Here is a 41,087-nt window from a genome sequence, read left to right on the forward strand (position 1 = left end):
AGCACCTCCTGCGCAAGGCCGCTCGACGCAACCCCGACGCTATCTGCGACGCCATCGCCTCCATCCTCGACACTGTCACCCCGCCACAGTGCCGCAACTTCTTCGCCCAGGCCGGTTATGACCTCAGATAAATTCATCCCGCTCTAGCGCAGGTCGGCGCCGACCGCCTCGGCGACCGAGCGGAAGCCGTCGGCACGCAGCCGGCCGGCCAGGTCGCGCTTGATCTCGCCGACCAGGCCGGGGCCGCGATAGGCCAGGGCGGTGTAGAGCTGCACCAGGCTGGCGCCGGCGCGGATCTTAGCATAGGCGTCGGCGCCGCTGGCCACGCCGCCGACCCCGACCAGCGGCAGCCGGCCGGCCACCAGCTTCGCCATCCGCCGCAGCACCGCGGTCGAAGGCTGCATCAGCGGCTTGCCGGACAGCCCCCCGGGCTCGCCGGCCAGGTCGGGCGGCAGGCCGGCCGGGCGGGCGATGGTGGTGTTCGACACGATCAGCCCGTCGATGCCGGCGGCCAGCGCCACCTCGGCCACGTCCTCCAGATCCTCCGGCGTCAGGTCCGGGGCGATCTTGACCAGGACCGGCGGCCGCGCCGTGCCGTCGTCCCGCGCCGCAGTGGCGGCGGCCAGAAGCCGTTGCAGCGGCTCGCGGCTCTGCATCGCCCGCAGCCCGGGCGTGTTGGGGGAGGAGATGTTGACGACCAGATAGTCGGCCAGCCGGGCGAAGGCGCGGATGCCGGCGGCATAGTCCGCCTCCGGGTCGCGGCTGTCCTTGTTGCGCCCGACATTGACGCCGAGAAGGCCGGGAACGGCGGCGCCGTTGACCCGCCGCGCCTCCAGCCGGGCCACGGCGGCGGCATGGCCGCGGTTGTTGAAGCCGTAGCGGTTGATCAGCGCCTGCTGGTCCGGCAGCCGGAAGGCGCGCGGCCGCGGATTGCCCGGCTGGGCCCGCGGCGTGATGCTGCCGACCTCGACGAAGCCGAAGCCCAGCCGCAGCATCGGGTCCACCACCTCGGCATCCTTGTCGAAGCCGGCGGCCAGGCCGATCGGGTTGGCGAAGCGCCGGCCCCACAGCGACACCGCCAGGATCGGGTCGTCCGGCCCGGCCGCAGCGGGGCCGAGGCCCAGCTTCAGCGCGGTGATGGTGGCCCGGTGCGCCGTCTCCGGCGGCAGCGCCTTCAGCACCGGCGCGGCCAGGGCGAAGAGCAGGCTCACGGCGCAGCGACGGTGGGGAACAGCCGCGGCGGGAAGGCGTGGCGGCCGTCGACCAGCGGCAGCGGCGCGACCCCCTGCACCGCGTGCAGCGGCAGCTCGGCGTAGAGATGCGGGAACAGCGCGCCGCCGCGCGACGGCTCCCAGCGCAGCGCGTCGCCCAGCCGGTCCGGGTCGATCGCCACCAGCACCAGCCCGTCCTGGCCGGCGAAGTGGCGGGACGCCGTCTCCTCCGCCTGCGCGGCGGTGGAGAAGTGGATGAAGCCGTCCTTGTGGTCGACGGCGGAGCCGCGATAGGTGCCGGCCGCCTCGGCCGCCGCCCATTCCGCCGCGCTGCAGATCTTGTAGATGGTCATGGCGGCCGAACCCTAGGGAAGCGGTCCTCTCGCGTCAATCGCGGGGCCGGATCAACGGATCATGATGGTTGCAGAATGCGAATCGTATGTGGCTGCGCGTTGCAAATTGCGAGAGCGGGTTCGCGATCAAAAGTCCGTCACAATTTAAATTACGTGAATTGCATAGTTTTTGGAATTATCAGTCGATCTTGACTGTGGGACCGGGATCTCATCCATCCCAGCCATGCCGGACAGCCCCATCCGGCCTTTGGCACGCCCCTTGCACCGAAGGACAGCATTAACCTTGGGAGGGGCCCAAAATGGGCGACATTGCGATGACGGATAATCTGGCGGTGGTCGAGCTGAAGACCCCCATGACTTATGCCCTGGACATGGTGACGGCGATGGGCGACCCCGGCATCACCACGGTCCCGACGAAGCCGACCGCCGGCATGCTGGCGGCGGGCGCGCGGGCCGGCGGTGTCACGGTCGAGGTGGCCTGGCGGGTGTTCCAGTCGATGGTCAACGCCGCCGACTGACCGGACGGCCGATGCTGAGCGGCAGGGGCTCGATCACGGCCCCGCCGCCGGCGTCCCCGGTCCCGGCCTCCGCGCCGGTCGGCAGCAGGATGGTGATGCGGGTGCCGACCCCGGGCTCGCTGTCGATCATCAGCATGCCGCCATGGCTTTCGACCAGCGCCTTGGCCAGCGGCAGGCCCAGCCCGGATCCCTCGCGCGGCCGCCGCGACAGCTTGCGCGCCTGGCGGAAGGGCTCCAGCGCCAGGGCGATCTCCTGCTCGTTCATGCCGATCCCGGTATCGGCCACGGTGATGCGCACCGACCGGGCCACCGCCGCCGCCTCGATCGTGACGCGGCCGCCATCGGGCGTGAACTTCACCGCGTTGGTCAGCAGGTTGATCAGGATCTGGCGCAGCCGCAGCGGGTCGGCCTGCAGCAGCGGCAGGTCGCGCGCCACGCGCTGCTCGATGGTGATGCCATGCGCCTCGGCGCGCTGGGCCACCAGGCTGACCGCCCCCTCGATGTCGCTGGCCAGGTCGACCGGCTCCGGCTGCAGCTCCAGCCGGCCGGATTCGACCCGTGACAGGTCCAGCACGTCGTTGACCAGGGCCAGCAGGTGCTGGCCGGAGCGGTGGATGTCCTCGGCATAGCCGCGATAGCGCTCGGGCAGCGGCCCGAGATGGGCGTCCCGGATCAGCTCGGAGAAGCCGAGGATCGCGTTCAGCGGCGTGCGCAGCTCATGGCTCATATGGGCCAGGAAGGTGGTCTTGGCGTTGTCCGCGGCCTCGACCGTGTGCATCGCGTCTCGCATGCGCTGCTCGGCCACCCGCTCGGCGGTGATGTCGAGATGCGCCACCACGGCGCCGGCGGCACGGCCCTCGGCGATCGGCGCGGCCAGCAGCCGGATGGTCCGGCCGCSGGCGCCGGCGCCGATCATGTACTCGACCGGCATCGCCGGCCGGATGCCCTGGACCACGCCGGCCAGATGCACCCGCACCTCAGCCCCCGCCGGGCCGGCGGCGGCGCAGAGGGCGAAGTAGTCCTCGCCCGGGCGGGCGCCGCCGCCGACGAAGCGGTCGCGCTCGCCCGGCCACTGCCAGGGCGGGTTGGCGGTCAGGATGGTGCCGTGCTCGTCGATCAGCGCCAGCGGCATCGGCAGCGCGTTCAGGGTGGCGGCGTGGCGCTCGTCCAGGACGGCGAGCTGGCGGTGCGCCTGCAGCTCCGAGATCCGGCGGTCCAGCCGGCTCGCGACCAGGGCGAGGGCGAAGACGATCAGGTCCGCCGCGGCGATCAGCCCGGCCAGGATCGCTGGCGGCACCGGCGTGCCGGCGGCGGCCTGGGCGGCGATGGCCGGATCGGGAATGAACCGCGCCGCCAGCATGCCGACGAAATGCATGCCGGAGATGGCGGCGCCCATGACCGCGGCGGCCAGGATCCGCCGGATGCGCCCGATCTCGGACAGGGCCAGGGACAGCGCCGCCGTCGCGGTGACCACGGCGATCAGCACCGACAGGGCCAGGATGGCCGGGTCGTAGGCGATGCGGCCAGGGGCCGTGATCGCGGCCATGCCGACATAATGCATGCCGGCGATGCCGAGGCCGAGGCACAGGCCGCCCGCCGCGAGCGGCAGCGGTGCCGGTCGGCCCGGGCCGAACCCGGCGGCCCCGCCCGGCGCCGCCCGGCCGAGCGTGGCCATGGTGAAGCCGGCGCCGGTCGCCGCGACGGCGATCAGCAGCGACAGCAGCGTCAATCGCAGGTCGTAGGCGAAGGTGGCCGTCGGATGCAGGGCCAGCATGGCGATGAAGTGCATCGACCAGATACCGCCGCCCATGGCCACGGCACCGCCGGCCAGCCACAGCAGGCGCGCCTCGCCGCGCGCGGCGCGGATGTGCCGGCCGAGGCTGAAGGCGACGTAGGAGGCCAGCACCGCGACGATCACGGCCAGGGCCGCCAGCCAGGGATCGTGCCCGAAGATCAGGGAATGGGGCGGATGATCGCTGGTCAAATCCATCGCCTTCCGATCGGGCGGGCCGCGACCGGAAAACGCCCGGCCTGCGGCGTGTCCGGAGCATATCTCCGGCGTGGCGGCGTGGCTATGGCCGAGGCTCTTTGGCAGATATATCCGTCGGATACTCAATCTCTGACCAATGGCTCTCTGCTTGATCAAATTCTGCCAACAAAGCTGCATTTCTCACGTTTGCGTAAAGCAGTTCATCGGCTGGACGATTAAGAAATCGTAACAAGACCCTTATTCTGAGCCATGTGAGATGGTAGCAACTTGAGATAAGCTTGGCTGCATGGGCAAGCTCGATGGCTTTTCGCCTTTGTACCGAGCGCATGTCCCTTTCAAGGGGCATCTCCGTACCGTCAAAGCTCATATGCTGAAGGTCACTGGCTACCGAATAGCCATGAAGAAGTGCGCGCGCGGTAAGGCCGAATACGCCATCAGGTTTGGATATGGCCTCGACGAGGGCAGAGAAGCCCCATCGAGTCTCCATCCGCCTTCTCACATCCCGAGGATATTTCGCTTCGATATCGGCGAGCTCGTCATCAGTTAGTAGCAGGTCGCGATAGGGCCGTGTTTGTAGATCACTGGCGCCCCGCAGGGCGTTCAATGCTTCCGCTGCTTTGGTATGCCTGCGTCTTCTCGCGATTAAGGGTAAAACATCGCGATACTCGATGCAGCGCTCTGTAAATGTTGCCTGATTTTCAAGGAGATAGGCAAATTTCGCTGTGCCTTCGCTAACCGATCGCAGTATGAGTTCAGCGTCCCACAAGCGCATACCTTCGACTAGGTGCAGCACGCTGCCCGTAGAACCAAGGCAAGCCGTGGAAAGGAGCATCAGGGCACGTTTGTAACGATGCTCGCCCGGGAGTTCGCTCATGGGAGCGTGGAGCGGCATTAACTCCGCTATGGCTTGGTCTCCGCGTTCCACCCACTCTTGGACCCGAGCTTCTAGCGGACCTTTCTGCGCAAGTATCCCTCGAACCATTTCCCTGCCCCCGCCCTTGGCTGCTCATAACTGGCCGGCGCTTGGATCGTGGCGGTGGTCCGACCACTCTCCCGCTCCTCTCAAGGCAGCTTCTTTTAAGCCTAATATGTGCGTGCCGCAGGCGAAGATAATCGAGAATGTTCCGCAGATCCGATTGTTTGTCGTGCGTTGCTGCCTCGGCCCGCCGTGATGATCGCCCTGGCCGGCTCGGCGAAGTCCAGCGTCACCGCCAGGCCGGGGCGGTTGTCCGCCAGCGCCACCCGGATCTCGTGCAGCTGCGCCACCGCTGCCACCAGGCTCAGGCCCAGGCCGCTGCCCGGGGTCATCCGGGCGGCATCGAGCCGGAAGAAGCGCTGGAACACCTTCTCGCGCGCCGCCTCCGGGATGCCGGGGCCGGTGTCGCGCACCTGGCCGACCGGCCCGTCCGGCCCCGGCGCCAGCGACACCTGGATCGCGGTCCCCGGCGGGGTGTGGCGGATGGTGTTCTCCACCAGATTGGCCAGCATCTGGGTCAGCAGCTGCCGGTCGCCGCGGATCCGCAGGCCCGGCGTCACCGTGCCGGCGAGCCGGTACCCGGCGTCGTCGGCCACCGGGCCGTAGGTGTCGATGATGGTGTCGAACACCCCCGACAGGTCGACCGGCGCGAAGCCCTCGCGCCGGGCGCCGGATTCGATCTGGGCGATGCGCAGCAGCGCCGCGAAGACGCCGAGGATGCCGTCGATATCGGCCACCGCCCGTTCCACCGCGGCGTCGTAGTCGTCGGCCGAGGCCGCCTTCAGCCGCGCCGCCTCCAGCCGCTGGCGCATGTGCGACAGCGGCGTCCGCAGGTCGTGCGCGATGTCGCTGGAGACCTGGTGCAGCCCCTGCATCAGCTGCTGGATGCGGTCCAGCATCGCGTTCAGGTTGTCGGCCAGGCGGTCGAACTCGTCGGCGCCCTTGCCGCGGCTCGGCACCCGCTCGTCCAGATGGCCGTCCATGATGTGGCGGGCGGCGGTGTTCACCGCCTCGACCCGGCGCAGGAAGCGCGCGCTCAGCACCAGGCCGCTGGCCAGCGCCAGCAGCACCGTCGCCGCGGCGCCGGCCAGGAAGAAGCGGGTGATGCCCTCCTGCAACTCGTCCAGGTCCTGCGTGTCGCGGCCGATGAACAGGTGCAGCTCCGGCGTCAGGTCGACGCCCAGGCCGCGGATGGTGTGGCGCTCGGCGGCGCCGCTGCCGTCGGTGGTGTCCAGCGGGATGTCGGCCCAGCCGGTGACGGCCGGCACCGGCCGCAGGTTGCCGGCCAGCACGCCGCCGTCGGAATCCTCCAGCGCGTAGTAGAAATAGTCCGGGTCTATGTCGGTGATGCGGTCGTTGATCGCCTTGACGATCTCCGGGGCCGAGTCCGCGGCGACGGAATCGCGCACGGCCTTCATCTCCGAGCTGATCGAGAGGTCGATCTGCTGGTCGGAATACTGCGTCATCGCCATGTAGGTGATGCTCGAGACCACGATGATCGAGACGCTGAACAGCGCGGCGAAGCCGGCGGCCAGCCGGAACGTCGCGGTGCGGACAAGCCTACCCAGGATCACGGAGGCAGTATCCAACGCCGCGGACGGTATCCAGGAGGGGCAGGTCGAAACCGCGGTCGATCTTGCCGCGCAGGCGGCTGATATGGGTTTCCACCACCGTCGTCTGCGGCTCGAAATGGAACTCCCACACATGCTCCAGCAGCATGGTGCGGGTGACGATCTGGCCGGAGTGCCGCATCAGGTACTCCAGCAGCTTGAACTCCCGCGGCTGCAGGTCGATCGACTGGCCGGCCCGGGTGGCGGTGCGCTTCAGCAGGTCGATCTCGAGATCGGCGACGCGGATCGCGGTCTCGACCGCGACGGCGCCGGCGCGGCGGGCCAGGGCGTCGACCCGGGCCAGCAGCTCCGCCAAAGCGAAGGGCTTGACCAGGTAGTCGTCGCCGCCGGCGTTCAGTCCCTCGACCCGGTCGCTGACGCCGCCCAGCGTGGTCAGGAACAGGATCGGCACCGTGTTGCCCTCGGCCCGCATCCGGCGCGCCAGGGTGATGCCGTCGATGTCCGGCAGCATGCGGTCGACGATCAGCAGCCGGGGGGCGCAGCCGGTGCGGGCGGCCGCGGCGCGGGCCAGGCCGTCGGTGCCGGTCAGGCTGTGCTCGACCGTGTGGCCGGCGTCGCGCAGCGACCCGATGATGTGCTGGGCCGTCTCGTTGTCGTCTTCGATCAGGAGGATCTGCATGGGCGTGTCGGGCTCTCGGGCAGCGGATCGCCGGCGTGACGGACCGGACCACGCCGAGAGAGCACCGCTCCCGCCGGACCGTCGCACGCCGAGACGGGGCCGCGGGCGTTCGACCCGGGGCGGGAGAGTAGGGGAAAGCCCGGGGGCCGCGTACTTACGTTTCGGTAATGCCGCGTCCATGTCGCCCTGCCGCGATCTCTTCCCATATTATCACGATATCCTTCCCGGACGGACTCACGGGGCGCGCATCGTGAACGACAAGGATCTCAAGGTGTTCGAGGCGGTGGCCCGGACCGGCGGCATCGGCCGGGCGGCGGCCGAGCTGAACACCGTCCAGTCCAACGTCACCGCCCGGATCCGGGCGCTGGAGGAGGAGCTGGGCACGCCGCTGTTCGAGCGGCACAGCCGCGGCGTGGTGCTGACCGCGGCCGGGCGGCGCCTGCGCCCCTTCGCGGTGCAGATTGCGGATCTGATCCGCCAGGCCAAGCGGGCGGCGCAGGATGACGGCACGCCGCGCGGGCCGCTGTCGATCGGCAGCATGGAGACCACGGCCGGGCTGCGGCTGCCGGACGTGCTGGCCGCCTTCACCCAGGCGCATCCGGATGTCGACCTGTCGCTGACCACCGGCACCACGCCGTGGCTGACCCGGGCGGTGATCGCGCGCGAGCTGGACGGCGCCTTCGTCGCCGGCCCGGTCGACCATCCGGAGCTGGAGGCCGAGACCATCTTCGCCGAGGAGATGGCGATCATCGCCGCGCCCTCGGTGGCGGATCTCGACGGCCTCGGCACGCTGCCCGGTCTGAAGATCGTCGCCTTCCGCTCCGACTGCGCCTACCGGCAGCGGCTGGAGAGCGTCCTGGCCGCCCAGGGCATCGTCAAGCTCAAGGTGATCGAGATCGGCACGCTGGACGGCATCATCGGCTGTGTCGCCGCCGGCATGGGGATCTCGCTGCTGCCGAAGGGCGTGGTCAGCCAGGCGCTGCGCGACCGGCGGATCAAGGCCTTCCGCCCGCCGGCCTGGACCGAGCGGGTGGACACCGTCTTCATCCGGCGGATCGACGCGCACCCGTCCAGCGCCCTGTCGGCCTTCCTCAGGATCGCGCGGCCATCGCCCGTGCCGCGGGCGGCGGAGCCGCTGGCGCTGGTGCGAAGCCATCGCTGATGATGATGGCTTCCATCTGAACTAATCGCTCCCGCCGGTGGAGTGACGCGCCTAACTCTTGGTCATGAGCGCGACACCCCACCGGCCCGGTTCCCACGGCCACCATCCCCCGCCGGAGGCCGGGTCGGCCTGGCGCTTCGCCGCCGCGGGGCTCTGCGCCTCGCTGGTCGGGCTGGGCCTGGCCCGCTTCGCCTACACCCCGCTGATCCCGGCGCTGATCGCGGCGCAGTGGTTCAGCCCGTCCGACGTGATCTATCTCGGCGCCGCCAACCTGGCCGGCTATCTCGCCGGCGCCCTGGCGGCGCGGCCGCTGGCCGCCCGCACCGGCCCGGTCCGGGCGCTGCGCGGCACCATGCTGCTGGCCACCCTGTCCTGCCTCGCCTGCGCCATGCCGGTCGCCTTCGCCTGGTTCTTCGCCTGGCGATTCCTGGCCGGGCTCAGCGGCGGCGTCATCATGGTGCTCGCCGCCTCGACCATCCTGCCGCACACGGCGCCGGGCAAGCGCGGCCTGGTCGGCGGCGTGATCTTCGCCGGCGTCGGCCTGGGCATCGCCGCCTCCGGCACGCTGGTGCCGCTACTGCTGCAGCAGGGCCTGCGCGAGAGCTGGCTCGGCCTCGCGGCGCTGTCCGGCGTGCTGACCCTGGTCGCCTGGCCGAACTGGCCGAAGGGCGACCCCGCCGCGGCCTCCCATACCGATGCCAAGGCCGTGCGGCCGCGCGTCTCCGCCGCCGTGCCGGTGCTGTCCCTGCAATACGGCCTCAACGCCGTCGCGCTGGTGCCGCACATGGTCTTCGTCGTCGATTTCGTGGCCCGCGGGCTGGGCCAGGGCATCGCCGCCGGGTCGCAATACTGGGTGCTGTACGGGCTGGGCGCGGTGGTCGGGCCGTTGCTGACCGGCCATCTGGCCGACCGGGCCGGCTTCGCCCCGGCGCTGCGGGCGGCCTTCCTGATCCAGGCGGTGGCGGCGGCCCTGCCGGCCGTCACCACGGACCCGGCCGCGCTGATCGTCTCCTGCATCGTCATCGGCGGCTTCACCCCCGGCATCGTGCCGCTGGTGCTGGGCCGCATCCACGAGCTGATCCCGCATGGGGCGGAGGCGCAGCGCGCCGCCTGGGGCCGGGCGACCACGATGTTCGCCCTGTTCCAGGCCGGCGCGGCCTATGGCCTGGCCGCCTTGTTCGACCGGACCGGCGGCGACTATCGCATCCTGTTCGCCGTCGGCGGCACCGCCGCGGCCCTGGCGCTCGCCATCGATCTCGTCCTGGCGCTGACGGTCAGGGCCAGATCCTTCGGAGCATCGTCATGACCGGGTCCTACACCATCATCGACCACAGCCACGACGTGGTGATCGTCGGGGCCGGCGGGGCCGGGCTGCGCGCGGCGCTCGGCATGGCCTCGTCCGGGCTGAGGACGGCCTGCGTCACCAAGGTGTTCCCGACCCGCAGCCACACCGTGGCGGCCCAGGGCGGCATGGCGGCGTCGCTCGGCAATATGGGCGACGGCGACAATTGGCGCTTCCACATGTACGACACCGTCAAGGGCTCCGACTGGCTCGGCGACCAGGACGCGATCGAGTACATGTGCCGCGAGGCCGGGCCGGCGGTGCTGGAGCTGGAACGGTTCGGCGTGCCGTTCTCGCGCACCGCCGACGGGCTGATCTACCAGCGCCCCTTCGGCGGCCAGACCCTGAACTACGGCAAGCAGATGGCGCGGCGGACCTGCGCCGCGGCCGACCGCACCGGCCATGCCATCCTGCACGCCCTCTACCAGCAGTGCCTGGAGCACCGCACCGAGTTCTTCGTCGAATATGTCGCGCTCGACCTGCTGATGGACGAGGACGGCCATTGCCTCGGCCTGCTGGCCTGGAATGTCGAGGACGGCACGCTGCACCGGTTCCGCGCCCACCGCACCGTGCTGGCGACCGGCGGCTATGGCCGCGTCTGGTTCTCCTGCACCGCCGCCCATGCCTGCACCGGCGACGGCAACGCCATGGTGCTGCGCGCCGGGCTGCCGCTGGCCGACATGGAGTTCACCCAGTTCCACCCGACCGGCATCTACGGCGCCGGCTGCCTGATCACCGAGGGCGCGCGGGGCGAGGGCGGCTTCCTGACCAATTCCGAGGGCGAGCGGTTCATGGAGCGCTACGCCCCGACGGCGCGGGACCTGGCCGGGCGCGACGTGGTCTGCCGGTCGATGACGATCGAGATCAATGAGGGGCGCGGCGTCGGCCCGCAGAAGGACCACATCCTGCTGCATCTCGAGCATCTCGGCGCCGACCTGCTGCATGAGCGGCTGCCCGGCATCAGCGAGACGGCGAAGATCTTCGCCGGCGTCGACGTCACGAAGGAGCCGATTCCGGTGCTGCCGACCGTGCACTACAACATGGGCGGCGTGCCGACCAACCTGCATGGCGAGGCGACGACGCTGCGCGGCGGCGACCCGGAGACGGTGGTGCCCGGGCTGATGGCGATCGGCGAGGCCGCCTGCGTCTCGGTGCACGGCGCCAATCGGCTGGGGTCGAACTCGCTGCTCGACATCATCGTGTTCGGCCGGGCAGCGGCGCAGCGGGCCGCGGCGACCGTGCGCCCGGGCGAGACGCATGCCCCGCTGCCGCCGGCCGCGACCGAGAGGGCGATCGAGCGGCTGGACCGGGTGCGCCACGCCCGGGGCGCGACCAGCGCCGGCGAGATCCGGCTGGCGATGCAGCGCGTCATGCAGCGGCATTGCGCCGTGTTCCGCGACGGGCCGCTGATGCAGGAGGGCCTCGGCAAGCTCGGCGAGACCGCGGGGCCGATGCGGGCCGATCTCGGCCTGGCCGACCGGTCGATGGTGTTCAACACCGACCTGGCCGAGGCGCTGGAGCTGGACAACATGCTGCAGCAGGCGGTGGTCAGCCTGCATTCGGCGATCGGCCGCACCGAAAGCCGCGGCGCCCATGCGCGCGAGGACTATCCGAAGCGGGACGACGCGGCCTGGCTGAAGCACAGCCTGGCCTGGCTGGACGAGTCGGGCGAGGTCCGGCTGGACCATCGCCCGGTCCACATGCAGCCGCTGTCCAACGAGGTCGCGCCCATCCCGCCGAAGGAGCGGGTGTATTGATCAACGGCACGGCCGGAACCGCCGAGGCTCCGGCCCGTTCCGCAGGTCTCAGCTGCTCTTGAGCGCAGCCTTCACCGCCTCCAGCCCCGGCTTGCCGTCGATGGTGGTGACGCCGTCGAGCCACTTGGTCAGCAGGTCGGGGTTCTCGCTCAGCCACTTCCGGGCAGCGGCGTTCTGCTCCAGGCCGCCGTCCAGGATCATCGACATCATCTGGTTCTCGGTGTTCAGGTCGAACACCAGCTGGGTGGCGAACTTCTTCAGGTTCGGGCAGCCGTCCAGCCATTTCTGGTTGGCCAGGGTGCGCACCGTGGCGCCGCCGTAATTCGGGCCGAAATAGGCGTCGCCGCCGCTGAGATAGTCGATCTTGTACTTGATGTTCATCGGGTGCGGCGCCCAGCCCAGGAACACCACCCATTCGCCGCGCCGCGTCGCCCGGTCGACCTGGGCCAGCATCGCCTGCTCGCTGGCCTCGACCAGCTTCCAGCCGCCGAGGCCGAACTCGTTCTTCTCGATGATGGTGGTCAGGTTCTTGTTGGCGGAGGAGCCGGGCTCGATCGAGTAGATCGACTTGCCGAACTTGTCAGCGAATTTCTGCAGGTCGGCGAAGTCCTTGACCCCGGCCTCGAAGGCCTCGCGGTTGACCGCCAGCGTCACCTTGGCGTCGGCCAGGTTGGTGCCGACCAGCTCGACCCCCTGCTTCAGATAGGGGTCGACCATCTCGGTCTGCGACGGCATCCAGTTGCCGAGGAACAGGTTCACCTGGTTGTTCTTGAGCGATTCGAAGGTGACCGCCACCGACAGCATGTCGATCTTCGGCTCATAGCCCAGCCCGGTCAGCACCGTGTTGGCCAGGGCGGTGGTCGAGGTGATGTCGGTCCAGCCCACATCCGACATCTTCACGGCCTTGCAGGCCGCATCGTCGGCAAGGGCGGCACCGGCCGGGGCCAGGGTGGCGATCGCCGCCGCGGTGAAAAGGAATCGTCTCGCGTTCATCACTGCCTCCTGTCTGTCCGTATGGGAACGGGGGGCGTTGTCAGCCCTTCTCGTCCTCCGCGGCGGCCTCGTGGGCGGCGCGGATCTCGCTCAAGCGGTCATGGATCTCGGCCTCGAACGGCGCGACCTTGGGGATCGTCGCGTCGATCGACAGGTTCAGCACCTCGCTCTCGGCCAGCACGGTGCCGGATGCGGCGTGGCGCATCACATGGCGCAGGGTGAAGCGCTTGGCGTCCATCGCGCCCAGCCGGGTCTCCACCGCCACCTCGTCGCCGGCATGGGCCTCGCGCCGGTAGCGGATCGTCATCTCGCCGGTGAAGACGGTACGCCTGCTGCGCGCCCGGTAGGCGGCGTCGATGCCGGCGAATTCCAGGAAGGCGTCGGTGGCGTGGCTGAAGATGACGGCGTAGTAGCCGTCGTTGAGATGGCCGTTGTAGTCGGTCCACTCCGCCCGCACCGCCTCGCGGTGCAGCCTGAGCGGCGCCGCAATCGTCCGGTCGGACGGGGGTGTCGGGTCGGCCGCGGTCGCTGGCATCCGCCGGTTGGTCCTCACCTGCGGCCCGTCTCTCGGCGGACGGGCTCGGATGCAGGGGATGCTACGCGGCGGCGGCGTGCCCCATTGACCGAAGGCGACGTCGACCTGATCGAAAGCGCCGCCCGTCGGGGCGGCGCGGATCGAAGCGGATCAAAGACCCAGCAGCAGGCCCAGCTTCATGCCGAGGGCGCGGAAGATCGAGGCTTCGGCCATGTCCTGGGCGGCGACCAGCGGCACCTTGCGCACCGGCCCCTCCGGCGGGGCGATGTCGAGCTCGCCCAGCACCTGGCCCTTGGCGATCGGCGCCTCGATCGGCTGCTGGAACCGGGCGGTCACCGTCATCTTGTCGAAATCGGCCGGCTGCATGGTCATGGCCAGGTCCTGCGCCACCGTGACCGGCACCTTCTCCTCGGCGCCCAGCCAGACCGTCGCCTCGTCGACCGTGGCGCCGGCCTTGTACAGCGGGTACAGGCGGAACTGGTTCCAGCCCCATTCCAGCAGGCGGGCGCCCTCATCGGCGCGGGACTGCATGCTGGGCAGCCCGTTGACCACCAGGATCAGCCGGCGGTTGTCGCGCACGCCCGAGGCGGTCAGGCCGTAGCCGCCGGAATCGGTGTGGCCGGTCTTGATGCCGTCCACGCCCATCTCCCGGTACAGCAGCGGGTTGCGGTTGCCCTGCTTGATCTTGTTCCAGGTGAACTCCCGCTCGCCGTCGTAGCGATAATATTGCGGGAAGTCCGAGATCATGCGCTCGGCCAGGATCGCCAAGTCGCGCGCGGTGGAATAATGCTCCGGGTCCGGCAGGCCGTTGGCGGTGACGAAATGGCTGGCATTCATGCCCAGCTTCTTCGCCATCGCGTTCATCTGGTCGGCGAAGGCGGTCTCCGACCCCGCCAGGCCCTCGGCCAGCACCACCGCGGCGTCGTTGCCGGACTGGATCAAGAGGCCGCGCAGCAGGTCCTCGACCCGGATGGTGTCGTTGATCTGGACGAACATCTTCGACCCGCCGGTCTGCCAGGCCTTCTTGCTGACCGGAAACTTGGTGTCGAGCGTGATCCGGCCGTCCCGGAGCGCGTCATAGACCAGATAGGCCGTCATCATCTTGCTCATCGACGATGTCGGCATGCGTTCGTCGGCCGCCTTCTCCATCAGCACCGTATCGGTGGTGGTGTCGATCAGGATCGCCTGCTTGGCGATGGTGTCGACCGTGGCGGCGCCGGCGGGCAGCGCGGCCAGGCTGGCGAGGAGGAGGGTGACGCGGAAGAGGGGGGCCGGCATCGCGATCTTGATCATGGGGCGGAGCATGGACCGCAGGGATAGCGTCAACTGAGGCCGCTGCCAACCCGGGCCTGTCATCACCGTGCCGCGACGAAGCGCGCATGACGCGTCGCCGGCCCGCCGGACTTTCTGGTCCCATCGGCGGAAGTGCGGTGCTCCGATCCCCCATCTGGGGGTGATAGGAGGGCGGTCACCTCATCTAAGATGAGAACAAATAACCTGTCGGCCTGTCCCTTTCGGGTCATAGCGCGAAGGTCGCGCGGCTTGTACAATGTGATCTGTGGTGGGGGCCACATCTGTCAAACAAGGCGAACGCGACATGGGGCGAGGCAACATTTTGGGAAGGCAATCATATTCATTTTTAGGTAAGTTTTATAAATGAAAATATTCCTGAAAACCCCGCGACGCCCCTGGGAGACATTGTTCCCATGCTGAAACACGCCGACATCTGGGCGGCGATCGACCGTCTTGCCCGGCTCAACGGTCTGTCCCCCTCCGGCCTTGCGCGTCGCGCAGGGCTCGACCCCACCACCTTCAACCCGAGCAAGCGGCAGTCGAGCGACGGCAAGCTGCGCTGGCCGTCCACCGAGAGCATCTCCAAGATCCTCGACGCGACCAGCAGCTCGATGGCCGCCTTCGTCCGGCTGATCGACGACGGGTCGGGGCTTCCGGCCCGGCGCATCCCCGTCATCGGCCTCGGCCAGGCCGGCGGCGACGGGCTGTTCGACGAAGCCGGGCACCCGACCGGCAAGGGCTGGGACGAGGTCGACTTCCCCAACCTGTCCGACCCGAGCGCCTACGCGCTGGAGATCTCGGGCGACGCCATGGCGCCGATCTACCGGGACGGCGACGTCGTCGTGGTCTCACCGGCGGCCGGGCTGCGGCGCGGCGACCGGGTGGTGGCGAAGACCGCCGGCGAGGGCCTGCTGATCGGCGAGCTGGTGCGGATCAGCGCCAACCGGATCGACCTGAAGCCGCTGGCCGGCGAGGAGGCGCCGCAGTCGCTGAAGCTGTCCGACGTGGTCTGGAAGGCCCGTATCGTCTGGTCCAGCCAGTAGCCCGCCCTTCCCCTGCGCCTGGCGCAGGCTGGGTCATCCGCCGGGCGGTGTTGGCGCCGCCCGGCCGCTCGCCTATGCTCCGCCGGCAAGACGACGTGGGATCGGACGGACGACATGGCAAGACAAGCGTGGACCTTCCTCGACGGCTCCTGGCAGGAGGGCAATCCGCCGATCATGGGGCCGCTCAGCCATGCCGCCTGGATGTCCTCGATCATCTTCGACGGCGCCCGCGGCTTCGAGGGCGTCGCGCCCGATCTCGACCGGCACTGCGTCCGCGCCGTCGCCTCGGCCAAGGCGATGGGGCTGGAGGCGACCCTGCCGGCCGAGGAGATCGAGGCGCTGGCCCGCGAAGGCCTGCGCCGCTTCCCGGCCGACGCCGCGGTCTATATCCGCCCGATGTTCTGGGCCGAGGAGGGCTGGATCGAGCCCGACCCGGCGGCGACGCGGTTCTGCCTCTCGATCTATGACTCGCCGCTGCCGCAGCCGGGGGAGGACACCGCCTGCTTCGCCCAGGGGCTGCGCCGGCCGTCGCCGGAGATGGCGCCGACCCGGGCCAAGGCCGCCTGCCTCTACCCGCAATCCGGCATGGCGATGCGCCAGGCCAAGAGCCGCGGCTTCACCAATGCGGTGATGCTGGACCCGATCGGCAACGTCGCCGAATTCGCCACCGCCAACATCTTCATGGCCAAGGACGGCGCCGTGCACACCCCGGCGGCGAACGGCACCTTCCTGGCCGGCATCACCCGCCGCCGGGTGATCGAGCTGCTGCGCCATGCCGGCGTCGAGGTGCTCGAGCGCGCGATCCGGCCGGATGAGCTGGCGGAGGCCGACGAGATCTTCCAGACCGGCAACTTCGCCAAGGTGCTGCCCTGCACCCGGCTGGAGGACCGCCACCTGCAGCCGGGGCCGTTCTACACCAAGGCCCGAAAGCTCTACTGGGACTGGGCGCATTCCTGAGGATCCGTCCGATAATGCGGCCGGCGCGGCCGTCTGACGGCGGTTTCTCCGCTTCCGGTGCTCACGCACCCAAATGTGCGCTGCGCTCCGGTTCTCGAAACCACCGCCAGCCGACTCGCGCCAACCGCATTCTCGAACGGACCCTAGAGCGTATTCGATGAGCGACACCGTTCCGCCCGAGCCGGTCTCCAAGGACACCCGCAACCTGATGCGGGTGCTCGAGCACCAGGGCATCACCCTGGTGCTCGACGTCGGCGCCAATATCGGCCAGTACGCGCAGCGGCTGCGGCGCGGCGGCTATGCCGGGCGGATCGTCTCGATCGAGCCGCTGTCGGCCGCCCATGCCGCCCTGACCGCCGCGGCCGCGGGCGATCCGGACTGGTCGGTCGAGTCGCGGATGGCGCTGGGCGACGGCGACACGCCGGTGACGCTGCAGGTCTCGGGCGAGAGCGACATGAGCTCGGTGCTCGATTTCACCGCGGAGATGGCGGACCTGCTCGACGGCTCGGCCTATGTCGGCACCGAGGTGGCGTCGCAGGCGCGGCTGGAGCGGATCTTCCCGCGCCATGCCCGGCCGGGCGACCGGGTGCTGCTGAAGATCGACACCCAGGGCACCGAGCGCCGGGTGCTGGACGGGGCGCGCGGCGTGCTGCCGCGCATCGCTGTGGTGCAGATGGAGTTGTCGATCGTGCCGGTCTATGACGGCGAGCTGTCCTACCGCGACATGATCCAGCACATGGCCGAGCTGGGCTTCGTGCCCGCGCTGTTCATCCCCGGCTACTTCAACCGTCGCACCGCCCGGCTGATCGGCATGGACGGCGTGTTCGTGCGGCGGGGCTGACCCGAACCGATGCCGGCCCCCCAGCGTCCCGGCCGCCTGCCGATCGTCGACCTGCTTCGCGGCCTGGCGCTGCTGGCGATGGCGCTCTACCACCTGTCCTGGGACCTGAAGTTCTTCCGCTTCGTCGACTGGGACCTGGCGGGCGGCACCGGTTGGATCGCGGCGCGCTATCTGATCGCCGGCAGCTTCCTGGCCCTGGTCGGCCTGGGGCTGGAGCTGTGGCACGTGCAGGGGCACGACCTGCGGCGCTGGGCGATCCGCCTCGGCAAGGTGATGGCCGGGGCGATCGTGGTGACCGTCGCGACCTGGTTCGTGATCCCGGACGAGTTCATCTTCTTCGGCATCCTGCACAGCATCGCTGCCGCGAGCATCCTGGGCCTCCTGGTCCTGCGGCTGCCGGCGGCCGCGAATGTCATTCTCGGCCTCGCCGTGATCGCGCTGCCGATTGTCTGGCGCTCGGGCCTGTTCGACCATGCCTGGCTGCTCTGGACCGGCCTCGGCACCGTGCCGCCGCGCAGCAACGACTACGAGCCGCTGTTCCCTTGGTTCGGGCCGGTGCTGCTGGGTCTTGCCATGGGCCGGTGGTGGCTGCGGGCCGGCGCCCCCGGCGGCAAGGCCGACGGTGGGCTCCCAGGCCGGCCGCTGCGCTGGATCGGGCGGCACAGCCTGGCCTTCTACCTGCTCCACCAGCCGGTGCTGATCGGCCTGCTGCTGCTGGTCGGCATGACCCTCGGCCGCGACCCGCAGGCGATGCTGTCTCCAGGGCCGGACCCGGCCGTGCAGCTGATCGAGTGCCAGGTGCAGTGCGAGCAGCGGGGCGGGGGCATGGAGCAGTGCCACGCCTATTGCGGCTGCATGGTCGACGGGGTCCAGGCCCAGAGCCTGTGGCCGGCGCTGCGGCCGGATGCGGCGCCCGAGCTCAAGGACCGCCTGCGCGAGTTGGCCGCCATCTGCAGCCGGTAGCATGGGCGGAACATGACGGAAAATTCGCTCGCCTGCCGGTGGCCTCGGCCCTAGTCTCGGCGCCGATGTCCGGATTGCCCCGCCGCCCGCTGTCATGAGCCCACCCGCCGAGGATCGTTCCGCCGGCGCGGGGCAGGATGTCGGCTGGTCGGCGCTGATGGTCGCGGCCCAGGCGGGCGACCGGGCCGCCTATCGCCGGCTGCTGACCGAGATCACCCCCTATCTGCGGGCGCTGGCCCGCCGGTCGCTGCGCCGCCCGGCCGATGCCGAGGACGCGGTGCAGGACGTGCTGCTGACCCTGCACAGCATCCGCCAGACCTATGATCCGGGCCGGCCGTTCCAGCCCTGGCTGGTGGCGATCGCCCGGCGGCGGATCGTCGACCGAGTGCGCATCCAGATCCGCACCACCGGCCGCGAGACCGCGATCGACCCGTTCCAGGAAACCTTTGCTTCACCTGAAACGAATGAGTTGGGGATGGAGGCAGATGCGATCGCGCTGCGGCGCGCGATCGCGGAACTGCCGCCCGGCCAGCGCCAGGCGGTGGAGCTGCTGAAGCTGAAGGACATGTCGCTGAAGGAGGCATCGGCCGCCAGCGGCGCGTCGGTGCCGGCGCTGAAGGTCGCGATGCACCGCGCGCTGAAGGCGCTGAAGGGGGCGTTGGGACCGAAATGACGGAGACGGGGCACACTCGCACCGAGGACCTGATCGCAAGGCTGGCGGCTGACGCGCAGCCGGTCCGTCCCCTGCGGCCGCCGATGCTGCGCGCCCTGTTCTGGCTGGCCATCGCCGTCCTGATGATCGCTGCCGTCGTCATGGCCATGGGGATCCGGCCCGACTTCATGGACGAGATGGGCGAGACCCACTACCAGCTGGAATGGGCGGGCGCGATGCTGACCGGCATCCTCGCCGCCATCGCCGCCTTCCATGTCAGCCTGCCGGACCGGGGCCGCGCCTGGGCGCTGCTGCCGCTGCCCGGCCTGGCGCTGTGGCTGTTCTCGATCGGCTATGGCTGCATGACCGACTGGGTGCGCCACGGGCCGGAGGGCTTCGCGTTCGGGGTCAGCTTCTTCTGCTTCCGCTCGATCCTGCTGATCAGCCTGCCGCTGTCCCTGGTGCTGCTGGCGATGCTGCGCCTGGCCGGCCCGGTGCGTCCGGTCGCGACGATCGCCAGCGGGATGCTGGCGGCATCGGCCCTGTCCGCCTGCGCCGTCGACATGTTCCATGGCGACGAGGCGACGCTGATGGTGCTGCTCTGGCACGGCGGCGCGGTGGCGCTGCTGGTCGGGCTGGGCACGCTGTTCAATCGCCGCCTGTTCGGCCTGTTCGGCCCCCGGACGGCCGGCTGAACGCCCCGGCCGGCCGAGACGGGCCCGGCTACAGCCGGGCCGCCCCCAGGATCCGGCCGTCCGCGGCCTGCAGCAGCACTGCCGCGCGGTCGCCCTCCGGCCGTGCCGCGGCGATCGTGCCCCCGGGCGTCCAGCCATCCAGCCGGGTCAGGCTGCGCACGACATTGCGGTCGACCAGGGTCCTGCCGGCATTCTCGCCGCGCCGCACCGGCGTGTCGTGCCGGTCGTCGAAGCCGACCAGCCACAGCACCGCATCCGCGGGCGCGGCGGCATCCACCGCCACCTGCAGCGCCGAGCCCGACGGAGAGGTCAGGGCCAGCGGGACCGACGGGTCGGATCGGGCCGCGGCGATCGCCGCCTCCATCGCCGCGCGGTCGGACCCGACGACGTCGCCGCGCCCGTCGATCACGGCCTGCGGCGTGTAGACCTGGTCCGAGCCGAGCTGCGCGGCGTAGGCCGTCTGCCGCGCCGTGGCCCAGGGGCCGGAGAACGGGTCGGTCCAGCCCAGCCGGTTCCAGTAGTCGACATGGAAGGCCAGGGCCAGCACCTCCGGCCGGTCGGCCAGGGTCGACAGCAGCGCATCCGCCGGCGGGCAGGAGGAGCAGCCCTGCGAGGTGAACAGCTCCACCACCACCGGCCGCTCGGCGGCCAGGGCGGGCGCGGCGGAAAGGGCAGTCGCGGCCAGCAGGCCGGTCAGAAGCGATCGGATCATGGCGTAACCCCGAAACGGCGTCCCGCCTCCGGTTCGGCCCGGTCCGGCGGAGGGTTACAGCCGCGACTCATCCGGGAAACACATCGCCTCTTGATTCGCGATTGATAATCGTTCTCAAATAGCTCGCCGTTCCAACGGGAGCCGAGAATGGACGAGGACCAGATCACCGAGCCGAGCGACCGCCGCGCCCTGCCCTTCGCCGAGCAGCTGGTGCTGTGGGCGCTGCGCCTCAGCGTCGTCGGGCTGAAGACCGGGGCGCCGACCGACCATCCGGTGCTGCTGGCCTTCCGCAAGGTCGGGGCCGAGCCGGCGGCGGAGCGGGTGGGCCTGCTGACCCGGATCATCGGCTTCGGGGCCGAGCGGCGGGTGCAGATCGGCGTGCCCTGCGCCTTCACCGTCACCGAGGATGAGCGCCGGATCCTGGACCTCGTGGCGATCGGCCAGGCGGGTGTGGCGGGCACGCTGATGCTGCGCGGCATGCTGTCGCCGGCCGCCTGCCGTGCCGCCGCCGGGCTGTGCACCGAGCTTGCCACCCTGCTGGCGGAAGCGGGGGTGTTCCTGCAGCGGCCGGCCGCGCCGCCGCGGCCGCTGCGGGTGCCGGCGAACACCCCGTCCTTCGGCCTGGTCCGGGCGGCGCTGTCATGAGCGACGAGGCGCATGACTGCGATGATGCCGGCGCCCCGGCCCTGACCCGGGCCGAGACGCTGGTGCTGTGGGCGATCCGCGCCTGGGTGGCCGGCCATCGCCACGGCATCCCGGTGCTGGCCAATCTGCGCACCGCCTTCCGCAACGAAGGCGCGCCGGCGGCGGCCGAGGCGGTGGACGACCTGATGGGCTTCATCGCCAACGGCGCCGGCCGCACCATCCAGGTGAACTGCCCGCGCTGCCGCCAGGTGACGGAGGATGAGCGGCTGATGCTCGACGTCGTGGCGCTGCACCAGCAGGGCGAGACCCTGTGGGTGCCGTTCCTGGCCCGCGCCATCCTGACGCCGGCCGCCACCCGGCTGTGCGGCCCGATCTTCGCGGCCGTCGCCGATGCCCTGCGGGATGGCGGCATCGCGCTGCCGCCGGTCGCGGGCCAGGTGCCGCCGTCGGAGGCCACGGCCCATGCCGTCCCGGCCGGGACGACGATCCACTGAGCCGGGCCTTCGGGATCAAGGGTTGCCCCCGGCCCGGTTTGCCGCCATGAATCAAATCGGAATTGTAAGAAGCGAACAGCTGACCGATGCGTGGCGGACGTGTGTTGCTGGTCGAGGACGACGTGCTGGTGCGTCTCCTCGCCGTTGAGGCCCTGATCGATGGCGGCTTCGATGTCGCCGAGGCGGCGGACGGGCCCGAGGCGCTGCGCCTGCTCGACGGCGGCGATTTCGACCTGATGATCACCGATGTCGGCCTGCCCGGCATGTCGGGGGCCGAGCTGGCCGTCCAGGTCCGGCGCGAACGGCCGGCGCTCAAGGTGCTGTTCACCACCGGCTACGGGGCCGAGGACGGGGTGCCGCAGGACCTGCCGACCCTGCGCAAACCCTACGCCGCCGACGCCCTGGCCTCGACCGTGCGGTCGCTGCTGGCGCCGTAGCAGGCCGGGGCATCTCCAAGCGGGCCGATCGTTCGGTTGCGGGCTGGTCCGAGGGCGCGAGCCGCGGCGCCTGGACGGCGCGATGCCGTCCGGCTACGCTTCGCTGCATATTGCGACTGCAGCCGTGCTTTCATGACGCTTTTGTCGGGGGATGCCTTTCAGGCCTATGTCGAGCAGGCCCGCACCGGGCGGCTGGCCCTCTGGCGGATCTGGCTCGGCATCGGTCTCGCCGTCACCATGTCGACGATCCTGCTCATCCTGCTGATGATTGCCGCCGGCGTGGTCATAGGGATGGGGATGGCCGGCCGACGGCCGCGGCCCAGCGCGGCCGAAATCGGGGAGATCATCACCCGGTTCGTGGGCTCGCCGACGGGCGTCGGGTTGCAGCTGGCGGCGATCGCCGCCTGTTGGGCATGCATCTGGCTGATCGTGCATCTGCTGCACCGCCGCTCGCTTCCGAGCGTGCTCGGGGTCGAGCATCGCGTGGCCTGGGGCGACGTCGCCAAGGCGACAGCCGCGATCCTGATCGTCAACGGCCTCTTCGAATGGGGGATGTCGTTCTTCGACCCGGCCCCGCCGCGCAGGGATGTCGGGATCGGCGCATGGGTCCTGTCGTCCCTGCCTTTCGTGGCCCTGATCCTGGCCCAGACCTCGGCGGAGGAGCTGACGTTCCGGGGCTACGTCATGCAGACCCTGGCCGCTAGGTTCCGAAGCCCCCTGGTGTGGATCGGTGTGCCGACCATCATCTTCGCGCTGCTGCACTGGGACCCGGCTGCGACGAACGGGGCGAACGCCATCATCCTCGGCTCGATCACCGTCTTCGCTCTCGGCGCGACGCTGTTGGTCTATGCGACCGGGAATCTCGGCGCGTCGATCGGGCTGCACTTCGGCAACAATCTGATGGCGCTGCTATTCGTCTCCAACGAGGCACGGTACGACAGCCTCAGCCTGTATGTCGGCGAGCCGCTGTCGGCACGGGACTGGAGCCTCGGCGAGATCGGCGTCAGCATCCTGCTCAGCATCGTGGCGATGGCGCTGACGCTGGCGCTGCTGCTGCTTCCACGCTCGCCGCTGCGCGTGGCCTCCCGCATCCCGGCGCCTGTCGACGCGGCAGCCTGACGGCCTGTCCCGTCTCAGCCCTCTCCCACGATCGGGCCGCCATGGACATGCGGCGGCAGCGCCTCGGTCGGGCCGCCGGGCATGATCGGGCGCGGCGCGAAGCGGCCCAGCGAGATCAGCCGGTCATACATCACCAGCGCCCCGGCCAGGGACAGGTTCAGCGAGAAGCGCGTCGGGATCTGAACGATGTGGTCGCAGCGCGCGACCATCTCGCGCGACAGGCCACCCCGCTCCGACCCCAGCACATAGACCGCCCGGCGCGGGTGGCGGAAGCTCGGCAGCGCGACGGACTCGGCCATCAGCTCGATCCCGACCAGTGCGCAGCCCTGCGGCAGGACGAGGGAGGCGACGTCGGGATAGGTGTAGAGCGGCACCGTGCCGGCGGCGCTGGAGGTGTCGCTCCAGCCGAAATCCACGGTCTCGGCCACCGGCGCCACGGTGAAGCAGAAGGCGGCGCCGAAGGCGTGGCCGGTGCGCAGCAGCGCCCCCACATTCATCGGCTTGCTGATGCCCTCGCAGCCGATCGCGAAATAGCCCTTCATCCGGGTCCCGTTCCTGTCATTCCGGCTGCGACCTTGCCCCGCGCGGGGCGGAAGGGCAAGGTGCGCGCCGGAACCGGCCCCCGCCGACCCAGCCGAGACGACCATGACCGACCCTCATCATCACGACCACGCGCACGACCATGCTCCCGCCACCGGAACCGCCGATCTCGCCGGCGGCGGCGCGCCGATCCTGGTCGAGGTCACCCGCGGCTCGGTGGTCGAGAGCCGCCACCGCGGCAGCGCCCTGATCGTCGACCGCCATGGCGGGGTGCACGGCCATTGGGGCGATATCGGCCGGCCGGTCTATGCCCGCTCGGCGATCAAGTCGCTGCAGGCGATCCCGCTGGTCGAGAGCGGCGCGGCCGACGCCTTCGGCCTGGGCGATGAGGAGCTGGCGCTGGCCTGCGCCTCGCATGGCGGCGAGCCCGGGCATGTCGAGCGCGTGGCGGCCTGGCTGGCGAGGATCGGCCTGTCCGAAGCCGACCTCGAATGCGGCACCCACCTGCCGTTCCACGAAGGCTCGGCCCATGCGCTGGTGTGCAGGCACGAGCATCCGTCGGCGCTCCACAACAACTGCTCCGGCAAGCACACCGGCTTCCTGACCACCGCGGTCCATCTCGGCGAGAAGACCAAGGGCTACATCCGCTACGACCACCCGGTGCAGCAGCGTATCCTCGGCGTGCTCGAGCAGATGACCGGCTGTGGCCTGGGCGACGCGCCCTGGGCGGCCGATGGCTGCTCGATCCCGACCATCGCCATCCCGCTGGAGGGGCTGGCCTTCGCCATGGCCCGGATCGCCGACCCGGACGACCTGCCCGAGAAGCGGCGCGCGGCAGTGCTGCGCATCCGCAAGGCCTGGGCGGCGCATCCCTTCCTGGTGGCCGGCACCGGCCGCTTCGACACCGAGATGATGCAGGCCTGCCACGGCCGGGTGATGACCAAGGTCGGGGCCGAAGGCGTGTTCTGCGCCGCGCTGCCGGAATACGGCCTGGGCGTCGCCCTGAAGATCGATGACGGGGCGGACCGGGCGGCGAATGTCGCCATGGCCGCGATCCTGAAGCGGATCGGAGCGCTGGACGATGCCGACCAGGACGCCGCCGGCCGCTGGCTGGCGCCGGAGATCAAGACCCGGCAGGGCGTGACGGTCGGCGTCGTGCGTGGCGCCGAGATGCTGGCCGGCGAGGGCTGAGGCATCTCGGGCTCCGGCCTGTTGCCCTGGCCGCCACGGCGATGGGATGCTGAATCGGCATAACATCGTTTGTATACGAACAATGATTGGTCCACACTGCCCGGCGTCGTTGTCATTTTGCGTCCGAGGCATCATGCGCGTCCCCGTCCGGTCCGATTGCAGGCTGGCCCGCTTGGCGGGGCCTTTCGGCCGGCGATGACGGCACCCGGCATTGCGCTGCGCGTGAACGGGGCGGAGGTGCGGACGCCGGCCGCCCCCGCCACCCCGCTGCTGCACGTCCTGCGCAACGACGCCCGGCTGAACGGCCCGAAATACGGCTGCGGCCTGGGCGAATGCGGCGCCTGCCTGGTGCTGGTCGACGGCAAGGCGGCGCGCAGCTGCACCCTGCCGGTGGGCGCCATGGCCGGCCATGCGATCACGACGCTGGAGGGGCTGGGCGGCGACGGCGGGCTGCACCCGGTGCAGCAGGCCTTCATCGACGGGCAGGGCGCCCAGTGCGGCTACTGCCTGAACGGCATGATCATCCGCACCGTGGCGCTCCTGGCCGTGAACCCGTGCCCGACGGACGCGGAGATCCGCGAGGCGCTGCGCTTCAACCTGTGCCGCTGCGGCACCCATGTCGAGATCCTGGCCTCGGTCCGGCGCGCCGTGGCGCTGACCGGCGGCACGGCGGCGCCATGACGCCGTCGGCCCTGGCCCGGCTCACGGCAGTGGAGCTGCTGGAGGTGGCGGACACGCTGCTGGTCTACCGCCGCGCCGGCGACGGGGTGGAGCCGTTCATCTGCCTGTCGGCGGCGGACGACATCATCGGCTATTGCGGCCATGTCGATCTCGGCCAGGGCATCCGCACGGCTTTGACCCAGATCGTCGCGGAGGAGCTGGACGTCCCGCCCGGGGCGGTGGAGATGGTGCTGGGCGACACCGCCCGCGTGCCCAACCAGGGCCCGACCATCGCCAGCGACAGCATCCAGCACACCGCCGTGCCGCTGCGCCGGGCGGCGGCCCAGGCCCGGGCGGCGCTGCTGGCGCGGGCGGCCGGGCGGCTGGGCGTCCCGGTCGCGGATCTGCGGGTCGAGGACGGGCTGATCGGCACCGAGGGCGGCAACCACCGCCTGGCCTATGGCGAACTGCTGGCCGGCGAGCGCATCCGGCTGGAGCTGGACGAGGGCCATCCGGTCAAGCCGGTCGCGGAGTACCGCATCGTCGGCCGGCCGCAGCCGCGGGTCGACATCCCGGCCAAGGTCGCGGGGCAGGCCGTCTTCGTGCACGACCTGCGGGTCGACGGCATGGTCCATGGCCGGGTGGTGCGGCCGCCCTATGCCGGGGTCGACCACGGCCCCTTCGTCGGCACCAGCCTGGTCGCGGTGGATGAAGGCTCGGTCGCGCATCTGCCGGGCTTCATCGCCGTGGTCGCGATCGGCGACTTCGTCGGCGTGGTGGCGGAGCGGGAGGAGCAGGCGATCGCCGCCGCCGGGGCGCTGCAGGTCGAATGGAAGCCGGTGCCGACCCTGCCGGATCTCGACGACCTGGCCACGGCCCTGCGCGCCAACCCGTCGACGCCGCGGCGGGTCGAGGACCGCGGCGATGTCGAGGCCGCCCTGGCCAGGTCGGCGACGCGGCTGACCCGCCGCTATGTCTGGCCCTACCAGATGCACGGGTCGATCGGCCCGTCCTGCGCCGTGGCCGATATCGGTCCCGGCGGCGCCAGGGTCTGGGCCGGCACCCAGAACCCGCATCCGCTGCGCGCCGACATCGCCCGGCTGCTGGACCTGCCGGAGGCGGCGGTCGACCTGGTGCGGATGGAGGCGGCGGGCTGCTACGGCCGCAACTGCGCGGACGACGTCGCGGCGGATGCGGCGCTGCTGTCCCGCGCCGTCGGCCGGCCGGTGCGGGTGCAACTGACCCGCGAGCAGGAGCATCTGTGGGAGCCGAAGGGCACGGCCCAGCTGATGGAGGTCGATGGCGGGCTGGACGCTGCCGGCGATGCCATCGCCTATGACTACCAGTCGCGCTACCCGTCGAACGGCGCCCCGACCCTGGCGCTGCTGCTGACCGGCAAGGTCCCGCCGGTGCCGCAGGTGGTCGAGATGGGCGACCGCACCTCGATCCCTCCTTACGACTACGCCAACCGGCGGGTCACCATCCACGACATGCCGCCGATCGTCCGCGCCTCCTGGCTGCGCGGCGTCTCGGCCCTGCCCAACACCTTCGCGCATGAAAGCTGGATCGACGAGGCGGCCGCCGCGGCCCAGGTCGACCCGGTCGAATACCGCCTGCGTTACCTGCGCGACCCGCGGGCACGCGACCTGGTCGAGCAGACGGCGGCCGAGGCCGGCTGGGTGCCGCGCACCCGCTGGGGCACGGAAGGCGGGGAGGGCGACATCCTGCGCGGCCGCGGCTTCGCCTATGCCCTCTACGTCCACAGCAAGTTCCCGGGCTACGGCGCCGCGTGGTCGGCCTGGGTCGCGGATGTCGAGGTCAACCGCGCCACCGGCGAGGTCGCGGTCACCCGCATCGTCAACGGCCACGACGCCGGGCTGATGATCAACCCGGCCGGGGTGCAGCACCAGATCCACGGCAATATCGTCCAGTCGATCAGCCGGGCGACGCGGGAGGAGGTGCAGTTCGAATCCGGGCTGCCCGCGGTGCGGGACTGGGGCGGCTATCCGATCGTCGGCTTTCCGGACGTGCCGCCGATCCACACGCTGATGGTGGAGCGGCCGGACCAGCCGCCGCTGGGGGCGGGCGAATCCGCCTCCGTCCCCAGCGCCGCCGCCATCGCCAACGCCATCTACGACGCCTGCGGCATCCGCTTCCGCGAACCGCCCTTCACGCCGGAGAAGGTGAAGGAGGCTCTCGCTCGGGAGGGGATGCTGGCGCCGCCGCCGTCGGCGCAGGCGTCAACGCCGCTGGCGGGCCTGACGGCGCCGCCCGCTCCGCGCCGGTCCGGCCGGGGCTGGAAGGCCTGGCTGCTCGGCGCCGGGGCGGTGATGGCCGGCGCCATGGCCGCGGCGATGCCGTGGCGGCCGGAGATCGCTCCGATCGCCCGGCCCGACCCGTCGGTCTATTCGGCCGAGACGATCGAGCGCGGCCGGCAACTGGCGGCGCTGGGCGACTGCGCCGTCTGCCACACCGGGCCGGACGGTGTGGTCAATGCCGGCGGCCATGCGATGGCGACGCCGTTCGGCACGGTCTATTCGACCAACCTCACGCCGGATCCCGAGACCGGCGTCGGCGCCTGGTCCTATCCCGCCTTCGAACGGGCGATGCGGCAGGGCATCAGCCGCGACGGCCATCATCTGTACCCGGCCTTCCCCTATCCGCATTTCACCCGCATCGCCGATGCCGACATGCAGGCGCTGTACGCCTATCTGATGGCGCAACCGGCGGTGCGGTCGACGCCGCCGAAGACGGCGCTGCCCTTCCCGATGAATTTGCGGCCGCTGGTGGCGGGGTGGAACGCGCTGTTCCTGCGCCAAGGCGAGCTGCAGCCGGAGCCGGCGGAGACGGCGGAGTGGAATCGCGGCCGCTACCTGGTCGAGGGACTCGGCCACTGCTCCGCCTGCCATTCCCCGCGTAACGCGCTGGGGGCGGAGAAAGGCGGCGAGGCTGCCCGCCTGGCCGGCGGCTGGGCCGAGGGGTGGGAGGCGCCGGCCCTGACCGCCCTGTCGCGCGCCCCGGTGCCCTGGGATGCCGGCGAGCTGTACCGGTATCTGCGCACCGGCTACTCGGCGCTGCACGGTCCCGCCGGCGGGCCGATGGCGCCGGTGGTGGCGGAGCTGTCGGCCCTGCCCGATTCGGACATCCGTGCCATGGCGGCCTATCTCGCCTCGCTGAACCCGCCAGATTCGGGGGCGGAGGCGCGCTCTGCTCGGGCCGAAGCCGTCGCGGCGTCGACGGCCGAGCCCGTCGCCGCCAGCCCGGCCGCGCGGCTCTATGACGGCGCCTGCGCCGTCTGCCATGAGGGCGGCGAGCGGCCGGACCTGTTCGGCATCCGGCCGTCGCTGGCCTTCAACAGCAACCTGCACTCCGACCGGCCGGACAATCTGGTCCGGGTGATCCTGGATGGCGCCGCCGGCCCCGCGGCCGGGCTTCACGGCGCCATGCCGGCCTTCCGCGGGGCGCTGACCGACCGGCAGCTGGCCGACCTCGTCGCCTATCTGCGCGGCCGCTTCGCCGCCGGCCGGCCGGCCTGGCAGGACCTGGAGGAAACTGTGCGGCGGCTGCGCTAAGTCGCCCGGTTCCAGGCGGCGGTGGCGAAGCCGGCGGCGACCAGCACCCCGGCGCCGGCGCGGTTGATCAGGCGCAGCACCGACGGCCGGCCGATGGTGTCGCGCAGCCGGGCGCCGATCCAGGCATAGGCGGCGGCATTCAGCGCGGCGAGGGTGACGAAGGTCCCCTCCAGCACCGCCATCTGCGGCAGCAGCGGCGCCTCCGGATGCACGAATTGCGGCAGGAAGGCGACGAAGAACACGATGCTCTTCGGGTTCAGCGCCGTCACCGCGAAGGCATGCAGCAGCATGGCGCGGGGCGAGCGTTCGGCCCCCGGTGCCACCAGCCCGTCCGCCGTGGGCGCGGCGCGCCACAGCTTGACACCGAGATAGACCAGATAGGCGGCACCGATCCATTTCAGCACGGTGAAGGCGCCGGCCGAGGCCGCCAGCAGGGCGCCCAGCCCGAGCAGCGACAGGGTCATCGCCGTCAGGTCGCCCAGCGCCACGCCGGCGACGATCCACCAGGCATGCGACCGGCCGCGGCCCAGCGCGTAGGACAGCACCAGGGTGACGGTCGGGCCCGGGATGATCAGGACGATGAAGGCGGCGAGCAGGAAGGCGAACCACAGGTCCAGCGACATGGCGACGGCTCCTCACGGCGAGCCGCCAGCAATCCATGGCGCCGGGGATTTGTCCAGCGGCGCGAGGACCGCGCCGCTGGACAGGCCGTTCAGTCGTGCCAGAACGAGTCGCGGGTCACCTTCACCTTGCCGGATTCGATGTCCGAGACCTTGATCGCCGGATAGCCGACGGTCCAGTCGGCGCTGGACGTCCAGGCGTCGATCACCATGTCGCGCATCTCGGCCGCCCCGGCCGCGACGCGCTGGGTGACGAAGCCGACCGCCGCCGGCGCCGGGGTGGTGTAGTTGTTGCTGACGGGCGCCAGCTGATAGGTGCGCTCGACCGTGCCCAGCGTCGCCTGCAGATAGTCGTGCACCCGCTGCTCGATCTGGCAGCCGCAGTCGCGATAGCGCGGCAGGGCGGCGCGGATCGCCCGCTCGGTAATGAAGCTCTTGACGAAGCTGCCCTCGAACGGCGCGTGGATCGGGGCGTTGGTGTAGTTGTTCGGGTTCGGGTAGTTGCCCCAGCCGTTGAAATGCACCGAGACATGCATCGGCTGGCTGCCGTCGGCCACGTAATGGCCCCAGACGCCGATGTCGCGCAGCAGCAGGCGGCGGCGCAGCTCCAGCTGCGTCTGGAAGAACTCGCGGTCGGCGCGGTTCGAGGCGGTGCGCAGGCCGACGGTCAGGGCGCGCATCCAGGCGAAGTCCATGCGGACCTGCTGCCAGCCGTCGATCATGCTGTAATACAGGTAGCCGGCGCCGTACTGGGTCTGGCCGCCGGCGCGCAGCGCGGTGTCGAAGTCGCGGCGCGACACCGGCATGGCATTGAAGTCGACGCCCCCCAGCACCTTGCCGGAATCGTCGATGTCGATGTAGTGGCCGGGGTCGCGCTCGAAATCATGGGTCTGGCCGGCGCCCTTGGAGACGTCGAGCTCGGCGTTCCATTCGGAGATCGCGGTGTCCGACTGCCAGCCCAGCATCGCCTTGATCTGCCAAGGCAGGTTCTCCGCGGCGACCTCGCCGATCGTGACATGGCCGGTGTGGCCCCAGGCCCAAGCTCGGTTCTCGGTGGCGACCGCGGCCAGAATCAGGGCCGAGGCCAGACCGATGGCGCGCAGCGCGCGCCGCTTCCCGGTACGAATCATCCTGTCCCCCATGTTTGTTCCGATGGGTTTCGCCGAAGCGATGCGGCGAAATCAGGATGCTCCTAGCAGTGTTCGGGCGCGGGTCCCATGAAGGTTCGATGACGAATGCGGCGCCAAGATCTTGTGATGATTTCCAGAATATGGATTTTAGGAAAAATTCTATTTGGAGTGGCTGACGAACCCTGGTCCGCCGAAGTTGAGCTGGGTGCCGACCGGGCGGAAGCCCAGCTTGGTGTAGAGCGGCTCGGCTCCCGCCGCGGCGGACAGCCAGACCAGCGCCTCGGTGCCGAGATAGGATTCGAGCAGGCGGCGGCACACCGCCTCGGCCAGGCCGCGGCGGCGGAAGGCCGGCCGGGTGCCCACCGCCGCCAGCTCGGCGGTGTCGCCGCCGATCAGCAGCAGGCCGCTGGCCGCCGGCACGCCGTCCAGCCGGGCCAGGGCCGCCTGCCGGCTGCCGCGGGCCAGGCCCTGCCGCAGCCGGATGCGGAAATCCGCCTCGCCGGCCTCGTCCAGAGGCTGGTCGAAGGCCTCGTGCTGGACCAGCATCAGCGCGTCGATCGCCGCCTCGTCCCCCGGCGCCAGCAGCCGGGCCGGCCCATTGGCGTCGGCGTCGCGGCCGGGGCGGTAGACGTCGCGGTGCAGCAGCATCAGCGGCGCCTCCATCTCGCGCTCATAGCCCATGGCGTAGAGCGTCGGCGACAGGGCGGGGTGCAGCTCGCGGAAGAACTCGACCCGGAAGCGCCGGCCGGCGGCGTCGAAGGCCTGCTGCAGCTCGGCCACCGCCGGGCGCCAGTCCGGCGCTGGGGCGACCGGCACGGCAAAGCTCTGGATCGGGTCGTCGCTGGCGTCGGACACGAACAGCGCGAAGGGGCCGATATCGGCGCGCTGCCGGCCCTCGGTCGCCGCCGCGAGGGTGTTGGGGACCAGGCGCTGCAGCAGCGCCCGGTTCACGGCCTCCCCCTGCTCACGACAGCGCGGGCAGCAGGCGGTCCATCGCGGTCTGCAACCGCTCGACCGATCCGGCGAAGCACAGCCGCAGATGGCCCTCGCCGCCGGGCCCGAAGGCCGAGCCGGGGGCCAGGCCGACATTGGCCTCGTGCAGCAGGCGCAGCGCCAGGGCCCTGCTGTCCGGCTCGCCCTCGACCCGGAAGAACAGGTAGAAGGCGCCGTCCGGCCGGGTCAGCCGGACCCGCGGCGATTCGGACAGGCGGCCGATCACCAGGTCGCGCGCCGCGCGGCAACGGTCCACTTGGCTCCGGATGAACGGCTCGCCCTGCTCGATCGCGGCGACCCCGCCATGCTGCAGGAAGGTCGGCACGCCCGAGGTGTTGAACTGCTGCAGGTTCTCATAGACCTGCCCCAGCTCCTCCGACGCCACCACCCAGCCCATGCGCCAGCCGGTCATCGCCCAGTTCTTGGAGAAGGTGTTGACCACCACCAGCCGGTCCTCCGGCGCGGCGATCGCCAGGAAGGACGGCGCCACCGGGCGATCATAGACGAAGCGGGCATAGACCTCGTCGGCGACGATCCAGATGCCGCGGGCGCGGCAGAATTCCAGGATCGCCTTCTGCTCGTCGGCGGTCAGGGTCCAGCCGGTCGGGTTGCCCGGGCTGTTCAGGAACAGGGCGCGGGTGCGCGGGCCGCAGGCGGCGAACAGCCGGTCCAAATCCAGCCGCCAGCGGCCGTTCTCGACCCCGATCGGAACCGGCACGGTGCGGCCGCCGGCGATCTCGACGGCGCTGAAGATGTTCGGCCAGACCGGGACGGGCATCACCACCTCGTCGCCGGCCGAGACCAGGGCCTGCATGGTCATCATGATCGCCTGCATGCCGCCGACGGTCACATAGATCCGGCCCACGGGCACGGTGGCGCCGGCGATCCGGCCGACATAGCCGGCCAGGGCCTCGCGCAGCGGCGGGATGCCACGCTGCCAGGTGTAGAAGGTCTGGCCCTCGGCCAGGGCCCGGTTCGCCGCCTCGGCGATGAAGGCCGGCGTCGGCTGGTCGCCCTCGCCGACCCACAGCGGGATCAGGTCGGGCTTGCCGCGCCCGGCATTGACCACCTCGACGATGCCGCTCTCGGGCAGCCGCGCGATGTCGGGGCGGATGCCGCCCAGAAGACCCGCTGCCATATGTCCGTCCACGCTGACCTCTCCCGTCTTTGCGGCGGAGGGTAGCAAGACGGGGCGGCGGGCGTCATGTGCGGCCCGCGCATGGGCGTCGCGCGATGCAAGCGGGCGGCGAGGGAGCGGCAGGACAATTTCCAGGGAACCGATCGGGGCGCTCGCCGTTAGGAAGCCTGAGGCCCCAACGGCGCTGGTTCGTGAGCGGCTTCGGTCGCCCGTCAGTGGCGGGCCTCGGCGGCTCCGGCGGATCCCTCCCCGCCGCAGCCGTGCGATGCAGGACCCCGTGACCGGATCCCCCCTCCGGGTCACGGGCGGCGGCGGGGTATTATCGCCCCGCCGCCGGCCTGCCTCAGAGACCCTTCGGAAAGGCGCTGGCGCGGCCGCCTGATGGCGGCTTCTGCGCTTCCGGTGCTCACGGACTTGAACGTCCGCTGCGCTCCGGGTCTCGACGCCACCACCAGCCGACTCACGCCAGCGCCTTTCCGAAGGGTCTCTCAGTGGAGATAGAGCTCGGCGGCGCAGTTCCGCAGTTCGCTCGGCTTGATCAGGCCGGTGGAGGCGAGCCGGACCGAATGCAGCCGGCCTTCGATGTTGTGGCTCCAGAAATCCAGGAACCGGTGCAGCTCCGGATAGCGCGGCGCCAGGTCCAGCTTCTGCCAGACGAAGCTCTGCAGCAGGTCCGGGTGGTCGGGCAGATGGTACAGGATCTCCGCCGTGGTCAGGCGGTAGCCCTGCAGCTGACGTTCCAGATCGGTCATTCCTTCGCCATCCCTTCGCGCATGGCCGGCTTCAGTGCCCGGTCTATGAAGGAAATGTGATGTGGATTTCCGGCTCGCACAAGGGTATATGTAAGAAAATCAATATCTTAGCAGCAGTCCGGCAGGAGTGCTGCCAGAACGGCGGCGAGGGGGCGGCGGATGATCGACGGGTCCTGCCATTGCGGCACGGTGCGGTTCCGGCTGGATGCAGCGATCGCGGAGCTCACCACCTGCGACTGCTCGCTGTGCGCCCGCAGGAATGCGGTGATGGCCAAGGTGCCGGAGGAGGCGCTGACGATCCTGGCCGGCGAGGCGGCGCTGACCCTCTATCAATGGAACACGCGCCGGGCGAAGCACTATTTCTGCAACCGCTGCGGCATCTATGTGTTCCACCGCAAGCGCGCGGCGCCCGACCATTTCGGCGTCAATGTGTTCTGCCTGCACGGCTTCGACCCGGCCTCCGTGCCGGTCCGCGCCACCGAAGGCAAGGGCATGAGCGTCGAGGACCCGGCGGCGCGGCCGGACTGGCCGGGGCCGCGCCCGGGCTGAGCCACCCTCAGGCGAACAGGTCGCGGTGCTCGCGCTGCACCGTCGGCAGGGCTCGCAGGATCTCCGACAGATGGGCCCGCAGCGCCGCCTCGGCGCCGTCCGGGTCGCGGCGGTCGATCGCCGCCAGGATCAGGCGGTGCTGCTCGATCAGCCCGGGCAGGGACGAGGCCGAGGGCAGCGTCAGGTGGCAGACGCGGTCCATATGCGCCTTCAGATCCTCGATCACGGTCCAGGCCGACGGGCAGCCGGCGCCTTCGGCGATCGCGGCGTGGAAGGCCTCGTCGGCGCGCTGGAACTCGTAATGCTCGCCGGCCGCGGCCGCCAGCTCCTGCGCCTCAAGATGGAAGTCGATGCGGGTGCGCACCCGGGCGTCGAACCGCTCGCAGGCCCGCCGCACCACCGCGCTCTCCAGCGATTCGCGGACGAAGCGCGCCTCCAGCATCCGCTCGACCGAGATCTTGACCACGAAGGTGCCGCGCCGCGGCAGCACCTCGACCAGGCCGGAGCGGGCGAGGGCGATGAACGCCTCGCGCACCGGCTGACGCGACACGCCGTAGCGGACGGCGATCTCCTGCTCCGACAGCGGCACGCCGGGCTTCATCGCCAGGGTGACGATGGCCTTGCGGATCTCCAGCTCGATCGTCCGGGCGATGCTGGTGGTCTGGTCGAGGAGGTCGAGGGGCGCCATGCGCTCAGGCTCGCAAGGGATATTGCATCAGGTCAAGTACCATACTAGGCTCCTGCTTACCATACTAGTCGGCGGCCTGATCATACCAGGCCGATCAAAGGGGAGGCGTTTCCGTGAAATCCATTGCGGCTTTGGTCCTGGGGGCGGCGCTGTCGCTGGCCGCCCTTCCGGCTTCGGCGCAGACGCTGCGTTCGGCCGACATCCATCCCGACGGCTATCCGACGGTCGAGGCGGTCAAGTATCTCGGCGATCTGATGGACCAGCGCACCGGCGGCCGGATCAAGATCCAGGTGTTCAACAACGCCCAGCTCGGCGCCGAGAAGGACACGATCGAGCAGACCCGGTTCGGCGTGATCGACATGAACCGGGTGAACACGGCGCCGTTCAACAACCTGGTGCCGGAGACGCAGGTGCTGGGCCTGCCGTTCCTGTTCCGCTCGGTCGACCATATGCACAAGGTGCTGGACGGCCCGATCGGCGACGGCATCCTGAAGGCGTTCGAGCCGCACGGCCTGGTCGGCCTGGCCTTCTACGATTCCGGTGCGCGGTCCTTCTACACCACCAAGACGGCGATCCATTCGATCGAGGACATGAAGGGGCTGAAGCTCCGGGTCCAGCAATCCGACCTGTGGATCGCGATGATGCAGGCCCTCGGCGCCAACCCGACGCCGATGGCCTATGGCGAGGTCTATTCGGCGCTGGAGACCGGCGTCGTCGACGGCGCCGAGAACAACTGGCCGTCCTACGAATCGTCGCGCCATTTCGAGGTGGCGAAGCACTACACCCTGACCGAGCATTCGCTGGCGCCCGAGGTGCTGGTGATCTCCAAGATCTCCTGGGACAAGCTGTCGCCCGACGACCAGGCGACGCTGCGCCAGGCGGCCAAGGACTCGGTGGTCAAGATGCGCGAGCTGTGGACCGCACGCGAGAAGGCGTCGGAGGAGAAGGTGCGCGCCGGCGGCGGCGAGATCATCACCGTCGACAAGGCGCCCTTCATCGCCGCGATGGGGCCGGTCTACGACAAGTTCGTCACCAGCCCCGAGATGAAGTCGCTGGTCGAGCGCATCCGCGCGGTGCAGTGACGCCGTGACGCCCGGCCGGCCCCGTCCTTGGCGGGGCCGGCCTTTTCTTATGGGAGATCGGCCGGAATGGCCTCCGTCCTGACCCTGACGCGCCGCACCCTCGGCGTCCTGTCCACCGGGGCCCTGTGGCTGGCCGGCTTCGGCATGCTGGCGATGACCGTCACCGTGGGCTGGCAGGTCTTCGCCCGCTACATCCTGAACGACACGCCGAGCTGGGCCGAGCCGCTGACGCTGCAGCTGATGGGCTGGTTCATCCTGCTCGGCGCCGCGGTCGGCGTGCGCGAGAGCTTCCATCTCGGGCTCGACTTCCTGCAGCAGGTGCTGCCGGCGGCGCTGAACCGGGTGCTGGAGGCGGTGAACCTGCTGCTGATCCTCGGCTTCGGCGTCGCCATGGTCTGGTATTCGGTCGAGCTGGCTGTCGGCACCTGGACCGCGACCATCCCGGTGCTGGACCTGCCGGGCGGCTTCGACTTCATCCCGCTGATCATCGGCGGCGCGCTGATCGCGCTGTTCGCCGCCGAGCGGTTGTTCGAACAGATGGCCGGCGTCGAGCATGAGGCGGCGGTCGAAGGCGTGCAGGAGCTGGCGTGATGGAGCTGTGGATCCTGTTCGGCGGCTTCACGCTGCTGATGTTCATGGGCATGCCGATCGCCTTCTGCCTCGGCATCTCCTCGCTGGCCACGGTGCTCTATATGGGGCTGCCGCCGGTGGTGGTGTTCCAGCAGATCAACTCGGGCATGAACGCCTTCGCCATGATGGCGATCCCGTTCTTCATCTTCGCCGGCGACCTGATGATCCGCGGCGGCATCGCGGCGCGGCTGATCCGCTTCGCCGCCAGCCTGGTCGGCCATATGCGCGGCGGCCTGGGCCAGGTCAACGTCGTCGCCTCGACCCTGTTCGGCGGCATCTCCGGCTCGGCGGTGGCCGACGCCTCGGCGATCGGCGGGCTGATGATCCCGCAGATGGCGGCGCGGGGATACGCGCGGGACTATGCCGTCAACGTCACCGCCAATTCGGCGATCATCGCGCTGATGATCCCGCCGTCGAACAACATGATCCTCTATTCGATCGCGGCGGGCGGCAACGTCTCGATCGCCGACCTGTTCACCGCCGGCATCATCCCCGGCATCCTGCTGGCCGCCGCCCTGATGATCGCCGCCTATGTCGTGGCCCGGCGGCGCGGCTATCCCGCCGACCCGTTCCCCGGGCTGCGCGCCGTTGGCCGCTACCTGGTCATGGCGGCGCCGGGCATCCTGCTGATCGGCATCATCTTCGGCGGCGTCCGCTCCGGCGTCTTCACCGCGACCGAAAGCTCCTGCATCGCGGTGATCTACGCCTTCCTGGTGGCGCTGCTGGTGTATCGCGAGCTCGACTGGCGCGGCTTCGTCGAGGCGGTGCAGGGCGCGGTGCGCACCACCGCCATGGTGCTGCTGGTGATCGGCACCGCCGGCGCCTTCGGCTGGCTGATGGCGCTGCTGCAGGTGCAGACCGCGACGGTCCATGCGATCAACGCCATCTCCAGCGACCCGCTGACGGTGCTGCTGCTGATCAATGTCGCGCTGCTGATCCTCGGCACCTTCATGGACATGGCGCCGATGATCATCATCTGCACCCCGGTGCTGCTGCCGGTGGTGAAGGCCTTCGGCATCGACCCGGTGCATTTCGGCGTGATCCTGATCCTGAACGCCGGCATCGGCCTGAACACGCCGCCGGTGGGGTCGGTGCTGTTCGTCAGCTGCGCCGTCGGCAAGATCACGATCCGCGAGGCGATGCGCACGATCTGGCCGTTCTTCGGCGCCTCGGTCGCGGTCCTGCTGGCCGTGACCTACATCCCGGCCCTCTCGCTCTGGCTGCCCGCGGTCTTCCGCTAGGAAAGAGAATCTTCGCGCGGCTCTTGACCGGTTTTGCCGCTCCCCTTAAATGCGTAGCACTCGCCGGCCGAGAGTGCTAACGACGGCCGGGGCAGGCCCGTAACGCAAATCTCTGAACGAGAGAGTGGGAGAGCGAACGATGCAATTCCGTCCCCTGCACGACCGTGTGCTGGTGCGTCGCATCGAGCAGAACGAGAAGACCGCCGGCGGGATCATCATCCCGGACACCGCCAAGGAAAAGCCCCAGGAGGGCGAGGTGATCTCGGTCGGCGCGGGCATCCGCGACGAGGCCGGCAAGCTGCAGCCGCTGGACGTCAAGGCCGGCGACCGCATCCTGTTCGGCAAGTGGTCCGGCACCGAGGTCAAGCTCGACGGTCAGGATCTCCTGATCATGAAGGAGAGCGACATCCTCGGCATCATCACCGTGAAGAAGTCGGCCAAGGCGGCCTGATCCGCCCCGTCGCCTTCACCGGAATCCCGTTAGACAAGGAATAAAGAGATGGCTGCGAAGGACGTTAAGTTCTCGCTCGACGCCCGCTCCCGCATGCTGCGCGGCGTCGACATCCTGGCCGATGCGGTCAAGGTCACCCTGGGCCCGAAGGGCCGCAACGTCGTGATCGACAAGTCGTTCGGCGCGCCGCGGATCACCAAGGACGGCGTCACCGTCGCCAAGGAGATCGAGCTCGCCGACAAGTTCGAGAACATGGGCGCGCAGATGGTGCGCGAGGTCGCGTCGAAGACCAACGACCTGGCCGGTGACGGCACCACCACCGCGACCGTTCTGGCCCAGTCGATCGTCCGCGAGGGCGTCAAGGCGGTTGCCGCCGGCCTGAACCCGATGGACCTGAAGCGCGGCATCGACAAGGCCGTCGAGGCCGTCGTCGCCGACCTCAAGACCCGGTCGAAGGTCATCAAGACCAACGCCGAGGTCGCTCAGGTCGGCACCATCTCCGCCAATGGCGAGCGCGACATCGGTGAGATGATCGCCAAGGCCATGGAGAAGGTCGGCAACGAGGGCGTGATCACGGTGGAAGAGGCCAAGAGCCTCGACACCGAGCTCGAAGTCGTCGAGGGCATGCAGTTCGACCGCGGCTACCTGTCGCCGTACTTCATCACCAATGCCGAGAAGATGATCGCGGACCTCGAGGCTCCGTACATCCTCCTGCATGAGAAGAAGCTGTCGAACCTGCAGGCCATGCTGCCGGTGCTCGAGGCGGTCGTGCAGTCGGGCAAGCCCCTGCTGATCATCGCCGAGGACGTCGAGGGCGAGGCCCTGGCCACCCTCGTGGTCAACAAGCTGCGCGGCGGCCTGAAGGTCGCGGCGGTCAAGGCCCCGGGCTTCGGCGATCGTCGCAAGGCGATGCTCGAGGACATGGCCATCCTGACCGGCGGCCAGGTGATCTCCGAGGATCTCGGCATCAAGCTCGAGAGCGTCACGCTCGACATGCTGGGCCGGGCCAAGAAGGTCCTGATCGCCAAGGAAGAGACCACGATCGTCGACGGCGCCGGCGCCAAGAAGGAGATCGAGGGCCGCTGCAACCAGATCCGCGCGCAGATCGAGGAGACCTCCTCGGACTACGACCGCGAGAAGCTGCAGGAGCGTCTGGCCAAGCTGGCGGGCGGCGTCGCGGTGATCCGCGTCGGCGGCGCCACCGAGGTCGAGGTGAAGGAGCGCAAGGATCGCGTTGACGACGCGATGCACGCGACCCGCGCCGCGGTCGAGGAAGGCGTGGTCCCGGGCGGTGGCACGGCCCTGCTGTACGCCTCGAAGGCGCTGGACAAGGTCAAGCCGGACAACGACGACGAGCGTGTCGGCGTCGACATCGTCCGCCGCGCCCTGCAGGCGCCGGTCCGTCAGATCGTCACCAACGCGGGCGGCGACGCCTCGATCGTTGTCGGCAAGCTGCAGGACAAGAACGACAAGAACTGGGGCTACAACGCCCAGACCAGCGAGTACGGCGACCTGATCAAGGCCGGCGTCATCGACCCGACCAAGGTCGTCCGCGCGGCCCTGCAGAACGCGTCGTCGGTGGCCAGCCTGCTGATCACCACCGAGGCGATGGTCGCCGAGCATGTCGACAAGAAGCCGGCCGCTGCGGCGCCGGGCGGCGGCATGGGCGGCATGGGTGGCATGGGCGACATGGACTTCTGATCCCGTGGATCAAACCGGGCGCCCTCGGGCGCCCGGGCAATTTGATCCACAACTTGATGGTTTGTGGTTCGCCAGCCGGCGAACCACAGGGCATCGGATTGTCCAAAAGTCGAATTGTGGAGGGGCGCTCTTCGGAGCGCCCCTTTTTTGCCATATCGACCGGCGATGCAAGACCTCGTGGGGCCAGTGCAGTCTTTCGATTGCCGGGCCGAGTACCGGCAATTAAATGAATGCACGGCCCCGGGCACGACCAGCCCGGCCGTCGGAGACGGAAGGGAAGTTCGAGATGACCGCCAGCCAGATGAGTGCGCCCAACCATCGCGGGCCGATCGCCCGCGCCGCCTTGGCGTTCGCCTCGATCCTGGTGCTCGCCGCCTGCGTGCCGGCAGGGACGCAGCAGACCGCCAGCCTGCCGGCGCCGGAGCAGCCGGCGCCGCCGCCCCTGTCGCCCTTCGTCCAGGCGATGCGCGACGCCGGTGTCAACGTCGCCATTCCGGCGCGCGGCAAGTTCATCCTGGTCAACATCCCGTCCTATGAGCTGATCGCCTTCCAGGACGGCGCCCCGGTGATCCGCAGCAAGGTCGTGGTCGGCGCCGCGGGGACGTCGACGCCCGAGCTGCTGTCGAACATGTACGCCATCAAGTACAATCCGGACTGGACGCCGACGCCGTCGATCGTCCGCAACGAGGCCAGCGTCTACATCCCGTCCGGGCCGCGCAGCCCGCTGGGCCGGCTGAAGCTCGAGCTCGACAACGACCAGGCGATCTATCTGCACGACACGCCGCAGAAGAGCTATTTCGGCCGCGAGAAGCGGGCGCTCAGCCATGGCTGCGTCCGCGTGCAGCAGGTGCGTGAGCTGGCGGCCTGGGCCGACGGCGTCAGCGTCGATGAGATCGACCAGCGCATCCGCACCGGCCGCATGTACACCGAGCGGCTGGCGGAGGAGATCCCGGTCTATATCGGCTACTACACCCGTTTCCCGGACCAGTTCGACCAGCCGGTGAACTACCCGGACGTCTACGCCAACAAGGACGAGGCGCGGCGGGCCTATCTGGCCCGCGCCGCCGGCCGCCGCGCCGCCGCGGCGAAGAAGGCGGCCGAGCCGCCGGCCCAGCCGCCGGCCGAGATCATCCCGGGCCAGACGGCTCCGGGCCAGACCGCGCCGGGCCAGACCGCGCCGGGCGGCATCGTGGTCACACCCGGTGTCACCG

General features: G+C 70.2%; 41 protein-coding genes. 24 read left to right on the top strand and 17 right to left on the bottom strand.

All coding sequences use genetic code 11. The features are described 5' to 3' along the window. Positions 1 to 143: 143 nt before the first annotated feature. The gene (locus BWR60_RS24080) at positions 144 to 1,211 is read right to left on the bottom strand and encodes a quinone-dependent dihydroorotate dehydrogenase (RefSeq protein WP_088153722.1); all 1,068 of its coding nucleotides are present in this window, start codon (positions 1,209 to 1,211) and stop codon (positions 144 to 146) included. Further along, entirely contained in the window at positions 1,208 to 1,564 is a 357-nt protein-coding gene (locus BWR60_RS24085) for a DUF952 domain-containing protein (protein WP_088153724.1), read from the bottom strand. Before BWR60_RS24085 ends, BWR60_RS24080 begins: the two co-directional genes overlap by 4 nt. A gap of 314 nt (positions 1,565 to 1,878) precedes the next feature. Here BWR60_RS24085 and BWR60_RS24090 point away from each other — a divergent pair, with 314 nt between their 5' ends. Beyond that, the gene (locus tag BWR60_RS24090) at positions 1,879 to 2,082 is read left to right on the top strand and encodes a hypothetical protein (protein ID WP_144445732.1); all 204 of its coding nucleotides are present in this window, start codon (positions 1,879 to 1,881) and stop codon (positions 2,080 to 2,082) included. Here BWR60_RS24090 and BWR60_RS24095 read toward each other — a convergent pair. The 4 genes from BWR60_RS24095 to BWR60_RS24105 form a co-directional block, all read right to left on the bottom strand. After that, positions 2,066 to 4,066, bottom strand: coding sequence for an MHYT domain-containing protein (locus BWR60_RS24095; RefSeq protein ID WP_179221929.1), 2,001 nt, complete (start codon positions 4,064 to 4,066; stop codon positions 2,066 to 2,068). The two genes, BWR60_RS24090 and BWR60_RS24095, sit on opposite strands and share 17 nt — an antisense overlap. 88 nt (positions 4,067 to 4,154) lie before the next feature. After that, positions 4,155 to 4,946: a hypothetical protein gene (locus BWR60_RS36505; protein WP_144445733.1), complete on the bottom strand. Its 792-nt coding sequence runs from the start codon at positions 4,944 to 4,946 to the stop codon at positions 4,155 to 4,157. A 209-nt stretch (positions 4,947 to 5,155) separates the two neighbouring features. Continuing rightward, positions 5,156 to 6,622, bottom strand: a complete 1,467-nt coding sequence (locus tag BWR60_RS24100) for a sensor histidine kinase (RefSeq protein ID WP_088153730.1) — start codon at positions 6,620 to 6,622, stop codon at positions 5,156 to 5,158. Then, the gene (locus tag BWR60_RS24105; protein WP_088153732.1) at positions 6,609 to 7,298 is read right to left on the bottom strand and encodes a response regulator transcription factor; all 690 of its coding nucleotides are present in this window, start codon (positions 7,296 to 7,298) and stop codon (positions 6,609 to 6,611) included. The genes BWR60_RS24100 and BWR60_RS24105 overlap by 14 nt, the downstream gene beginning before the upstream one ends. 250 nt (positions 7,299 to 7,548) lie before the next feature. Between BWR60_RS24105 and BWR60_RS24110 the strand changes: the two genes are divergently transcribed. From BWR60_RS24110 to sdhA, 3 genes are all read left to right on the top strand, one after another. After that, positions 7,549 to 8,460, top strand: coding sequence for a LysR family transcriptional regulator (locus BWR60_RS24110; RefSeq protein WP_088153734.1), 912 nt, complete (start codon positions 7,549 to 7,551; stop codon positions 8,458 to 8,460). A gap of 64 nt (positions 8,461 to 8,524) precedes the next feature. Further along, on the top strand, positions 8,525 to 9,766 hold the full coding sequence (locus tag BWR60_RS24115) for a YbfB/YjiJ family MFS transporter (RefSeq protein ID WP_088153735.1): 1,242 nt from the start codon (positions 8,525 to 8,527) through the stop codon (positions 9,764 to 9,766). Beyond that, positions 9,763 to 11,559, top strand: a complete 1,797-nt coding sequence (gene sdhA, locus BWR60_RS24120; protein WP_088153737.1) for a succinate dehydrogenase flavoprotein subunit — start codon at positions 9,763 to 9,765, stop codon at positions 11,557 to 11,559. The genes BWR60_RS24115 and sdhA overlap by 4 nt, the downstream gene beginning before the upstream one ends. A gap of 48 nt (positions 11,560 to 11,607) precedes the next feature. On the opposite strand, the gene choX is transcribed toward sdhA, so the two are convergent. From choX to BWR60_RS24135, 3 genes are all read right to left on the bottom strand, one after another. Continuing rightward, entirely contained in the window at positions 11,608 to 12,552 is a 945-nt protein-coding gene (choX, locus tag BWR60_RS24125) for a choline ABC transporter substrate-binding protein (protein ID WP_088153739.1), read from the bottom strand. A 40-nt stretch (positions 12,553 to 12,592) separates the two neighbouring features. Next, on the bottom strand, positions 12,593 to 13,087 hold the full coding sequence (locus tag BWR60_RS24130; RefSeq protein WP_088153741.1) for a thioesterase family protein: 495 nt from the start codon (positions 13,085 to 13,087) through the stop codon (positions 12,593 to 12,595). Positions 13,088 to 13,237: 150 nt separating this feature from the next. Further along, positions 13,238 to 14,365: a D-alanyl-D-alanine carboxypeptidase family protein gene (locus BWR60_RS24135; protein WP_230983166.1), complete on the bottom strand. Its 1,128-nt coding sequence runs from the start codon at positions 14,363 to 14,365 to the stop codon at positions 13,238 to 13,240. A 428-nt stretch (positions 14,366 to 14,793) separates the two neighbouring features. Here BWR60_RS24135 and BWR60_RS24140 point away from each other — a divergent pair, with 428 nt between their 5' ends. The 6 genes from BWR60_RS24140 to BWR60_RS24165 all read left to right on the top strand — a co-directional run bounded on the left by BWR60_RS24140 (position 14,794) and on the right by BWR60_RS24165 (position 19,531). Then, the gene (locus BWR60_RS24140) at positions 14,794 to 15,423 is read left to right on the top strand and encodes a S24 family peptidase (RefSeq protein WP_088153745.1); all 630 of its coding nucleotides are present in this window, start codon (positions 14,794 to 14,796) and stop codon (positions 15,421 to 15,423) included. A gap of 114 nt (positions 15,424 to 15,537) precedes the next feature. Beyond that, positions 15,538 to 16,380, top strand: coding sequence for a branched-chain amino acid aminotransferase (locus BWR60_RS24145; protein ID WP_088153747.1), 843 nt, complete (start codon positions 15,538 to 15,540; stop codon positions 16,378 to 16,380). A 157-nt stretch (positions 16,381 to 16,537) separates the two neighbouring features. Beyond that, entirely contained in the window at positions 16,538 to 17,221 is a 684-nt protein-coding gene (locus BWR60_RS24150) for an FkbM family methyltransferase (protein WP_179221930.1), read from the top strand. Positions 17,222 to 17,230: 9 nt separating this feature from the next. Beyond that, the gene (locus BWR60_RS24155) at positions 17,231 to 18,184 is read left to right on the top strand and encodes a heparan-alpha-glucosaminide N-acetyltransferase (protein WP_088153751.1); all 954 of its coding nucleotides are present in this window, start codon (positions 17,231 to 17,233) and stop codon (positions 18,182 to 18,184) included. A 94-nt stretch (positions 18,185 to 18,278) separates the two neighbouring features. Further along, positions 18,279 to 18,857, top strand: a complete 579-nt coding sequence (locus tag BWR60_RS24160) for a sigma-70 family RNA polymerase sigma factor (protein ID WP_088153753.1) — start codon at positions 18,279 to 18,281, stop codon at positions 18,855 to 18,857. Continuing rightward, positions 18,854 to 19,531, top strand: a complete 678-nt coding sequence (locus tag BWR60_RS24165; RefSeq protein ID WP_088153755.1) for an NrsF family protein — start codon at positions 18,854 to 18,856, stop codon at positions 19,529 to 19,531. Before BWR60_RS24160 ends, BWR60_RS24165 begins: the two co-directional genes overlap by 4 nt. A gap of 28 nt (positions 19,532 to 19,559) precedes the next feature. Here BWR60_RS24165 and BWR60_RS24170 read toward each other — a convergent pair whose 3' ends face one another. Continuing rightward, on the bottom strand, positions 19,560 to 20,243 hold the full coding sequence (locus tag BWR60_RS24170) for a DUF1223 domain-containing protein (RefSeq protein WP_088153757.1): 684 nt from the start codon (positions 20,241 to 20,243) through the stop codon (positions 19,560 to 19,562). Positions 20,244 to 20,390: 147 nt separating this feature from the next. Between BWR60_RS24170 and BWR60_RS24175 the strand changes: the two genes are divergently transcribed. From BWR60_RS24175 to BWR60_RS24190, 4 genes are all read left to right on the top strand, one after another. Then, positions 20,391 to 20,888: a hypothetical protein gene (locus BWR60_RS24175; protein ID WP_088153759.1), complete on the top strand. Its 498-nt coding sequence runs from the start codon at positions 20,391 to 20,393 to the stop codon at positions 20,886 to 20,888. Beyond that, positions 20,885 to 21,382: a hypothetical protein gene (locus BWR60_RS24180; protein ID WP_088153761.1), complete on the top strand. Its 498-nt coding sequence runs from the start codon at positions 20,885 to 20,887 to the stop codon at positions 21,380 to 21,382. The genes BWR60_RS24175 and BWR60_RS24180 overlap by 4 nt, the downstream gene beginning before the upstream one ends. An 86-nt stretch (positions 21,383 to 21,468) precedes the next feature. Then, on the top strand, positions 21,469 to 21,819 hold the full coding sequence (locus BWR60_RS24185) for a response regulator (RefSeq protein ID WP_088153763.1): 351 nt from the start codon (positions 21,469 to 21,471) through the stop codon (positions 21,817 to 21,819). A 132-nt stretch (positions 21,820 to 21,951) separates the two neighbouring features. Beyond that, a complete protein-coding gene (locus BWR60_RS24190) occupies positions 21,952 to 22,938 on the top strand; it encodes a CPBP family intramembrane glutamic endopeptidase (protein WP_088153765.1) in 987 nt (328 codons plus the stop codon). Between the two features lie 14 nt (positions 22,939 to 22,952). Here the strand turns inward: BWR60_RS24190 and BWR60_RS24195 are convergent, their stop codons facing one another. Further along, a complete protein-coding gene (locus BWR60_RS24195) occupies positions 22,953 to 23,480 on the bottom strand; it encodes an RNA methyltransferase (RefSeq protein ID WP_088153767.1) in 528 nt (175 codons plus the stop codon). A 103-nt stretch (positions 23,481 to 23,583) separates the two neighbouring features. Here BWR60_RS24195 and BWR60_RS24200 point away from each other — a divergent pair, with 103 nt between their 5' ends. The 3 genes from BWR60_RS24200 (at position 23,584) to BWR60_RS24210 (ending at position 28,901) form a co-directional block, all read left to right on the top strand. Continuing rightward, positions 23,584 to 24,669, top strand: coding sequence for an asparaginase (locus BWR60_RS24200; protein ID WP_088153769.1), 1,086 nt, complete (start codon positions 23,584 to 23,586; stop codon positions 24,667 to 24,669). Positions 24,670 to 24,864: 195 nt separating this feature from the next. Further along, positions 24,865 to 25,350 (top strand): (2Fe-2S)-binding protein, encoded by a 486-nt coding sequence (locus BWR60_RS24205; RefSeq protein WP_088153771.1) that lies wholly within the window; start codon positions 24,865 to 24,867, stop codon positions 25,348 to 25,350. After that, complete coding sequence (locus BWR60_RS24210; RefSeq protein WP_088153773.1) at positions 25,347 to 28,901, top strand: molybdopterin cofactor-binding domain-containing protein; 3,555 nt, start codon at positions 25,347 to 25,349, stop codon at positions 28,899 to 28,901. The genes BWR60_RS24205 and BWR60_RS24210 overlap by 4 nt, the downstream gene beginning before the upstream one ends. Here BWR60_RS24210 and BWR60_RS24215 read toward each other — a convergent pair. The 5 genes from BWR60_RS24215 to BWR60_RS24235 form a co-directional block, all read right to left on the bottom strand. After that, complete coding sequence (locus BWR60_RS24215) at positions 28,898 to 29,524, bottom strand: LysE family translocator (RefSeq protein ID WP_088153775.1); 627 nt, start codon at positions 29,522 to 29,524, stop codon at positions 28,898 to 28,900. The genes BWR60_RS24210 and BWR60_RS24215 overlap by 4 nt on opposite strands. Before the next feature lie 89 nt (positions 29,525 to 29,613). Beyond that, positions 29,614 to 30,651 (bottom strand): S1/P1 Nuclease, encoded by a 1,038-nt coding sequence (locus tag BWR60_RS24220; protein ID WP_088153777.1) that lies wholly within the window; start codon positions 30,649 to 30,651, stop codon positions 29,614 to 29,616. A 159-nt stretch (positions 30,652 to 30,810) separates the two neighbouring features. Then, positions 30,811 to 31,602, bottom strand: a complete 792-nt coding sequence (locus tag BWR60_RS24225) for a GNAT family N-acetyltransferase (protein WP_088153779.1) — start codon at positions 31,600 to 31,602, stop codon at positions 30,811 to 30,813. Between the two features lie 13 nt (positions 31,603 to 31,615). Continuing rightward, positions 31,616 to 32,782: a pyridoxal phosphate-dependent aminotransferase gene (locus BWR60_RS24230; protein WP_088153781.1), complete on the bottom strand. Its 1,167-nt coding sequence runs from the start codon at positions 32,780 to 32,782 to the stop codon at positions 31,616 to 31,618. A 488-nt stretch (positions 32,783 to 33,270) separates the two neighbouring features. Beyond that, positions 33,271 to 33,534, bottom strand: a complete 264-nt coding sequence (locus BWR60_RS24235) for an usg protein (RefSeq protein WP_088153783.1) — start codon at positions 33,532 to 33,534, stop codon at positions 33,271 to 33,273. A 159-nt stretch (positions 33,535 to 33,693) separates the two neighbouring features. Here BWR60_RS24235 and BWR60_RS24240 point away from each other — a divergent pair, with 159 nt between their 5' ends. Further along, positions 33,694 to 34,083, top strand: coding sequence for a GFA family protein (locus BWR60_RS24240; protein ID WP_088153785.1), 390 nt, complete (start codon positions 33,694 to 33,696; stop codon positions 34,081 to 34,083). A 7-nt stretch (positions 34,084 to 34,090) separates the two neighbouring features. Here the strand turns inward: BWR60_RS24240 and BWR60_RS24245 are convergent, their stop codons facing one another. Continuing rightward, the gene (locus BWR60_RS24245) at positions 34,091 to 34,771 is read right to left on the bottom strand and encodes a GntR family transcriptional regulator (RefSeq protein WP_088153787.1); all 681 of its coding nucleotides are present in this window, start codon (positions 34,769 to 34,771) and stop codon (positions 34,091 to 34,093) included. Between the two features lie 113 nt (positions 34,772 to 34,884). On the opposite strand from BWR60_RS24245, the gene BWR60_RS24250 reads away from it, so the two are divergent. The 6 genes from BWR60_RS24250 to BWR60_RS24275 form a co-directional block, all read left to right on the top strand. After that, a complete protein-coding gene (locus BWR60_RS24250; RefSeq protein ID WP_088153789.1) occupies positions 34,885 to 35,853 on the top strand; it encodes a TRAP transporter substrate-binding protein in 969 nt (322 codons plus the stop codon). Between the two features lie 66 nt (positions 35,854 to 35,919). Next, positions 35,920 to 36,444, top strand: coding sequence for a TRAP transporter small permease (locus BWR60_RS24255; RefSeq protein WP_088153791.1), 525 nt, complete (start codon positions 35,920 to 35,922; stop codon positions 36,442 to 36,444). Then, positions 36,444 to 37,724 (top strand): TRAP transporter large permease, encoded by a 1,281-nt coding sequence (locus BWR60_RS24260; RefSeq protein WP_088153793.1) that lies wholly within the window; start codon positions 36,444 to 36,446, stop codon positions 37,722 to 37,724. Before BWR60_RS24255 ends, BWR60_RS24260 begins: the two co-directional genes overlap by 1 nt. Before the next feature lie 139 nt (positions 37,725 to 37,863). Beyond that, positions 37,864 to 38,175: a co-chaperone GroES gene (groES, locus tag BWR60_RS24265; RefSeq protein ID WP_034840379.1), complete on the top strand. Its 312-nt coding sequence runs from the start codon at positions 37,864 to 37,866 to the stop codon at positions 38,173 to 38,175. Between the two features lie 48 nt (positions 38,176 to 38,223). Continuing rightward, the gene (groL, locus tag BWR60_RS24270) at positions 38,224 to 39,876 is read left to right on the top strand and encodes a chaperonin GroEL (protein ID WP_088153795.1); all 1,653 of its coding nucleotides are present in this window, start codon (positions 38,224 to 38,226) and stop codon (positions 39,874 to 39,876) included. 286 nt (positions 39,877 to 40,162) lie between these two features. Beyond that, the coding region (locus BWR60_RS24275; RefSeq protein WP_179221931.1) for a L,D-transpeptidase family protein at positions 40,163 to 41,087 on the top strand (925 nt) is incomplete at its 3' end.

The organism is Inquilinus limosus, assembly GCF_002195995.1.
Taxonomy (GTDB): Bacteria; Pseudomonadota; Alphaproteobacteria; order DSM-16000; family Inquilinaceae; genus Inquilinus; species Inquilinus limosus_C.

Coding starts and splice junctions, on each gene's coding strand:
- BWR60_RS24085 (WP_088153724.1), bottom strand. CDS start 1,564: ATGACCATCTACAAGATCTGCAGCGCGGCGGAATGGGCGGCGGCCGAG.
- BWR60_RS24090 (WP_144445732.1), top strand. CDS start 1,879: ATGACGGATAATCTGGCGGTGGTCGAGCTGAAGACCCCCATGACTTAT.
- BWR60_RS36505 (WP_144445733.1), bottom strand. CDS start 4,946: ATGAGCGAACTCCCGGGCGAGCATCGTTACAAACGTGCCCTGATGCTC.
- BWR60_RS24105 (WP_088153732.1), bottom strand. CDS start 7,298: ATGCAGATCCTCCTGATCGAAGACGACAACGAGACGGCCCAGCACATC.
- BWR60_RS24115 (WP_088153735.1), top strand. CDS start 8,525: ATGAGCGCGACACCCCACCGGCCCGGTTCCCACGGCCACCATCCCCCG.
- sdhA (WP_088153737.1), top strand. CDS start 9,763: ATGACCGGGTCCTACACCATCATCGACCACAGCCACGACGTGGTGATC.
- choX (WP_088153739.1), bottom strand. CDS start 12,552: ATGAACGCGAGACGATTCCTTTTCACCGCGGCGGCGATCGCCACCCTG.
- BWR60_RS24130 (WP_088153741.1), bottom strand. CDS start 13,087: ATGCCAGCGACCGCGGCCGACCCGACACCCCCGTCCGACCGGACGATT.
- BWR60_RS24135 (WP_230983166.1), bottom strand. CDS start 14,365: ATGCCGGCCCCCCTCTTCCGCGTCACCCTCCTCCTCGCCAGCCTGGCC.
- BWR60_RS24140 (WP_088153745.1), top strand. CDS start 14,794: ATGCTGAAACACGCCGACATCTGGGCGGCGATCGACCGTCTTGCCCGG.
- BWR60_RS24145 (WP_088153747.1), top strand. CDS start 15,538: ATGGCAAGACAAGCGTGGACCTTCCTCGACGGCTCCTGGCAGGAGGGC.
- BWR60_RS24150 (WP_179221930.1), top strand. CDS start 16,538: ATGAGCGACACCGTTCCGCCCGAGCCGGTCTCCAAGGACACCCGCAAC.
- BWR60_RS24155 (WP_088153751.1), top strand. CDS start 17,231: ATGCCGGCCCCCCAGCGTCCCGGCCGCCTGCCGATCGTCGACCTGCTT.
- BWR60_RS24160 (WP_088153753.1), top strand. CDS start 18,279: ATGAGCCCACCCGCCGAGGATCGTTCCGCCGGCGCGGGGCAGGATGTC.
- BWR60_RS24165 (WP_088153755.1), top strand. CDS start 18,854: ATGACGGAGACGGGGCACACTCGCACCGAGGACCTGATCGCAAGGCTG.
- BWR60_RS24170 (WP_088153757.1), bottom strand. CDS start 20,243: ATGATCCGATCGCTTCTGACCGGCCTGCTGGCCGCGACTGCCCTTTCC.
- BWR60_RS24175 (WP_088153759.1), top strand. CDS start 20,391: ATGGACGAGGACCAGATCACCGAGCCGAGCGACCGCCGCGCCCTGCCC.
- BWR60_RS24180 (WP_088153761.1), top strand. CDS start 20,885: ATGAGCGACGAGGCGCATGACTGCGATGATGCCGGCGCCCCGGCCCTG.
- BWR60_RS24185 (WP_088153763.1), top strand. CDS start 21,469: ATGCGTGGCGGACGTGTGTTGCTGGTCGAGGACGACGTGCTGGTGCGT.
- BWR60_RS24190 (WP_088153765.1), top strand. CDS start 21,952: ATGACGCTTTTGTCGGGGGATGCCTTTCAGGCCTATGTCGAGCAGGCC.
- BWR60_RS24195 (WP_088153767.1), bottom strand. CDS start 23,480: ATGAAGGGCTATTTCGCGATCGGCTGCGAGGGCATCAGCAAGCCGATG.
- BWR60_RS24200 (WP_088153769.1), top strand. CDS start 23,584: ATGACCGACCCTCATCATCACGACCACGCGCACGACCATGCTCCCGCC.
- BWR60_RS24205 (WP_088153771.1), top strand. CDS start 24,865: ATGACGGCACCCGGCATTGCGCTGCGCGTGAACGGGGCGGAGGTGCGG.
- BWR60_RS24210 (WP_088153773.1), top strand. CDS start 25,347: ATGACGCCGTCGGCCCTGGCCCGGCTCACGGCAGTGGAGCTGCTGGAG.
- BWR60_RS24215 (WP_088153775.1), bottom strand. CDS start 29,524: ATGTCGCTGGACCTGTGGTTCGCCTTCCTGCTCGCCGCCTTCATCGTC.
- BWR60_RS24220 (WP_088153777.1), bottom strand. CDS start 30,651: ATGATTCGTACCGGGAAGCGGCGCGCGCTGCGCGCCATCGGTCTGGCC.
- BWR60_RS24230 (WP_088153781.1), bottom strand. CDS start 32,782: ATGGCAGCGGGTCTTCTGGGCGGCATCCGCCCCGACATCGCGCGGCTG.
- BWR60_RS24235 (WP_088153783.1), bottom strand. CDS start 33,534: ATGACCGATCTGGAACGTCAGCTGCAGGGCTACCGCCTGACCACGGCG.
- BWR60_RS24240 (WP_088153785.1), top strand. CDS start 33,694: ATGATCGACGGGTCCTGCCATTGCGGCACGGTGCGGTTCCGGCTGGAT.
- BWR60_RS24245 (WP_088153787.1), bottom strand. CDS start 34,771: ATGGCGCCCCTCGACCTCCTCGACCAGACCACCAGCATCGCCCGGACG.
- BWR60_RS24255 (WP_088153791.1), top strand. CDS start 35,920: ATGGCCTCCGTCCTGACCCTGACGCGCCGCACCCTCGGCGTCCTGTCC.
- BWR60_RS24260 (WP_088153793.1), top strand. CDS start 36,444: ATGGAGCTGTGGATCCTGTTCGGCGGCTTCACGCTGCTGATGTTCATG.
- groES (WP_034840379.1), top strand. CDS start 37,864: ATGCAATTCCGTCCCCTGCACGACCGTGTGCTGGTGCGTCGCATCGAG.
- groL (WP_088153795.1), top strand. CDS start 38,224: ATGGCTGCGAAGGACGTTAAGTTCTCGCTCGACGCCCGCTCCCGCATG.